Genomic DNA, 47,248 nt, shown 5'->3' on the forward strand with positions numbered 1-47,248 from the left:
CAGCGGATGCGTACTTTACGGATTCGCTGCCGTCTTGGCAAGGGCTATTGGGAAATAAATTGAAATAAAAAAAGCGGCAGGTGTTGTTCTAAGAACAAACCTGCCGCAAACCACCGATCAGTCCCCTGACCAGAGAGTGCTCAGTTAAGCCTACAGATGAATCTGCTTTTGCAGAATAACCGCTCCTGTTGAGCTAAATCTCAAAAGCTTAAATCTCAAAGCCCAAGCCAAAATCTTCGCTCGACATCGCCATAAGGCTTCCCGCACCCGCTTGAATCATCTGAGCATGTGCTTTAGTACGCGGCAGCAGGCGCTGGTAATAAAAACGAGCAGTATTCAACTTGGCCGCATAAAACGCCTTAGCGCCACCCTCTAATTCCACCAACGACTGCTTAGCTGCGCGGGCAAAAAGGTACGCCAAGGTGACATAGCCGGAGTACATGAGGTAGTCGACGCTAGCCGCCCCCACTTCTTCACGGTCTTGCATGGCTTTCATACCCACGCCCATCGTTAGCTCGCCCCACTCAGCATTCAGTTTCGCTAGCGGCTCAACAAACTCTTTTAGAGCAGGGTTATCAGCTTCCGACTTACAGAACTTATGGATCTCTTTGGTGAATACTTTTAGCGATTCACCCTGGCTCATCAACACCTTTCGGCCAAGCAGGTCTAACGCCTGAATGCCGGTAGTACCTTCATAGAGACGGGTAATACGCGCATCACGCACCAGCTGTTCCATCCCCCACTCTTTAATGAAGCCGTGCCCACCAAAAATCTGCACGCCTTCATTGGTGCACTCAAAACCAACTTCAGTGAGAAACGCTTTCACGATAGGCGTTAATAGACCAAGCAGAGTTTCAGCCTGCTCCCTCTCTTCGCCGGGCTTACCGTGCTCAACGATATCTAGCATTTGAGCGGTGTATAGCACCAGCATGCGGCCACCCTCGGCAAACGCCTTCTGGGTTAGCAGCATACGGCGCACATCCGGATGAACAATAATCGGGTCTGCTGCTTTCTCAGGCGCTTGAGCACCAGAAAGGGCACGCATTTGTAACCGGTCACGAGCGTAACTGAGCGAGTTTTGGAAACTGGCTTCAATTAAGCCTAAGCCTTGAATGCCCACCCCAAGGCGTGCAGCATTCATCATAGTGAACATGCACGCCAAGCCCTTGTTAGGCGCTCCAACTAAATAGCCCGTCGCACCATCAAAGTTCATCACACAAGTCGCATTACCGTGGATGCCCATTTTGTGCTCGAGCGAGCCACAGGAAACACCATTACGATCGCCGGGATTGCCTTGAGCATCTGGCATAAACTTAGGCACAACAAATAGAGAAATACCCTTCGAGCCCTCAGGAGCGCCAGGCAGTTTGGCTAATACGAGGTGCACAATGTTTTCTGCCAGATTATGGTCGCCAGCAGAAATAAAGATCTTAGTACCCGTAATGGAGTAGGCACCACTTTCATTAGGCACCGCACGCGTCTTAATTAACCCGAGGTCAGTACCACAGTGGGGCTCGGTGAGACACATAGTGCCCGTCCAAACGCCTTCAACCAGCTTGGTAAGGTAGGTTTCCTTTTGCTCATCAGTACCATGGTGCCGAAGTGCATCGGCAGCACCATGGGAAAGCCCTGGATACATACCCCACGCTAAGTTAGTTGCGCAGATCATTTCAGACAGCATCATCGCCAATGATGGCGGAAGACCTTGGCCGCCCTGTTCAGGATCTGCTGCTAGGCTTGGCCAGCCACCTTCAACATATTGCTGATACGCTTCTTTAAAACCTTGCGGCGCTTTAACTTCGCCACCTTCTAACAAGCACCCCTCTTCATCGCCACTTTGATTGAGCGGAAGCAGCACATCACGGGCAAAGCGCGCGCCCTCTTCAAGAATCGCATTCACGACGTCTGGAGACGCTTCATCACCACAGGGTAGCGCTGCATAGTGGCTGGGATAGTCAAACATTTCGTCCATAACGAAACGCATATCACGTAAGGGGGCTTGATAGCTGGGCATGTCACTTCTCCTAAGCAGGGGGCTGAAAGCGGCTTACATTTTTAGTACGGCTTAGATTTCAAAAAAGCCGCTTTCAAACACATGTTTGAAAACTAGCGCGCAGCCGCACCATAGTCAAGCGGTCGTTTGAATATAACACCCAAAACCGCTACAACTTTGGTCGACTAACCGGTAAAAAATTGATCTATAAACAAAAAAACTGCCAGCAAAAGTGCTGGCAGGTTATCAGACGCTACTAATTTTCCAGCCTATTTACTGCATTCGAATGCCGCCATCCAGCCGAATCACTTCACCATTCAACATTGGGTTAGTAATAATCTGCTCGGCCAACTGAGCAAACTCATCTGGCTTACCCAACCGCTTGGGGAAAGGCACCGCAGCGGCTAAGGCTTGAGCCGCTTCGTCAGGAATCTCACTCATCATGGGCGTTTCAAAAACGCCAGGCGCAATCGCCATAACGCGAATAGCATGACGCGATAGCTCTCTAGCAGCAGGCAAACTCATTCCCACAACACCGGCTTTCGAAGCACTGTAAGCACACTGCCCCACTTGCCCATCGAATGCCGCGATAGAAGCCGTATTAATAATTACGCCCCGCTCACCGCTCTCATTGGGCGTATTTTTGGCCATGGCGGCTGCCGCCAAACGCATCACATTAAACGTACCCACTAAATTAATGTTGATCGTTTTTGCATAGCTTTCCAGGTCTGCGGGATTGCCATTACGGTCAACCAGTTTGGCCACGCTGACGACGCCAGCACAGTGAATAACACCCGAAAGGCCGCTGTCACCTGCCAGCGCAATCGCTTCGTCAATCGCCTGCTGCATTTGCTCGGCAGAGGTGATATCAGCTATGCAGGCCACTGCACGATCACCTAAGCGCTTAGCATGCTCCAACACGCTATTATTCATGTCACACAATACAACGCTTCCACCAGCCGCTATTAGGCGCTCTGCTGTTGCCGCACCTAGCCCTGAAGCAGCACCAGTAATTAAAAACGTACAATCCTTCACCTGCATTTCAACTTTCCTTTGATTATTTGTCGTTGCGTGCTTGCTCAGTCGCTTGGGCACGAAGTTTGAAGCGCTGAATCTTGCCGCTAGGCGTTTTGGGCAGCTCATCGACGAATTCGATAACCCTGGGGAACGCATGAGTAGAAAGACGCTCACGCACTTGCTGGCGGATCTCATCAGCAAGCCCCTCACTAGCCTCATACCCATCACGCAGCACGATATAAGATTTAATGACCTCGCCACGAATCTCGTCTGGCTGGCCAACCGCTGCCGATTCGGCAACCGCAGGGTGAGTCATGACACTGTTTTCAACATCCGTAGGGCCAACCCGGTAGCCTGCGGTGGTAATAATGTCGTCATCGCGTCCGGCAAATTGAAACGAGCCGTCTTCATTGCGGATAACGACATCGCCAGTTAGGTAGTAACCGTTCACAAAGGGGTCTTTTTCTTGCCAGGTATACCCTTGGAAGAAGTGGGCGGGTGAGTTTTTGATATCAACTGCAAGCACACCCGGTTCACCGGGCGGCAGTTCGTTATACTCGGCGTCCAAGATAGCCAAGCGGTAGCCCGGCATTGGCACACCCATCGCTCCCACATGTTTAGGGTGATCAAGGGAGTGATGATTATTACAGGTCATGCCGGTTTCTGTTTGACCATAGTGATCCATGACCGGACAACCTAACGATTTCTCCACCCAGGTCACTACTTCTGTGTTTAGAGGCTCGCCTGCAGAGCTTGCCGCGCGAAGCTCTAAGGTTTGGTGGGCGTCATCGAACAGTCCTGACGCTTTCATTAAGCGGTATGCCGTGGGCGCCGCGGCGAAGTTAGTAATATGGTGGCGCTTCATGAAAGCCAAGGCACCTTCTGCACTGAAACCTGCCTCGCAGAAGTGCGTGGTAACACCGAGCAGCAGCGGCCCAGTAATCGCGTAATAAAGCCCATATGCCCAACCCGGGTCAGCCATATTCCAAAAGCGATCATCGTCGCGAAGATCGACTGCCAGTTCCATATAGAGAGCAAACGCGGTCATACCGGAAAGCGGCACAGCCACTCCCTTTGGCTTGCCTACCGTGCCCGACGTAAACATCTGAAGAAAAGGTTTTTCAGGGGCAAGACGAGGTGGCTTTTCGCTCATTGACGTATGCGTCAACGCAGCCTGCCATTTATGATCATTAGGATGCTCGCTAGTGGCCCCGCCTACTGCCAAAACAGGCGGACACTGGCTTAGCCCATCAAACTTAAAGCGATTAGCATGATCGGTAATAACCAGCTTGGTGTCAGCGCGCCCCAGGCGATAATCCACCGCATCAGGACCAAACGCAGTAAATAACGGCTGATAAACCGCACCAATTCGCCAGGTGGCAAGAACCGCCACTAACAGCGCTGCTGAGCGCGGCAGCATGCAGGCAATACGGTCCCCTTCACCAAGCCCTTGGGCCTTAAACCAGCCAGCAAGTTTACCACTCTGCTCGTCTAGTTCTGCATACGTCAGCGTATGGGTTTGTCCATTGATATCTTCCTGCACGAGCGCAAGCACATCACCTCGCCCCTGGCGTACATGACGACCGCAGCATGCCTCAAAGGCATTAAGGCAACCATCCTGATGGTCATCCAGCCTGGCAATCATGGTGTCAACCGTAAAGCCTTCCAGGAAGGTGGAATATGTGGGTAGTGACGCTGATGTTGCTGTCATGATGGCTCTCTTATGTTGTTAGTCGTGAGCAGTTGTACGCAAACAGACAGGCCAGGTTTCGATCTTACACTTTATTATTGTCCGTTTACGTTAACGGAAACCTTGCAATTAAACTAACGCTAAAAGCATTTGCGCGGGAGCGCAAGCAATCAGCGTCGTAAACGGATTAGACGTTGGTCGAGAGGGGTGTTAACGGGCCATAATCATCGCGACCAGTTCATCGGCTAGATCATCGGGGGTGCGCGGCCCACTCGGGTCGTACCAGCGTACCGTCCAATTCAGCGCACCCAATATAAACCGCGATACAAGAAAGCGGTCACCGTGAATAAGCTCTGCTGCCAGCGCATCATCGATAACCTCTACCCATAGTGCTTCGTAAGCATCCCGCAGGTGGCTTAAATGGGCACTCGCATCTGGATCTAACCGTCGCCATTCAAATAACGCGACCACATGGGCATTGCGATCAGCGAAAAGCGTCTCTAAGTGCGCTCGGGCCATAGCATGCAGACGCGCCTCAGGATCATTGTCGCACTCTTGAAGCGCTGCTTTAGCAATGCTAAGAGCATTCTGGGTACCCTCCTCTATTACCGCAGCTAAGATTTCCTGCTTATCTTTGAAGTGATGGAACAAGCTGCCAGACTTGATACCCATTTCTTGCGCCAGCATACGCACCGTGGTGCGATCAAAGCCTTCTTGGACGAATAGCTGAGCCGCTAAACGTGTCAATTCCTTGCGGCGAGGGGAAGCATTCATTACATTCATGTCATTTACACTAGCGCTTGCTTGGTTACTTAGGAGAAGACCACAGCCCCGCCAACGGGTCAACGCATCACTAAGCTTACAGCAAGATAATCACAAGAAATCCGACAGGAGACGCACAAATGAGTAATGCCACCGAGGTTGTATTTTTATCTGCCACCCGCACGCCAATGGGCGGCATGATGGGTAGTCTTTCCAGCATGACGGCTCCCGAACTCGCGGCCGTTGCAATCCGCGCTGCCATAGAGCGAGCGGGTATCGAAGCATCCGTTATTGAAGAAGGCATCATGGGCTGTGTACTACCCGCTGGCGTAAAACAAGGGCCAGCCCGCCAGGCCATGCGTCAGGCTGGCATTCCCGATGCCAATGGGGCTACTACGATCAATAAACTGTGTGGTTCTGGCATGAAAGCCACCATGCTAGCCCACGATTTGATCAAAGCCGGGACGGGGGAAGTGCTGCTCGCTGGCGGCATGGAATCGATGTCTAATGCCCCACACGTACTCACTAAAGCGCGTGGTGGTTATCGTCTAGGTCATGGCGAGCTAAAGGACCACATGTTCCTTGACGGTTTAGAAGATGCCGAAACCGGCAAATTGATGGGCGTTTTCGCTCAGGATGTTGCCTCAGAGCGTGGCTACACGCGCGAGCGTCTGGATGACTTTGCCATTGCATCCTTAGAGCGCGCTATGGACGCTACCAATAACGGCCACTTAGCGGCAGAAATGGCACCGGTAACAGTCACCAGCCGCCAAGGTGAAACGCTGGTCGAGCATGATGAACAGCCTTTCCAAGCGAAGCTAGATAAAATTCGCCAGCTGCGCCCGGCGTTTGCCAAAGACGGTACTATTACTGCTGCCAATGCTAGCTCAATTTCCGACGGTGCATCCGCACTTATTTTGGCCAGCCATGAAGCCGCTAAGCGCCATGGTGTAAAGCCACTAGCGAAAATGCTTGGCCATACCACCCACTCCCGCCATCCAAGCGAATTCACCATTGCGCCAGTCGGTGCCATTGAAAAGCTGATGAAAAAGCTTGGCTGGGGCGTTAACGACGTTGATCTGTTTGAGATTAACGAAGCGTTCGCTGTCGTTACGTTAATGGCGATGGATGACTTGGGGCTACCCCACGAGAAAGTCAACGTGTTTGGCGGCGCTTGTGCCCAAGGGCACCCAATTGGCTCAACAGGTTCACGCGTCATTGCGACGCTTATTCACGCCCTACGCACCAAAGGCGGCAAACGTGGTATTGCCAGCCTGTGCATTGGTGGTGGCGAAGCCACCGCTGTGGCCGTTGAGCTAATCGACTAATATAATCAACCCTCCCGCGCCTTGCCATACTGATCATGCCAAGGCGCGTTTATCCTCCCTATCGCCATACTTTTCTGAAGTGGCCAATGTCTGCCAGTCCAATGACTTGAGCGCCTCTATAGCTTCACTGATATCATCATGATTATTGCTAAGCTGATCCTCAGCCATGCGAAATTGACCAGCATATTCACGCATTTTCAGAGCTTCTTGAGTTAGTCCTTCAGCACTTTGTGCCGCGTGATTGACCAGCTTCAGCGTATCTTGGGTTGTCATATCAATTTGCGTGACCGCCCTGTTCACTTCCTCAATACCACGACGCTGCTCTTCCGACGCGCTGGCTATCCTTGCCATCAACTGCTCTACCTGAGTGGCCGACTGCATAATATCGCGCGTATGCTCACCCGCTTGCTGAGATAACTCACTCCCCTCCTCAACACTCTGGCGAGATGCTTCAATACGCGACCGAATCTCATGTGCCGCATCAGCACTGCGCGTTGCTAACGCCCGTACTTCGCTGGCCACCACCGCAAAGCCACGCCCGTGCTCACCCGCACGCGCTGCCTCAACAGAAGCATTCAAAGCCAGAATATTCGTTTGGAAGGCAATACTTTCAATCATGGAAATAATGCTTTGTATTTCTTCGGAGTGCTTGTTAATGGACTGCATAGTCGCTATGAACTGAGCAATTACCTGATCACCTTGCTGCGCTTTATGAGCGACACCCGTCGTCGCTTGACTCACATGCGCCGCACTTTCTGCATTCTGATTTACGGTTGCGGTTAACTGCTTAAGGCTTGCCGCCATTTGTACGAGCGCGGCTACTTGCGAGTCAGTTTGCCCCGCCAATTGTTGGCTTTGAGCTGCCATGACTTGGCTATCGGTATAAACCTGTTGGCTACTGTTGTTAAGATGGTTCACCGTCGACGTTAGCGAATGCTGCATGTTTGCCAATTCGCTAAACAACAGACCAATTTCATTAGCGGCATGGGCGTCGACTGGCGTTGATAAATCGCCCTTGGCGATGCGTTTAAAGTGCTGCGTTATTACACGCAAAGGCTGCAAAACATTGTTACGCACGCCCCATACCACTAACGCGATGACCAGCATTGCCACAACAACAACGCCAAGCACTCCCCAAAATAGTAGCGACGATACTTTTTGAAAGCGATCAAGCAGCCCAGCACCACGGGCGACCGAGTAAGCGTAGAAGGCTTCCGCAGCAGTCACAAACTGCTGACTACTCTCATCCACGCGAGATTCGCCAGATAGGAAGCCTCGAACATCGCGCTCTTCCAGCATCATCATTTGCAAACTTAAATTATTATTAACCAATGAGTGGAAATCATTCGCCAACTGATCCACAAGCTCAAGCCGCTCATCCTCAGCAAAACTTGAGTGGAAAGCGTTAAAGCGGGCTGACGCCGTACTCAACAAGCTCCCCGCTTCCTCTAACAAAGGTTCTGGACGCTCAAAAGAGGGAGTACGAATTAGCTCAGCAGCTCGGTTCATTTGTATACGAGCACGCAGCAGCTGGGTATAGGCCCCGTTAAGCTCACGTATCTGATTCATATCTCGTTGCTGCAGCGACGTAAACGCCTCACGGCCAAAGTGATTGGCAAATAACCCCAACCCACCAATCGCCAATATGAGACAGGTGAAGGTCACTAACACCAGCGCCCAGCTCGCTTTAACGCTTAAACTATTCACCATACGCATAAATTCTTTCAACCACGTGGCTGATCATGAGCATGCAGGGACAGCCATAGCTGCAGACGCCGACGAATCTCCAGTAGCGCTTGCTCGTATGCATCTAATTTACTAATTAGCCTTGGATCACGAATATCCCAGAAAAGTACTTCTCTGGCGCGCCCTTGCCAGTCTCTGCAAACCTGTTGCGCCTTATCGCAAAGTACAATGACAAAGTCGAAGTAGTCGTCCTCAAACTCATCCAGTGACTTACTACGCAACCCTTCCGTAGAAAGGCCCTGTTTATGCAGTGCCTCTAACGTTAACGCATGGGGTTCATCTGGCTCGGAACCTGCGCTAAAAGCATCAAAGCGATCACTTGCCATCTGGCGAAGCAGCGCCTCTCCCATCAAAGACCGTGCAGAATTGGCATTACAAAGGAATAGCACGCGACGCTTTGGCATAAATAAATGGCCTCTTGATGAGTGTGATTTCAGCAATTTACGCCTTCAAGATGACGTCATTATTGCAGCCTGCTAGTTACCGGTACAAATATACGAAAAAACATATATCATAACGTCAATAACCACTTCTTCGACATAAAAGGGGTACCGCCAATGGCATTGCTTGACGATTTACCCAATGTAGACAGCAGTCTGTTTGAAGCTCCCAATCATGAAACGTTGAGGCTTCCCTCGAGAGACCAGCCTGCACCCAAAATCCTGCTGCTTTACGGTTCACTGCGGGAACGTTCATTCAGCCGCTTAGCCGTTGAAGAAGCCGCTCGGCTACTCAATGCAATGGGGGCAAGTACAAAGATTTTTGATCCGCGCGGCTTACCCCTGCCGGATGCGGAAGATGCGAGCCACCCTAAAGTGGATGAGCTGCGTACACTGGTACAGTGGGCCGATGGCATGGTGTGGTGCTCACCTGAACGCCACGGTGCAATGACTGGCATTATGAAAGCACAAATTGACTGGATTCCTCTTGCCTTAGGCGGCGTTCGCCCCACCCAGGGCAAAACGCTTGCAGTAATGCAGGTGTGCGGTGGCTCCCAGTCGTTTAACACGGTAAATCAGCTGCGTATTTTAGGGCGCTGGATGCGCATGGTGACGATTCCAAACCAGTCATCGGTACCTAAGGCTTTTATGGAGTTTGATGACAACGGTCGCATGAAGCCTTCTCCATTTTATGACCGCATTGTTGATGTTATGGAAGAACTGGTGAAGTTTACGCTGCTGGTTCGTGAACGCAGCGATCTGCTAACCGACCGTTACTCTGAACGCAAAGAAAGCGCTGAAGAAGTCTCCAAACGCGTCAGTCAACGTGCTATTTAATCAGGGAGTGGCGTTATGACGACCCAGAGCAATTCATCACCCACCAGTGCCGATATGGGGCTGTTTGAACGCTACCTTTCCGTATGGGTAGCAATTGCCATTGTTACCGGGATTGCACTTGGGCAGTTCGCCCCTGCCGTGCCAGAGGTGTTATCACGGTTTGAGTATGCCCAGGTCTCCATTCCGATTGCCGTATTAATCTGGGCGATGATTTTCCCCATGATGGCGCAGATTGATTTCAGTGCTATTGCAGGAGTGCGCCGCCAGCCAAAGGGCCTAACCATTACCACCACGGTCAATTGGCTGATTAAACCCTTCACAATGTTCGCCTTGGCCTGGCTGTTTTTCATGGTGATTTTTCAGCCATTTATTGCTGAGGAACTGGCCAGTCAATATCTAGCGGGCGCCATATTATTGGGGGTAGCCCCCTGCACCGCGATGGTATTTGTATGGAGCTACCTGACTCGAGGTGATGCGGCTTACACGCTGGTTCAAGTAGCTTTGAATGACTTGATTATGCTGTTTGCCTTTGCGCCGCTTGTGGTGCTGTTACTAGGAATCTCAAATATCCAAGTGCCCTGGGACACGGTTATTTTGTCGGTGGTGCTGTACATCGTCATTCCGCTTACCGCTGGCTATATCACCCGTAAAACGCTGATCGCCAAGCGCGGCACCGAGTGGTACGACAACGTGTTTATGAAGCGCGTTGGCCCAATCACGCCCATCGGGTTAATCATTACGCTAGTGCTTCTATTCGCTTTCCAAGGCGACGTTATTCTGAATAATCCGCTGCATATCGTATTAATCGCCATTCCGCTGATTATCCAAACATTTTTGATCTTCTTTATCGCTTATGGCTGGGCCAAAGCGTGGCGTGTGCCACACAACATCGCTGCCCCAGGCGCAATGATCGGCGCCAGCAACTTTTTTGAACTGGCGGTCGCTGCTGCCATTGCACTGTTTGGCTTACAATCCGGCGCCGCGCTAGCCACAGTAGTGGGTGTTTTAGTTGAAGTGCCGCTTATGCTCGTACTGGTACGCATTGCCAACAACACGCGTCAGCATTTTCCTGAAAACGCATAACAAAGAGATACTCGGATGGCACATTACTTAGTTTTTCTCGGTTCAACTCGAACCTCTACGCCGCCCGCCCCTGCTCGTTTAGGCGAGCGGGTATCCCAGGCGTGCAAACGCCTACTTAGCTCGCTACCCGATACAACGGCAGAGGTTATAGACCCGCTAACGTTAGACCTTAACGGCCCTTTTAAGCCACATTTTGCTTACGCAAAAACAGCGGTTCCCGATGATCTTGAAGCTCTTGCAGGCAAGATTGAACAAGCCGATGGCTACGTGATGGTCAGCCCCGAATATAACCACTCCATGAGCCCGGCGCTGAGCCATTTGCTGAATCATTTCGGTGCATCACTGTTTGCATTCAAACCCAGCGCTATCGTGACTTACTCCATGGGGCAATGGGGAGGCGTGCGTGCCGCCGTTAGCATGCGCGCATTTCTATCTGAGCTTGGCTGCCTGCCAGTGTCCGCCATGATCCATATACCTAAAGCGCAGGAAGCGCTGAACGATGACGGGGAGTTTGCCCAGGAGCAAGAACGCTGGGAAAACTATTTTGGGCGCGCGCTGGGGCAATTAACGTGGTGGGCAGAAGCGGCTAAGTCGCACAAAACCGAGCAAGACCCCACAACGCTATCACCTGCGTTTACTAAATCGCCAGCTCAGCGCAATGCACCTAAAACCGATCTTTCCACCTAACCAAGAGATAACTCACCATGTCAGTCACCATCTACCACAACCCTAACTGCGGTACTTCGCGCAATACGCTGGCAATGATCAAGGCGTCGGGCGAAGACCCCGAGGTAATTCACTACTTGGAAACACCTCCCAGCCGAGAGCACCTAGTAGCGCTACTCGCGATGATGAAGATATCACCACGAGAGCTGCTGCGCCAAAAGGACGCGCCTTTTGAAGAGCTCAAATTGAATGACTCTTCGCTAGACGATGATCAACTGATTGACGCCATGATAGCGCACCCGATTTTGATCAATCGTCCTATCGTTATTAGCCAAAAAGGCGCGCGCTTATGTCGCCCATCCGAACTAGTATTGGAACTGCTTGAGCAGCCCGTTTCACACTTTACCAAAGAGGATGGCGAAACCGTCTACTATCCCGCGAGCTAATACAGGAACCACATGCCAGAACAATAGTACGGGGTGAGCAATGAACCATGTCATTGATATCGACAGCAACGCCGTCGACTTCATCAAACAACAAGGCGGCGTTGTGACCGTCCGCCTCTCCCCACGGTACGGCTGCTGCGGAGGCCTCGCCAATCTTGCGGTAGCTGAAGCACACCATCCAGGAGATACCCAACACTATCAGCACCATATTCAAGATAGTGTTTCGATATATATTGACCCCGACCTTGCTAACCAAGGACTGCGCATTGGCGTTGAAGGTTGGTGGAAATTGCGCCACCTTTATGTGGATGGCGCAGCGTTATCAGCAGGCTAGAAACTGGCCTTTAAGCAGCTTGTCTAGGCAACGCCAGTGCCATCACGGAACTGGCTGTCACGAAGGCCGCCGATACCCAAAGACAGGCGCTCAATCCGTACGCCATATATAGCCAGCCTGACAGCAAGGTTCCTACCAAACGCCCCATGGCGTTGGCCATATAGTAAAAGCCGACATCCATCGAGACGCCATCAGCACGAGCGTAATGAACGATCAGGTAACTGTGCCAGCTGGAGTTAATCGCAAATAGCACACCAAACGCTAAAAGCCCGACCACCAGCCAACCCACCTGCGCCAGCGGTAACAACGCCAATAAAATCGCTAGTACTGCTAAAGCGGCTGCCCATCCTGAGGTTAGCGAGCGGGCATCCCCTTTAATCAACTGGGTCAGTTTAGGTGCCTGGGTTTGTACCCCACCGTAGCCAATAATCCATGCTGCCAGTAATCCCCCCACCGTCCAGTGACTCCAGCCGTGCTGATCGTATAGGAATACCGGCAATGCCACGACAAACCAGACATCCCTAGAAGCGAACAGGCAAAAGCGCGCCGCTGAAAGCACATTGATGGCACGGGACTTGGAAAAAATCTCCGAAAATTTGGGTTTTACTTTTTGGCGGCCTAAATCTGCTTTTAAGCGCCATAAAGAGACCATTAATACCGCGCTAAGCATCACCGCCATGGCAATCACCGCGCCTCGGAAACCAATCAGCGTCAGTAACAACCCGCCGATAAAAAAGCCTAGACCTTTCAATGCATTTTTAGAGCCGGTCAGCATCGCTACCCAGCGGTAGAGAGAGCTATTAGCGTTGGCACTCTCTTTAGGCACCAATACTTTGACCGCACTTTTAGCACTCATTTTGTTTAAGTCTTTAGCAATGCCAGACAGCGCCTGCGCCGCCATCACCCAAACAACCGTGAGCATCCCTGCGGGCACCATCAGCATAGCAAGCGCAACAATTTGCAGTCCCAGCCCCACATTCATCGTGCGATTCAAGCCTAACCGCGCACCCAGCCAGCCGCCGACCAAGTTGGTCACGACGCCAAACGCTTCATAGAACAGAAACAGCATGGCGATTTGCAGCGGCGAGTAACCTAGCTGGTGGAAATACATCACTACCAGCATGCGCAGCGCGCCGTCGGTAATGGTAAACGCCCAGTAGTTGCCAGTGATCAGCATGTATTGGCGCACCTCAAAAGGTAGCGCCTTTACGCGCGCGAACACCTTTAGCGACGACGAATCAGCCACGGTCCTTCTGCTCACTCACGACCCGCTCTTTAGCTGCCTTCTCACCAGCTACCATTAGCGCCAACTCGGCCGTGCGGTTGGCATAGCCCCACTCGTTGTCATACCAGGCGTAAAGCTTAAGCTGGGTGCCGTTGACCACCATGGTAGAAAGCGCATCAATAATGGAGCTACGCGGATCAGTGCGATAATCAATCGATACCAGCGGGCGCTCTTCATACCCCAAAATACCGGCGAGTCCTCCCTCCGCGGCCGCTTTCAGCGCTTGATTGACCTCTTCCACCGTGACCTCACGCTCAAGCTCAAACACCATGTCGGTGAGCGATGCATTGGCCAGCGGTACACGAATGGCATGACCATTCAGCTTGCCTTCCAGTTCTGGAAAGATGGCTGTGATTGCTTTTGCAGAGCCCGTTGTCGTTGGAATCAAACTCATACCACAGGCACGAGCACGACGTAGGTCTTTGTGCGGCGCATCTAGAATTGTTTGGGTGTTGGTAATGTCGTGTACCGTCGTCATCGAACCATGGCGAATACCAAAGGTTTCCTGAATCACTTTAACTACCGGGGCTAAGCAGTTTGTGGTACAGCTAGCGGCCGTTACGATCCGGTGCTGAGCAGGGTCATAAAGATGATCGTTGACACCTACCACCACGTTCAGCACGCCCTCTTCTTTAATCGGTGCACTCACCACTACGCGCGTAACGCCTTGATCAAGGTACGCCTGGAGCTTGGTGGTTTCTTTCATTTTACCCGAGCACTCGATGACCACGTCACAGGCAGACCAGTCACTGTCGGCAATCGCTTTATTGGCGCTAAACGCAACCGTTTTACCATCTAAAACAATCGCATCGTCATAAGCTGCAATCCCTTCACCTGGAGACCAGTGGCCATGCACCGAATCAAACTCAAGCAGGTGGGCAAACGTTGCTGAATCACCGCCTGGGTCGTTAATACGCACAAGCTCTACTGCACCAGCTTCAACCTCAGCCCATAAGCTGCGCAGTGCCAATCGGCCAATACGACCAAACCCGTTAATACCGATACGTAATGTCATGGGGCCTCCTATTTAGATAAACGTATGCATGAACGTCTAAATAAATGAATAGTGCAAAAATTCGCAATGCAAATATACGAAAAAACATATATGAAAAAATAAAAAAATGCCTGCAGGTTAGCTTGGGGCTAGCCTACAGGCAGTCTTAGTTAACCGTAACGACCGGAGATATAGTCTTCGGTTTTTTTCTGTGCCGGGGTTGAGAACATCACTTTGGTATCGTTGTACTCGATGATTTCCCCCAGGTGGAAAAATGCCGTGTAGTCGGCTACCCGTGCGGCCTGCTGCATATTATGCGTCACGGTAATAATGGTGAACTGCTCTTTCAGCTTATCCATCAAATCTTCGATGGTTGCGGTCGAGATCGGGTCAAGCGCCGAAGTCGGTTCATCCATTAAAATCACATCTGGCTGTACTGCAATCGCTCGGGCAATACACAAACGCTGTTGTTGACCACCAGAGAGAGAGGTACCTGGCTCATGCAGCTTGTCTTTCACCTCGTTCCACAGCCCGGCGTCGCGTAGCGCCTTTTCAACCAACTCTTCCTGCTCGGCTTTACGACTGACCAAATCGTGCATGCGTGGTGCGTAAGCGATATTTTCAAAGATCGACTTAGGAAACGGATTAGGCTTTTGGAATACCATGCCCACCCGGCGACGCAGCGCCACTTCATCCATTTTAGGCGCATTAACATCTAGCCCATCCATCTCAACCAAGCCTTCGACTCGTACGCTAGGAATCAAGTCGTTCATGCGGTTCAAGCAGCGTAAAAACGTCGACTTACCACACCCCGAAGGGCCAATCAGTGCCGTCACATTTTTCTGAAATAGATCAATATTCAGATTATTCAACGCTTGGTTTTTGCCATACCACAGATTCAAATCGCGAACCCGGAAGCTCAGGTCGTGGCACGCAGCGTCGTTTCGCGTGTAGGGTTGCCCAGCCGCAGGGACTTGCTGGCCATTCATTACAGGTGCTTGGCTATTCATTACGGGTGCTTGGCTATTCATAATCATGTCCTCTATCGCGCTGGCCTACCAGCGACGCTCAAATTTCTTACGTAACACAACGGCAAAGGCGTTGAGTGAGATGAGTATGGTGAGTAGCACCAAAATACCGCCGGCGGTTTTTTCTACAAACGCCTGCTCTGGCTCACCTGACCAGGTAAATATTTGAGCTGGCATGACGGTGGCTGCTTCGGTAAATGAAGCACCCACATCGGGGATAAAAGCCACCATACCCACGATAATCAACGGTGCTGTTTCACCCATCGCTTGCGCCAAGCCAATAATAGAGCCGGTCATAATACCTGGCATAGCTAACGGTAAAACGTGATCCCGCACCACTTGCCAGCGCGAACATCCCACCCCAAAGCCAGCATGGCGGATGGATTCCGGCACGCTACGCAGTGCAGTACGTGTTGAGATAATAATAACGGGGAGCGTCATCAGCGCCAGAGTCATACCACCCGCTAACGGCGACGAACGCGGCACCCCAAAGAAGTTAATAAAGATCGCAAGACCCAGCAGACCAAACAGAATCGAGGGAATCGCAGCAAGGTTGTTGATATTAATCTCAATGAGCTGAGTAAAGCGGTTGTCTGGAGCAAACTCCTCCAGATAAATCGCCGTCATAACGCCGATAGGGAACGAGATAGCCAGGGTGACGATCATTGTCATCACGGTACCGACAACGGCCGAGAGGATACCTGCATTCTCGGCAATTTTTGAATCACCCGAACCAAAAAAGGTGCTATTGAAGCGAAGATCTACCTGACCCGCTTCAACCAGGGCATCAATAGCCGCCTGTTCTTCTTCACTTAAACGATGCCGGTGACCTTTCAGATACTGATCCACCCCACTGGTCGATAGCACCCACTGGGTTTCGCTGGTACCAATCATGTCAGGATTATTGCGAAGTTCCATCGGGATCACGCGCACTACCGTGCGGCTGATAATGGGCAGCAGCTCTTCATCAAACGCCTTCCGCCCATCGGTTTCGGCTTCTTCGGTATAGTTGATCTCGACTTGTATATACGCTTGCTGAAAAGCAGGCAGACCTTTAGTCAGCATGTCTGCAAAAAACAGCACCAGGAACAAGCCTGCCAGCCCTAACGACCCCATGGTTATCCATTTGAGGCGGGTAGACTTCCGGTGGCGCTTTTTAAGCTGCTGGCTGATTTCGTCAAAAGTATGGCTCATCGAAACAATTCCTCGACGTTACAGGTTATTCACGCGATATTTTTCGCGGAAACGACGGATCATCAGAACCGACACCAAATTAAGCACAAGCGTAACAACGAACAGCACGAGCCCTAACGCGAAAGCCGATAGCGTTTCAGCACTTGCAAACTCTTGGTCGCCAGTTAATGCTGCCACAATGCGCACGGTGACCGTGGTCATATCTTCCAGCGGGTTGGCGGTTAAGTTGGGACGCATACCTGCGGCCATCACCACAATCATGGTTTCACCCATCGCACGCGACATACCTAAGAGCGCAGCAGAGATAATCCCTGGCATTGCAGCGGGCACCACCACATCACGAATGGTCTCCCCTTTGGTCATGCCCAGTGCCAACGACCCTTGGCGCATGCTATCTGGCACCGAGTTGATCACGTCATCAGACAGCGATGAGATAAACGGTATGATCATAATGCCCATCACAATGCCAGGCGCCAGCGCATTGTTATAAGAAGCATCGAGCCCAAAAAAACCAGCGATATTAACGATAATCGGCGCTACGGTGATGGCGGCAAAAAAGCCGTAAACCACGGTAGGAATACCCGCCAAAACCTCTAACACCGGCTTGGCAACGGTGCGCACTTTACTTGGCGCAAATTCGGACATGTAAATTGCTGAGAGCAAACCGACAGGCACCGCCACCAGCATGGCGATAGCAGTAATCATAAAGGTACCAGCGAATAGCGGTACCGAGCCAAACTCAGCACCGCCACCATCGCCACGACCCGCTGCAGCTAAAAAGCTTGCCCCCGGGTTCCAGGTGGTGCCGGTAATAAATTCCCAGAAGCTGTGCATTTGAAAAAAGCGCAGCGCCTCGGAAATGATCGAGAACAAAATACCAAAGGTAGTGAAAATCGAAATTAATGCTGCTCCAGCCAAGACTTTACCGATTACCGATTCTATGGCTTGACGGGCATGAAAATTGGGCTTCACTTGGTTAAGGCTCACCATTAGCCCTATGGCTGCCACTACCAAACTCGCCGCAAATAAATAGAGCGTGGGGATATTTGCCCCCATTAATAGCAGCGCAAATGCTCCTAGCGCACTAACAAGTACCGCAGGCCCGGCGGTAGAGAGCACGGTAAACCAGGCGTATTGATCTGGCTGAGCAAACATAGCCGTGCCCGCGCTACGGAACCGAGTGGCTTTTGAACGGCCAGCAAAAAAAGCCAGCAGCCCCAGCAGCAATAGTGCAGCACAAAAAATCAGTAGAAGCTGGTTGGTCTGCATCGCATCTCTCTCACGTCGTCACCGGTTAAGAAACCTATCAACAATAATGGGCCGACAGCTTACGCTGCCGGCCACTTTTACACCTGACCTACCAACTTACTTAAGAACGTCTGCTGTCATTGTCGTGCGGTCAGCGACACTTTGGCGCCACTCTTCACGCTCAGCTTCTGGCAGAACGATCAAGCCGATATCGCGCAGATAGCCATCGCTGCCAATCATCATCTCGCTCATAAACATATCGACGTAGTCGTACATCGGCGATACTTCTTCAGCATGCTGGTTCTTCACGTAGAACCACAGTGAGCGTGCTACCGGGTACTCACCTGAACTGATCGCGTCAGCTTCAGGCTCAACGCCATCAATGCTGGCGGCGCTGATCGTGTCAGAATTCTCTTCAAGGAAAGAGTAGCCGAAGATACCAAAGGCACCGGTGTCTTCTGAAAGGCGCTGAACGATCAGGTTGTCGTTTTCACCGGCATCGATGTAAACACCGTCAGAACGAATATCGGTGTAGGCTTCATCGCCGTAAACATCCATGCCCTCAGATGCAGATTCCATTACCAGCTCTTCAAATGCATCGCGGGTACCAGAAGTCGTGGGCGGTCCATAAATGGAGATTTCGCGGTCTGGCAGCGAAGCGTCGATCTCGCTCCAGTTGGTGTAGGGGTTTTCAACCAATTCGCCATCAACCGGCACCATGGCAGCTACCGCCATGAAGATCTGCTCACGGGTCAAAGCAACGTCACCATTTTCGCTTGATTGACCCAATACGATGCCGTCAGAACCGATTTTAGCTTCGGTGATGTCGGTAACGCCGTTCTCTTCACAACGCTCAAACTCGGAAACCTTCATGCGACGAGAAGCATTGGTGATATCGGGCGTGCCTTCGCCAATACCGTTACAGAACAGGCGCAAACCGCCGCCCGAACCTGTCGATTCAATAACAGGCGTCGGATTGCCGGTAGTCGCACCGAACTCTTCAGTAACGTAGCTGGCAAATGGATAAACGGTACTGGAACCTACGATGCGGATCTGGTCACGTGCCTGGGCAACACCGGCAACGCTCATTACGGCAGCCGCGATAACGGTGGTTTTTAGAATACGGTTCATGCGAAATACTCCTGTCGATGTAGGGTTCTGGCCTTCGCAAGACGTACTTTGCACCGTTTCGATGACAACTTTATGACACTCTAAGTCATCGGCATGATTTTTCAGTTAAGAGTGCTGCATTGCACAAGTGCTACATTAATAAGCCCAACGCGGCTAACGTACATAGCCCAAGCGAGACTCCCTGCAGCAACCGCCGATCCAATCGGTGGGCGATCACATCTGCCAGCGCATTCCCGATTAACACGGCAGGTAGAAACGTCAACGCCAATTTAAAATGCCAAGCGGACACCTGGCCCGCAAGCGCTAACGTCATAAGCGTTAGAAGAGATGTCAGAATAAAGAAAGCAGCCAAATTACCGCGCAGGCGATCGGGTGGAAAGCCGTGCATTAGCAGGACGATTGGAGGGCCACCGATGGCGGCCACCGTGCCAAAAACGCCTGACAGCACACCTGCCAGGAACAGCGTCACACGGTTGACGGGGGGATGAAAACGAAACAGCGTTACTATCACAGCAAACAACACGATAGCGGCGATCAGTTTTTCGAGCACCACCAACGGAGCAGTTAACAATAACCAAATGCCCAGCGCATTCCCTGGCAAGCGGCCAATCAAGGCAATGCCTATCGCATCCAGGCGTATTTCTTGCCAGTAGTGGCGCACCATCAGCAATGAAACAGTGAACCCAAACAACACGAGTACTACCGGCACCAAACGTGGTTCTAGCATCAACAGTAGTGGCGCCCCTACCACTGCCAAACCGAAACCTGTCGCACGCTGTACGAAAGCACCCAGCATTAATACGGCTGAACAGGCTAGCCACACGCCAAGTGGCATATCTATCCATGGCAACGAGTTATTCATTTAAATCAATCATCCGCACAAAGCATCAGTACGAATCTCCGTAGGCGGGCTTTCTTGTCAGCTTTCGGACGCCGATATTACCCAGCAACGCAGCCCCCAGCATAGTAAGCACCATCGGCCATAGGTGCTCTACTTGGAACAAGCCCACCAGCACCCCGGCAATTGCTCCACAGCTAAACTGGATGCCACCTAGCAGTGCAGTCGCCGTGGCACTGATATGCCCAAAATGATCCAATAACGCAGAAATCGCATTAGGCGTGATCAAACCAATCATGCCGGTAAACAGCATGACTAGAGGCACCACCACATACAGCGACGCCAAATTAAGCGCTGTCGCGATAACCAGTCCCAGTGCTGCAATTAACTGGATCGTTAACCCTAGTCGTAAGTTCTGTTGTGGTGAACGCTTACGCAGCAAATGAATATTGACGCGATTAGACAGCGCAATCACCAGAACATTGACGCCAAATACCATTGGGTAAACGCTAGGCGATAGTGAGAAGTAGTCTAAGTATAAAAATGGAGAGGCGGTTACAAAAGCAAACAGCCCAGCGAATGAAGCTGCGACAGCGCAAATGTAGCCCATCCCCTCTTTATGACGCAGCACACTGACATAGTTTCGTACGACTTGACGTGGCGAAGCCGCGGGCAAGTTAGTATCTCGTGTTTCGGGTAAACGAGTACCTAGCAGCCAAAGCAAAAACCCTGCATAAGCGGCTAAAAACACAAATATCAGCCACCATCCCGCAATGTGCAGCAAGAGGCTACCCACGGCAGGTGCCACCAACGGCGCCAGCATCATGATCATGGCCATCGTCGACATGACTTTGGCGGCTTCACGTCCGCTAAAACAGTCGCGCACAATCGCCGCAGAGTTAACCACGCAAGCGCCGCCACCTAATGCTTGAATGAATCGCCATACCAGTAAAGAGGGCAAGCTATCAACGGTGGTGATCATTAGGCTTGCGAGCATAAACACCACTAAGCCACTGAGCAAAACAGGCTTACGCCCCACCCTGTCTGACAGCGGCCCAAAGCACAGCTGACCGATTGCGAAGCCAAATAAAAACATACTGATTGAGAGTTCAGTATGATGAATACTCGCATTGATGTTTTCTGCCAGTACCCCAATGGCTGGTAAGTAAGCATCAATCGCAAACGGCGCAAGCGCTGTGTTGGCCGCCACCAACAGCGCCACCCGACGAGGATTAAGTTCCATAAACATCCTTGAAGTTGGCATTATTCAGCAGAGAATGCCGCTGAATAGATAGGCCGCTAATAATAATCGATTTCAATTCATTTGTCGGTCTCTGTTCGCCACGCAATGCCCTTGCTAAAGTATCCCAACGACAACTATCTCAACGACGACAAGGAACGATGCATGGCCACTAGCCTACTAACTCAATTAAAAGAGATGACCACGGTTGTCGCTGACACCGGCGACCTTGACGCTATCCGCCGCTTTAAGCCACAAGATGCCACGACCAACCCCTCGCTCATTTTGCAAGCTGCTCAGCAGGAAGAGCGACGTGCACGACTCGCCAGCATTGCTAAAGAAAGCACCAACCTGGAAGACGCAGTAGATCGAGTAGCCGTTGATATCGGCAGCGAAATCAGCGAGTTGGTACCTGGTTACGTGTCAACTGAAGTCAGTGCCCGACTATCGTTTGATCGTGATGCCACCATTGCCAAGGCACACTCGCTGATTGAGCGATACGCTCAGCAGGGCGTGGGTCCAGAGCGTATTTTGATCAAGATGGCATCGACCTGGGAAGGCATCCAAGCCGCTCGCCAACTTGAACGTGACGGCATTCGCACTAACTTAACCCTGCTATTTGGCTTTGCCCAGGCACAGGCCTGTGCAGATGCTGGTGCAACGCTTATTTCACCGTTCGTAGGCCGTATTCTCGATTGGCATAAAGCCAAAGCCCCTGACACAGATTTTAGCGGTGTCAACGACCCAGGCGTGCAGTCTGTTAAGCGCATTTATGACTACTACAAAGGCCATGGCTACTCCACCATCGTCATGGGCGCAAGTTTCAGAAACGTGGGTGAAATTCAGGCGCTCGCTGGCTGTGATCGCTTGACGATATCCCCTGCACTACTCAACGAACTAGACGAACTTCAAGGAGAGTTACCACAACAACTCATTCCCAAAGCAGCCAGCAGCGCACCGAGTGAAGCGTTAGCGCAGGCAGATTTCCGCTGGGCAATGAACGAAGATGAAATGGCGACGGACAAACTGGCAGAAGGTATTCGCAAGTTTATGGCTGACCAGCGCAAACTCGAAGAATTGCTAAGTAAGCTTCGCAGCAGCTAATTCGATTGCTGACTCCGCTGCATCGCTAACACAGCTATAGGCGGCAGCAAAAGTCAAAAGGCCCTCCAGGATGTTTATCTCAGGAGGGCCTTCTTATTTAGTATGCTCTTGAAACCTACATACAGATGAAGTGCGCTGCTAGTGGGCCGTCGAATTTTGCGCTTCGAGCATTTCCACAAGCGGTTGAAACTGTTCGCGGTTGTGCTCGTTCATATGCATCAGAATTCGATGGGCCTCTAAAATACGTTCACGCAGCCCCTCTTCGTCAGCGGGTTCAGCAGGCAAGTCTTCTAGGGCCGATGTTAGTTTCGACGCTTGTTGCAATGGGGCTTCCATCAGCGTAAAAAAACGTGCAAAACCCATTACATCCAGCATTTTCCGTACATCTGGGTTATCAGCAATGATGGTGGGTGGGTGCTCTAAGCGCCCTTTTACCGCCATAGCAACTTTGGCCAGAAAACCCAGCGCCGTCGAATCAACATTCGTCGCTTCGCGCAGGTCGATCATTACCGCCGTTAGCCCAGGCGTTTCAGCTAGGCGCTGAGCCTGAGAATCAAGCGTAGCGCACAACGTCAAGCGCACGTCGCCGCATAATTTTAAAACAAAAACACCGGAGTCGAACGCCGCTTTAATGCGGCCTTCTTCAATCAGCATGACCAAATCCGCTCACCATCATGATTGTCAGGTCATCGGGTAAAGCATCGCGGTCCTGGTTCGCCTCACTGTCCGCATCACCTTCTATAAGAAGAGAGTTGGTGTTGGCTAGCCGGTCGCGCAACTGCTCAAGCGTGACACTTTCACTTACTAATTGCTCAAGTTCCTTGAGCCGCGTGTCGAGTGTCTTACCCGGCAAGCATTCCAATACACCGTCTGAACACAGCCATAAATGAAAATCGGCCGGTAAAGCACAGCTGAGCGAAGGATACTCTACATCTGGAAAAAGACCTACTGGCATTCCCTCTCCTGCCAGACGTACTAGCTTACCACCAGACACTAGCAATGGCATAGGAAGCTGTGCACCGAGCGAATAGTGAAGCGTCCGCTCCTGATGGTCAATGACACCAACAAACAAGGTCGCGTGTTTGCCAATATCAGTATCCTGCAACTCTCTGTTTAATGCCGCCAACCAGTTAGGGGCCAACTGTTCTGGCGATTGGCCATCCCACTCATTAAGCCATCGATTGCATAGATACTTGAGCAGTACGGTAACAAACGCAGAGGACGCCCCATGCCCAGACACATCGGCAAAATAGAACGCGCTATAGCGATCGTTATAGCGCTGATAGTCAAGGAAGTCTCCCGACAAATACAGCGAAGGTGCAAACCAGTAATCGTAGTACACACCATTGATGATTTTGGGATGAATAGGCAATAAACGGCGCTGAATATGACCACCGCTCTGTTGATCCATACGCAGCAAGGCTAAATGCGTTTCCAGGCTTTCGTTTAATTCGGCCAGACGCTCTCGGTCTCGGTCTCGCTCCTGAGCCAATGTATGAAGCTCAATGGCTTTGCGAATCATCCGGCGCAACAGTTCTGCGTGGCGTAGTGGATGAACAATATAGTCAACTAAACCAACATCGACTGCCTTAATCAGGTCCGCGTCCTGACGAGAATCACTGACGACCAAGGTAGGCAAACGATGTGTCAGCTGCGACCACTGCTGGCGCGGCACTGCCCTTGCATGAGCAACGATAAGCGCTGTGTCGGCAGGCAAATTATCAATATTATCTGCTGCAAATACCCACAAGCCATCGCACGTAATCGCTTCTGCTAGCGCGTCACGCTCTTGCCCTGGCTCATCGATCACCGCGATCAACTGCTTGGAATGATCCATATTAAGCCTCAATCGGCGAAATCGTCGTCACCAAAATCGGTATCGTCGAATTCAAAATCGTCCATAGCAAACGGGTCATCCCCAAGCTCACCATCATTAATCTCAAACTGACGGCGTTGTAAGAAGGCATCACGAACAAAGCGGTAACGGTCGCCACTAATCAAGTCTTCTTGATCAAGTAGCCCTGCGCGAATATGAATAATATCCAGTGCCGCTAAACCATCCCTTAGCGCATGGTCATCCAGATAAGTAAGCGGATGAGCTGCAATATCAAAAGGTAGCCCAGTGGTATCCCTAAGTGTTCTAGGACCGAGCAGCGGTAGCACTAAATAGCGCGAGTCATCCCACCCCCACACCGCCAGCGTTTGTCCGAAATCTTCCTTATCAGCATTGATTTCCATCAACGTAGCGTAATCCAACAGCCCGCCGATACCCACCGTCGAGTTGATTAAAAAGCGCGAAGTAGCAAGCCCTGCATTAGCGGGCTTACCTTGGAGTAAACTATTTAACGCGGTACGCACGTCGCTAAGGTTAGCGAAAAAGTTACCTACCCCAGTTTGCACGGGATCGGGGGTAACCGTCTGGTACCCTTTAGCGATTGGCTTTAACGTGTAACGGTCTAGCACGTCATTAAAAGCAAACACGCGACGGTTAAACCCTTCCCAAGGATCTTCAGGGTGGACTTGCTCGCCAACATTCCCCCCTGAACTAGCACACCCACTCATGCTTAATACGGCTAGCAGCAAGACAGGCAATCCCTTGTAGCACAAACTAAACGCGCTTTTTGGCTTTGCTAACAACCCAAGCATGGTAGCTCCTTTCTCAACATGTGTGGCGTGCGGCTCGCCGCATTTCACGCCTGGAAATAATTAACCAAAAGCACTGTTATTGACGACGTATAACAACACTACCGGCGCTGTAACCTGCGCCAAACGAACAAATCACACCAATATCACCACTTTCTAACTGTTCACGATGCAGGTGAAAGGCAATAATCGATCCCGCTGAGCTGGTATTAGCATAGCGATCAAGAATAATGGGCGCTTGCGTTTTACTAGGCTCCACACCTAGCACTTTTCGCGCAATCAGGTCATTCATATGCTGATTAGCCTGATGCAGCCACATGCGCTTCAAGTCGCTTCCAGAAAGCTCTAGAGAGGCTAAATGGCTCGAAATCAGTTGAGCAACCATGGGGCACACTTCTCGGAACACCCGCCGCCCTTCTTGTACAAATAATTTGTCCAGCGCCAACGGATCACTGTCGGTGACGCGATTTAGGAAGCCTGCGTTATTACGAATCGCATTAGAGAACTTCGTCACTAGACGCGTACCTAATATTTCATACTGCTCATCAGACACAGCGCAATCACTGCTTTCCAGTACCATTGCTGTACAAGCATCGCCAAAAATAAAGTGGCTATCGCGATCTGTAAAGTTGAGATGTGCCGAACAGATCTCAGGGTTTACAATGAGAGCCCGCTTTACGCTACCAGATGCAATCGCATTGGCCGCTGTTTCAAGCGCAAATGTGGCTGAACTACAGGCTACATTCATATCGAAACCGTAACCGCTGGTGCCTAACGCCCGCTGAACTTCGACAGCCACAGCTGGATAGGCACGTTCTAGGTTCGAACACGCCACGATGACAAGCTCGATGTCAGCGGCATCAACGTTAGCGGCTGCCAATGCTTGTTGTGCCGCCTGGGTAGCCATATCGCACTGAATAGACGGTTCATCATTGCTGCGCTGTGGCAGTTTAGGCCGCATTCGCGCTGGGTCAAGAATTCCTGAGGCATCCAACACATAACGACTTTTAATGCCAGATGCCTTTTCAATAAACTCGCTACTGGAGTGTGACAACGGCTCTCGTTCACCACGTGAGATCGCATCAGCATGCCGAGCATTTTGGCTGTCTACCCACGCGTTAAATGCTTTCACCAACGACGCGTTATCAATGGCGTGTTCCGGCGTGTAAAGTCCTGTACCGGTAATCACCACATGTGTCATGCCTTTCTCCTTTTAGCGGCTTACTGAGAGTCGCTGGCTGTCAATCGATGTTGTCATCTGGGTGCATTGGCTTAACGACGTAAGCCTATTATCGTATTACGACAAGCGTTAAACGCTAACAAGCTCTTCCCAACGCTTTTCTAGGCGCTTTACAGAAACGGGCATTTTAGTACCCAGCTGCTGGGCAAACAGAGACACCCGGAGCTCCTGAATCCACCAACCAAATGCCACTAACTCTGGGTCTTCCGCGTCGCCTCTGCGCTCACTTTTACGGCGCGCGTCAAAACGCGTTTCCAATGCTTGGACATCGTGCATTAGCATTTGGTCGCGCCCTCGCTCGCGCGCGGCTTTTTCCAGCCGGATTAACGCAGCCTCTGTATAACGAGGATACTCCGTTAACCACTCTCCTGCATCGCGAATGAAACCGGGGTAAACCAATCGCTTCATCTGCGCGCTGACATCACTGTAAACAAGCGCCAACGCAAAATTGAGCTTCCCTTTTAAAATTTTGGTCACTGCCAAGTGCCCTTTCAGCGCCGCCTCAACATGCGTTAACAGTGTTTGTGCATGCGCTAACAAGCTTTCTTCAGATGTTTGCAAGCGCTGCTTAAGGGCTTGCTCCGAACGTGGCAGAGGATGCGCAGCCACTACTTGAGTAAACACCGCCAGTAAAAGATCATCAACCAGCTCATTTTTGGTCCCAACCTTCGCAAACAGCAACGCGCATTTTTCCACCCCCGGCAAACGCTTAATCGCTTTCATCTGATCCGGCTGTTGTGAGATCGCCAAACGCGCCACACCCATTTGATGCGCTGCCGCTGCCTTGGCGGGATGATCGAAAAGTGCCACTTTGAAGCGTGCATCTTCTGCTACCAGTGCCGGGTAGGCCTCAACACGAATACCCGCCTGAGTCGTCACCCGAGACTCGGGAAGCGGCTCACTAGGTAGACCTTCAAGCGCCGGAGCCTGATTAGCCTGCTCCGCTAACGCCTGAGCTCCCCTGCTGGCGGCTTCTTCAAAGCGCCTTTCCAGGGCACGTACGTCACGCCCCTGGCCCAGCGTTTTACCAGCGTGATCAACAACGCGCACGTTCATGATTAAATGTGGTGCTAGCAGGTCAAGCCGCCAGTCATCTGGGTGTACACGAGTACCCGTTCGCCGCCGAATAAACTCGCCAAGCGCCTCGGTCAGTGGGCGGTTATCAGGCACGAGCATTTCCAGCGCCGCATCGACCCAGTCAGGAATGGGGACCACTTGACGACGAATGCTTTTCGGCAGTGATTTAAGTAGCGCAATACACTTTTCGCGCAGCAACCCCGGCACTAACCACTCAAGCGCGTGCACGGGCAACTGAGGCAACATAGCGGCAGGCACTGTTAGCGTAACGCCATCATCTTCTGCATCAGGATCAAAGTGATAGCTAACCGGATAGGCAACCCCTGCTAACGTTAGGTGGTCAGGGTACTGCGCCTGAGTCACGTCGTTGGCATCCCGTGTTTTAAGTGCCTCAATATCGAATTTTAATAAGTCAGGAGACTCACGCTCTACCTGCTTGCGCCAGTGCTCAAATCCTTTGCCATTAACGATATCGTGAGGGAGCCGTTCATCATAAAAAGCAAACAACGTCTCTTCATCGACCAGAATATCGCGCCGACGTGCACGATCTTCGAGTGCCTCGACTTCTTCAATCAACGCTCGGTTATGGGCAAAAAACTCACCCTTAGTCTGAAATTCGCCTTCCACTAGCGCACGACGAATAAACAGCTCACGGGACTCTTGGGGAGCAATAGGGCCATAATGCACGCGGCGACGGGCAACGATAGGCAGACCAAACAGGGTTACTTGCTCGAACGCAACTACCTGGGCACGTTTCATTTCCCAGTGCGGCTCGCTATAGCTGCTTTTTATCAAGTGCTGCGCTTGAGGCTCAATCCACTGAGGGTCAATTTTCGCCACTGTACGGGCGAACAATTTCGTGGTTTCAATCAGCTCAAACGCCATTACCCACTTCGGCGTTTTTTTCGCCAGCCCTGAACCGGGGTGAATCATAAACTTACGATTACGCGCACCGAGATATTCACGATTTTCCAGCAGTGTTCCCAGGTTAGAAAGCAGCCCAGATAACAGCGCTTGGTGCAGTTTTCCTGACGTTTTACGACGCGCTTGCTTGGCCTGCTCTTCGCTTTCGTCTTCATCTCTGGGCAGCGGTGCGGGCACGTCGATGTCCATATCGCGCAGCAGCTGACGCAATTGACGGAACGTGTCATGCCATTCGCGCATGCGCAGATAGTTAATATAGTGCTCGCGACACCAGCGACGTAGTTGGTTGCCTGAGAGAGCCTCGCGGGCATTTTCGATGCCATGCCATAAGTTTAACAACGCAACAAAATCAGAATCGGGATCATGCCAGCGCTGGTGCGCTTGATCCGCCGCTTGGCGTTTGTCAGCAGGCCGATCTCTAGGGTCTTGTATCGCCAGAGCCGATACCACAATCAACACATCCCGAAGGCTGCCTCGTTCGGCACCTGCCAGCACCATGCGCGCTAGGCGTGGGTCGATGGGTAGCTTAGCGAGCTTGCGGCCCAGCGGGGTCAGGCGCTGCTGGTCGTCTACCGCCCCCAGCTCAAACAGCAAACGAAAGCCATCTTTTACGAATCGGCTATCGGGCGGGTCGACAAAGGGAAAAGCTTCAATACTGCCAAGCTTCAGCGCCAGCATGGAAAGAATGACCGACGCTAAATTGGTGCGCTGAATTTCTGGATCGGTAAACGCTGGCCGCGACAGGAAGTCTTCTTCATCATAAAGACGAATACACACCCCTTCCGCTACACGGCCACAGCGGCCTTTACGCTGATTGGCGCTGGCCTGGCTAATCGGCTCAATCGGTAGCCGCTGTATTTTCGCCCGATAGCTGTAGCGGCTGATACGCACCAAGCCAGGGTCAATAACGTAGCGAATACCCGGTACCGTGAGCGAGGTTTCAGCAACGTTAGTCGCCAGCACAATTCGCCGCCCTTTGTGAGAAGCGAAGACACGATTTTGCTCTTCGTTGGAAAGCCGAGCATAGAGCGGCAATATCTCGGTGCCGGTTAGGTCAGCCCGCCGCAGCGTATCGGCTGTCTCACGAATCTCCCGCTCCCCGGGTAAAAACACCAGCACATCGCGTGGACCATGCAGCCAGCCCTTCTCACGCTCGATGGTTTCGATTTCGCGCACGGCGTGCAAAATGCCTTCTTGCAGTGTCCGGTCATCCTCATCCTCTTCGCTACGCGCCAGCGGGCGGTAATGCACATCGACGGGAAAAGTGCGGCCAGAGACTTCAACCACCGGCGCAGGCGCGTTGGCACTGCCGAAGTGGGCAGCAAAACGATCTACATCAATGGTGGCTGAGGTAATAATAACTTTTAGATCAGGACGTTTCGGCAGCAGGCGCTTTAAATAACCCAGCAAAAAGTCGATGTTAAGGCTGCGCTCGTGCGCCTCATCAATAATCAGCGTGTCGTAACGCAGCAGCAAAGGATCGTGCTGGGTTTCTGCCAGCAGGATACCGTCCGTCATCAGCTTTACGAGCGTATTTGGGGAGCTTTGATCATTGAAGCGTACTTGGTAGCCGACCTGCTCACCCAGCGGCACGCTCATCTCTTCCGCTAATCGCCCAGCAACGCTACGCGCTGCCAGTCGGCGTGGCTGGGTATGCCCAATCACCCCTTTACGCCCACGGCCAAGCTCTAAACAAATTTTAGGCAGCTGAGTGGTTTTACCCGACCCTGTCTCCCCCGCCACGACCACTACCTGATGGTCGCGGATAGCGTTTAGGATATCCTCTCGTCGTTCTACTACAGGCAACTCGGCAGGATAATCCAGCGCCACCTTCAGTGCTTCACGGTTAGCAAGCAGGCGCTTAGCTTTTTCCAGGTCGCGCTGAACTTGCTGGACACCGTGGTCAATCGGTTTTCTGTCTCGTTGACGCCGCTTAAGGCCTGCCACACGACGCGCTAGCTGCTGTGCATCACGCAGCATAACGTGCCTTATCTCCTCATCTAATACGGTGAGTGGATAAGCGTTCTGGGCGTCAGCATGGGAAGTTTGCGTGTCGGTGGTCACGTTAGGCTCGGTTTCCATCTCAGAATAAAATCGGCCCACTGCATGAGTGGGCCGACTATTGTAACGCCTTCGATAACAGGACGCCTAACAGCCACCTAATAGCGAACTCATTAAGCGCTTAAGCGTTGCTTGTTTCCTGATCGCGGAGCTGTCGACGCAACACCTTGCCAACGTTGGTTTTGGGAAGCTCATCACGGAACTCTACGTACTTCGGAACTTTGTAGCCGGTTAGCTCTTTTTTGCACCACTTGCGCAGCGTCTCAGCGTCTAACTCACTGTTTTTGGAAACAACGAATAGCTTGATGGCTTCTCCAGCACCTTCATCGGGCACACCCACTGCTGCAGACTCCAACACATCTGGATGCGCTGCCACGACATCTTCTATTTCATTTGGGTAGACATTAAAGCCAGATACTAAAATCATATCTTTTTTACGATCAACGATCTTGATGTAGCCATCATCTTGCAACACGGCAATATCGCCCGTGTGGAACCAGCCGTTTTCATCAATAGAATTGCGGGTTTCATCTTCGCGCTGCCAGTAACCTTTCATCACCTGAGGCCCTTGCACGCAAAGCTCACCGGGCTCACCCATGGGAACATCATTGCCGTCTGCATCTATCACTTTCACAGCGGTACCAGCCACTGGCTTACCAATGGTGCCCAGCTGTATAGCGTTTGTAGGGTTAAAGCTAACAATGGGCGATGTTTCCGTTAGCCCGTAGCCCTCTGCAATCGGGCACCCCGTTGTCTCTTCCCAACGCTGAGCCGCCGCTTTAGTCAGTGCCATACCGCCGGAAATGGTCAGCTTTAGCTTTGAAAAATCGAGCTGCTTAAAATCATCTCGGTTACACAGCGCATTAAACAGCGTGTTCAGACCAATAAACCCGGTAAACGGCAAGCCTTTAAGCTCTTTGACAAAGCTAGCTAAGTCACGAGGATTAGTAATCAATAGCGAGTGGTTGCCTGTTTCCATCAGGAATAAACAGTTAACGGTAAACGTATAGATGTGATAAACCGGCAATGGCGCAATTACCAGCTCTTCGCCATCGGTCAAGTGTTCACCGATAGCAGCACGCGCCTGAAGCATATTGGCAACTAGGTTCTGGTGGGTCAGCATCGCGCCTTTAGGCATACCGGTGGTGCCACCGGTGTATTGCAGTGCAGCCACATCATCCATGGTGCGTTGCACCTCAGTATGATGTAACGACGCGCCTTTTTTCAGTGCATCGCGGAAGCCAACAGCGTTGGGTAGCGAGTAGGCAGGCACCATCTTTTTAACGTGCTTAACAACGGCGTTAATTAGCCAACGCTTCGGCACATCGTGCATATCGGCAAGCTGGGTAACCAAGACGTGTTGGATATCCGTTTTATCCAGCACTTTCTCAAGCTTATCCGCCATATTGGCCAAAATCACAATGGCTTTGGCATTTGAGTCTTTGAACTGGTGCGCCATCTCCCGCTCGGTGTAAAGCGGATTGGTATTAACGACCACGAGCCCCGCCCTTAGTGCACCAAACACCGCCACGGGAAACTGCAGCACGTTAGGCAACTGAATGGCGATCCGGTCTCCAGGAACCAAGTCGGTTTCATGCTGCAACCAAGCTGCAAAATTGGCAGACAGACGATCAAGATCGGCAAACGTTAGGGTTTTGCCCATGCAGCTAAATGCCGGCTTGTTGGCAAAACGTTTAACCGCTGAATGAAAGACATCCGTGACTGAGTTGTACTGATCCAAGCCTTCAAGCACTGGGCCACGTAGTACGTGGGCATTGGCGTGTTCGCTCATGGGCAATCTCCGCTATCCGTGTCGATATTTGACCGACCTTGTTATTGTGCGTGACTAAGTAGCAAGCCTAAAAGAGCCAACCATATACGACAGGCAGCACGCTGTAAAACGATCGATTGAAACTGGCGTTTCAACTTTAGCTTAAAGCACGGCCCTGTTGCTGTCGCTCACGCTGTGTCGCCACCCTATTTGCTATGACCGTAACGCGCTTTGATCTCTCCCTCGCGCCATACCAATAATTCACCAGGAACCATTCGCTGCCACGCTTCATTTTGGGTAAGTGGCTCTGTAGCAATCACAGAGACAATATCGTTAGGCGTCGTATGCTCGATAAAGTTAACCGTTAACTCTGCATCGGACAGCTCCGCCTCGCCAAAGGGCGCGCGGCGAGTGATATGAGCCAATTTAGTCGAGCAGTAGCTGTATAAGTAAACGCCATCAGATAACAGTAGGTTAAAAACGCCTAGTCCGCGCAACTCTTCACATAGCCCGTGCAAACGCTCCCACAATGATTCAGGAGACGCAGGCGGCGTGGGAAAGCAACGACGCAGTTCGCCCATTAGCCAGCAGAAAGCGTGTTCACTATCTGTGTTACCTACCGGGGTGTACGTACCTAACGGCAACTGCTGCCAATCACTCAACTGACCATTATGGGCGTAGCACCAGGGTCGCCCCCACATTTCACGGGTAAATGGGTGCGTATTTGCCAGCCGTACGCCACCCACATTCGCTTGGCGAATGTGGCTAATCACTACATTGGACTTGATAGGATATTCACAGATTAAGCGGGCTATCGGGGAATTAACCGAGGGGTGAGGATCACGAAACTCGCGGTACCCCCCCTCCTCGTAAAATGCGATGCCCCACCCATCGCGGTGAGGCCCAGTGCCCCCACCGCGGTGTAAAAAGCCGGAAAAGCTGAAACAAATATCGGTAGGAACATTGGCGCTCATGCCTAGTAATTCACACATCGGCTAGCTCCATCATCGCGCCTTGTACTCGCATTAGGTAATCACTGGCTCCCGGCGCCGGGTTGGCTGAGGATCTTCTTCCTGGGACTGATGCTGAGACACATCATCATAAGGTTCTGGCCTACGCCACCACCACAGGGCAATGCCAACACATGCGCCTAAGGCAATGCCTAAAATCAACCACAGCAAACCACCACGTAGTGCACTGGCGCTATGCTCAAGAAAAGCAACCGCAGACACCATGGCAGCCGGTGCCCAACCAGTATAAAACTCACCCTCTTCTACTAACGGTAACTGATACCCTGCAGGTATCCACATCGCTCCCGCCACACACCAGGTAATTACCAAACGCGGTAGGCGAGGCAAGAATGCTAGCGCAAAGTAGACAGCAACCAGCACAACCAGTGAAAGAACGTAATAACTTGACCACAGCAGTGACATTGAGTCTTCAAACAGCATAATACCCCTCATGTGGGTGGAGACACCCGACGTTGATTTCCCGTTATGGTACCTATCAATTTATGAAAGCACAGCCTGATAAGCACGAAGGCTCGCCTGTCACACATTATTATCGCGCTAATTCTCCAGAATGGCACTGGTTAGAAGAGCGTGATGCGCCTGACGTATCGCTTTTTTTAGAAGCCGCGAACCATCAGCATGATGAATGGTTTGCTCCTTTACGGCCGCTTGCTGAAACACTTTATCAAAGCCACTTAGCGCGTCGTGAATTGGCAATAACCAGCCTTAAGACAGCGCTTGACCACTTTACGTTCTGGAGCAATACCGCCGCCGAGGATGATTACCCTTGCTGGTGGCGCCACCCTAACAACCAGCCCGATGCTCACGAGTGCTTTCTTGACGTACGCGAACGTGCCGCCGATCAGCCTTTTTATGACATGGGTGACATGGCACTTTCCCCGAATGAGCAGTGGCTTGCCTGGACGGAAGATACCCAAGGCGACGAGCGCTTTACTCTATGGTTAAAGGCGCTACCCGACGGTAAACCTCAGCAACTACTTAGCGATATTGGCCCTAGCGTATGCTGGGCAGAGGATGAGACAACCAACGGCGCAACGCTGCTATTTACACGCTTTGATGACACTCAGCGCCCGGACTCCATCTGGCGTGTGTGGATACCGTTTTCAACGCCAGAGCGCCTTGCTGAACCAACCTTAGTAATGCGTGAGAACGATCCGGAGTTCTGGATTGGGATTGGCAAAACGCGCTCGAAAGCATGGCTTTTGATTGAAAGCGGTTCGAAAGATACAACAGAAATTCATGCCGTGCTGGCAGATCAGCCCCATGCTCCCCCGATGTGCCTACATGCCCGCCAGGCAGGGGTTGAAGTGAGCATTGATCATCGCCCTGGTACGTTTTATCGCTTACAAAATCTCGCAGGCCCGCATTTTCAGCTCGACTTCACACGCGCTGATCAACAAAGCAACCCTGCTCCCGAGTGGAAGTCGCTGATAGCTCACCGTGAAGACACTACCCTAGAAGGGATCGATGCGTTTGAATGGGGGCTAATCATCGCCGAGCGAAGCCATCGCGATGCCCAGGTTATGTTACGCCGCTTAGTGCTAGATAAAGATCACAACCTCACACTAGATAAGCATATCGAACTACCTGAAACGCCCTGCTCGCAGCTACTAGAAGATTCGCCGCACTTCGATGCAAATACCGTACACCTACGCGAAGAGTCGTTCACTCGCCCTCCCAGTTGGTATGCGCTAAACCTGGATAGCGGTGAACGTACGTTGCTAAAGCAAGTCCCCGTTTACGGTCAACTGCGGCCTGATCAACTAGTCAGCCAGCGCATATGGGCAACTAGCGCTGACGGCGAACGCGTGCCAGTATCCATTGTCATGCGCGCTGACTTAGCCGGCCAACCACTGCCCACGCTGCTGTATGGTTACGGCGCCTATGGTGAAGCGCTTGACCCCTGGTTCTCAATTGCTCGGCTCGAACTACTGGAGCGTGGCGCAGCATTTGCAGTCGCCCACGTACGCGGCGGCGGTGAGCGAGGCGAACCATGGTATCTAAATGGCAAAATGGCTCATAAAGAGAATAGCTTTAACGACTTCTTAGCTGCCCGAGAGGCGCTAGTAAACCAGGGGCTTAGCCAGCCAGAACGGATCGTGGCTTGCGGGGCAAGCGCAGGCGGTTTGCTAGTCGGCACCTGCGTCAATCGTAAACCTGAGGCATTTTGCGCAGCAGTATTGGAGGTGCCGTTTCTGGATGTGCTCCGCACCATGCAGAACCCAGAGTTACCGCTTACCACCGCCGAATATAGTGAGTGGGGCAATCCTGAAGCCCCAGAAGTCGCCGAGCGTATCGCTGGCTACTCACCTATCGACAACATACGCGCCCAGCACTACCCATCACTATGGATAGAGGGCAACTGGTTTGATACTCGCGTTAGTTACTGGGAGCCTGCCAAGTTTTATGCCCGCGTTACCGAGGCACAGCAAGGCAATGCCCCTGTACTGCTTCACACCGACATGACCAGCGGCCACGGCGGCGCCTCCGGCAGGTTCAAAGCTTGGCGAGATGCGGCTCGCCAAGACGCATTTATCCTGTGGGCGCTCGGGCTAGCCCCTATGGACGCGGCAAAGCAAGCGCAATAGTTGCTTATCAAGAAACAGCCGACAGCTCGAAAATAACATTCAGGCAGCGCCCAGGCGCTGCTTTTTTGTGAACAAACACTTTATGGAAAACATTTCCACAAAGTGTTTTTTACGTCATACTACCTATAAGTTTTATAGACAAACGTCTAGTTCACAAAGTCAGGAGCACACCATGCGCTATCAGGAACAGTTTCCAACAATTTGGGATACCCCGCCAAAGACAACAGAGCCAACCGATCAAGCGGCGACGCGAGAAACCACAGCGAAGCCACAGCCCTCACCGTTTAAAGAAGCGTTTTTAACCATTTGGGATAGCACAAAAAGCAAAACCGCCAGCTAACGTTATTACCGTTAGCCAGCGGTTAGTGAGCATGCCAGGGAGGGCGACTGTTAGGTTTAGGACATCGGCAATACAGCGATAATATGCTCTTCCAAAAGGCGCTCGGGCACGTCATCTTGAGAAACCGCAAAACTTCTTACGCTTACGCCCTTCCGGTGAACGCGCTCAGCATCGTTACTCAGCAGCGGATGCCATCCTGCTAGCTTGCGTCCTTCAGCAACACGCCGATAGCCACATGTGTGCGGCAGCCAGGTAAACTCTTTGACGAGCTCAGGCGTCAGTTGGGTACAGTCGGGTACGCTATCGAAACGATTTTCATAGTCACTGCACTGGCAACTGTGAATGTCCAGCAACCGACAGGCAACGTTAAGCACCGCCAATTCTTGCGTTTCATCGTCGTGGAGCTTCAACAAGCAACACTGGCCGCAGCCATCGCATAGCGCCTCCCACTCTTGGGGCGTTAATTCTTCTAGCGAGTATCTTTCCCAGAAGCGCTCACGCATGGCCGCCACCATCATTGACTCCCTTTACTTTCAACATGTCTGAATAACTCCCACTCTCCGCAGTACCACCACTGCTGGTTAGCGTGGCACGACACTCTTGCCATAACACGGCGAAGTCGGCCGCTAGGCATGGATAGTCTTCGTAAAGCCAAGGCACTAACTCGGCTAAGCGGTTCGGCCCCGATAGCCGCTGACCAATGCCTGCTACTGCACGGCAGGTAAAGTCAAAATCAGCGTAACGGTGCAGCCAGTCATGCTTAATCATCAACGGCATCATGGTAGACAACCGTTGCGGCGCAGGCCAAGCCTGTAACAGCTGATAGCAGCGCTCGATTAACTGGTGCTGCTGCTCTCCCGCCTGCTGACGAGCAAGAAAATGATCCCACACGATATCTAACGCGATACCGGCGTAACGCCGCTGAGCGTGTGGCGCGCGACGCTTTGCTTCTAAAACGTTTGGGTGCCGATCAATCCAGGCATCCACGCGGCGATGATGACGTATGCCGCGAGCAACATCTGGCGACCAAGCCGTTAAGTCTTGCCCCTTCACGCCGTCAGCAATCAGATTTCCGTACAGAAACTCATCACTGCCAGGATGGGCAAGCCAAGCATGGGCAAGAAAGTTCATGGCAAAACGCTCATGGCAGAACGTTCATGGCAAGAAGCTCATAACGCTCATTCGCGGTTAGCCGCCTGAGCGCGATGAACATCCAGCAAATAGGCTTCTTTCGCAGGCGGCATTTGCAGGTAAAAGCCTTGCTCTTGGATTGCATCCATCACATCAGCAGCGTTCACTCGAGCCAGCTTTTTATCGGCAGTCAGTATCATTGTCAGCACCGGCACTGGCTTACCGAAGGTATCCATCAATGCGTCGGGCACGGATGACAACCCTTTCTGTTTGTCTATGTAGAGATACATCTCGTCTTTGCGTGAGCTTTTTAAAATCTCACAAAGCAATTTCTCGCTCATTACGATAACTCCTCAAGCGCTTGATGAATTTCTTGAGTTAAATAGGCATCACGCCAGCCGCCAGGAGTGGTTAATGGCTGATTAGCAAGCTGCTGCATCACAAGCGCCTCAATATCTCGCCGCCGCAGCAACATCTCGGGCGCTATTTGCAGCTCAGCAGCCTTCTCAGCCACTACTTTTTTAAGTGCTTTAAAGCGCCGCTTAAACACAGGATGCATCGGGTCTGGCCAGCGCGCCAGCAAATCACTTTCGGGGCAATGCTGAGCCTGTTTCACCAGCGACAGCAGCGTATCGCCTTCTTTTTTAACCAGGGGCGGCTTAACCCCTTCAATTTCTGCTAGCTCATAACGATTTTTAGGTATTTTTTCAGCCACCGCGAACAGCAGCTTATCGCTAACCAACCAATTGCGCGGCAAATCCCGACGGCGGGTTTCGCCTTCCCGCCAAATGGTCATTAAGCGGTAGGCTTCAAGCTGTCGAGGATCAAGGCGCCACAACTGCCGCTGGCGCGTATACCATTGGCCATCGCTCTCTACGCTGCGACCTGCCTGCTCGATAAGACTGGCACACTCATCGTCAAGCCACTCGCGCCGCCCCAGTTGTTCAAGCTTCTCCGCTTGAAGCCTCCAGACCTTCAGCAAATAGATAACATCTAACGCCGCATATTCGCACTGGGAGGGCGTTAAGGGGCGCTCTAACCAGTTGGAACGCGTTTCCTCTTTAGGCAGCGTTTCCCCCATCCAGTGCTCTACCAATTTTTGATAGCCCATGCCGGGAGTTTCCCCCAAAAAAGCCTGAGCGACTTGCGTATCTATAAGCGGTGCTGGCAATACGCCGGCCCAGTGTTGGAAAACCTCGAGGTCTTCGCTGCAGGCATGCAGTAATTTGATGGCACTATTTTGCAACAAATCACGAAAAGCAGCGGTGCAAGGCGTGCTCAACGGGTCCACTAAATACGCCATGTCACCGGTGGTGAACTGAACAAGCGCTGGCACCGGAAAAAACGTGTTTTCACGGAAAAATTCAGTATCTAGGGCAATCACACTGGCACCGGCGACTTGCTCGCATACAGCATCTAAGGCGTCGGCACTATCAATCCATTGATACAACGAGGGGGCTAAAGAGGACAAAGCAAACTTCCGGGTTGGCACAATCGCAAAAGCGCTTGCGTTTTTTATAAGGTCAATCGCTGGCGAAAGGCTGGCGACCATTAAAGGCGCGGCTTAGCGTACCACCGTCTACATACTCAAGCTCCCCTCCCATGGGCACACCATAGGCGAGTCGCGAAAAAGAGACACCGTAGTGAGCAAGCTGGGCGGCAATGAAGTGCGCTGTCGCTTCGCCTTCTACAGTGGGATTGGTGGCAAGCACGATTTCGCGAATATTGCCTTCTGCGACGCGGCTTTCCAATAGATCCAATCCAATGGCATCTGGGCCAATGCCGTCCAGCGGAGAAAGGTGACCATGCAATACAAAATAACGCCCTTGAAAGCCACCCGCCTCTTCAATAGCAAGCTGATCAGCAGGCGACTCAACCACACACAGCAGCGCATCATCACGCCGGGGACTTTCGCACAGCGCGCAGATATCCGCTTCGGTCAACGTACGGCAGCGCTGACAATAACCGACCTCTTCAATGGCCTGCTGAATCACCGCTGCCAACCGCTGCCCTCCTGGGCGCTCGCGTTCTAACAGGTGCATGGCCATGCGTTGGGCCGTTTTTGGCCCAACGCCCGGCAACACGCGAAAAGCGTCCATCAGTTGCTCAACAAGCGGGGAGAAGCGCATGTTTAGAACGGCATCTTAAAGCCGGGCGGCAAGTTCAAGCCTGCCGTCGCTTCTTCCATTTTCGCTTTGGAGTTTGCTTCCACTTTTCGAACAGCATCATTCACGGCAGCGGCGAGCAAATCTTCCAGCAGCTCTTTGTCTTCTTCAAGAACGCTGGGATCAATAGTGACATTGGTAACATCGTGGCGGCCGTTCATGGTGATTTTCACCATACCGGCGCCCGCTTCGCCATGGACTTCCGCTTTAGCAGCTTCTTCTTGAATCTGCTGCATCTTTTCCTGCATCTCTTGGGCTTGCTTCATTATGTTGCCCATTCCACCTTTAAACATGCGGTTATCTCCTGAAGGAATATAAAATAAGCATCGCGAGTCAATCGTCAGCGGCTAAGAACGCTTGTCAGACGCGGGTTTAACGGTTGACTCAATGAGAGTAGCCCCAAATGCCTGCTGTAGCTTCTGTATATTGGGGTCGCGGTGTAATAGATCAACAGCCAACGCGTGGCGCTCTTTCTGCTGACGCTCTTCCTGCTGGCGGGGCGTTTCAAGATCAGGTGCTAAGTCAGCCACCGTAAACTCGATGCGCCGAGGCAGCCCATAACTACTTAGCGCGCGCTCAATACGGCCATTGTGAACATCGGCCTGCATAGCGGATTGCCCAGGATCAAGCCGCAGCACCACCGTGTGGCCATCATCGCTTTCAAGCTGACAGTGCGCTGCCAAATTACGGGTAAGCCCGCCTAACCCAAGGGCACTGAAGCATGCCAGCCAGCCAGCATGGTCTAGACGTTCGTCAGCAGCGACCTGGCTGTTGGCAGCACTGGCTGGCACCTCACTGGAAGCTGGCTCTGGCTCTGGCTCTGGCTCTGGCTCTGGCTCTGGCTCTGGCTCTGGCTCTGGCTCTGGCTCTGGCTCTGGCTCTGGCTCTGGCTCTGGCTCTGGCTCTGGCTCTGGCTCTGGCTCTGGCTCTGGCTCTGGCTCTGGCTCTGGCTCTGGCTCTGGCTCTGGCTCTGGCTCTGGCTCTGGCTCTGGCTCTGGCTCTGGCTCTGGCTCTGGCTCTGGCTCTGGCTCTGGCTCTGGCTCTGGCTCTGGCTCTGGCTCTGGCTCTGGCTCTGGCTCTGGCTTGCTCTGATGAAACAGCGTCAGGCGCGCTTAACTCGTCAGTTGCACCCGGGGCAGCACTCGCCTGCACCGCGGCTGAGTCAGGCATTGTTGCCTGATTGCTCGGCAGCGCAGGCTCAAGCTTTTTTGCCGCTGGCTCATGGGCAGAGACTGGTTCAGATGCGTCGCTATCCTCAGATGCAGCTACCTGAGCAGCAGGTTCATGAGAGACAGGTTCATGAGAGACAGGCTCATGCGACACCGCGGCTTGGGAAACAGCGTCACTGGAAGGTTCGCGACGCAGCGGAAGCGGCGTGGCAGCAGGCTTTGGTACGCCCTGGGGGCGAAACGCCAGCATTCGCAACAGCGTCATTTCCAGCGCACTGCGCAGATCAGGTGCATGCACCATGTCGCCGCGCCCTTGAATGCCGATCTGGTAATAGAGTTGAATATCCTCGGCAGTAAAGCGGCTCGCCAGCTGTTGAATAAGCGCTCGATCACCGTGGCTATTATCAACGGCATCAGGCACCATCTGCGCCACAGCCAAGCGATGCAGAACCGCACTTAACTCATCCAATACTGCTGCAAAATCAGGCCCCTGCTCCGATAACTGAGCAACCTCGGCTAGCAGACGCTGAACATCAACATCAGCCAGTGCTTCTACCAGCGCCAACACATGGCGATGATCCAAGGTACCCAGCATGGCAGCGACATCCGCATGGCGAATCGCCCCCTGGCCAAAGGCAATGGCTTGATCGGTCAGGCTCATTGCATCGCGCATAGAACCTTCTGCGGCCTTACCTAACAGCCACAGAGCGCTCTCATCATACTCGACCCCTTCCTCCCCCAGCACATAGGTTAGGTGCTCTACCACCCGTTCAGGGGGCATATGCTTAAGCGTGAACTGTAAACAGCGGGATAGGACGGTGGCGGGCAGTTTTTGCGGATCTGTGGTGGCCAGCAGAAACTTCACGTGGGGTGGCGGCTCTTCCAGCGTTTTAAGCAACGCATTGAAACTGCTGGTCGACAGCATGTGTACCTCGTCAATCAGGTACACCTTATAGCGCCCTTGCGTTGGCGCATACTGCACGTTATCAAGCAGCTCTCGGGTATCTTCAACCTTTGTCCGTGAAGCAGCATCGACCTCGATCAAGTCAACGAATCGACCTTCATCAATCGCGCGACAGCTGTCGCACTTACCGCAAGGCGTTGAGGTAATGCCTTCATTACCACGGCCATTTGCGGTGCAGTTAAGGCATTTAGCCAGGATACGCGCAAGGGTGGTCTTGCCCACCCCGCGAGTACCCGTAAATAGGTAGGCATGGTGAAGACGGCCTTGGTCGAGCGCATTGACCAAGGCGCGCTGAACATGGGCCTGGCCCACGAGCTCGTGGAATGTACGCGGCCGCCATTTGCGGGCCAGAACCTGATAGCTCATTGAGCATTACTTCCTTTGGCGGGCTAACTGTCGATGCGAAAAGGACACCATTCTAGCGGCTGCGCTGCAGCCCGCCAACCGCTCAGCCCAATAGACTAGCAGTCCACCAGACCAAGCGGCATTGGGCAATAAACGTTAAGCGTTGTTGTCACTTTCAGCAGCGCCAGCACGCTGGGCAGCTTCTTTGATCAGCTTTTCGAGCTCACCACTTTGATGCATCTCGATCACGATATCGCAGCCGCCAACCAATTCGCCTTCCACCCAAAGCTGCGGGAAGGTCGGCCAGTTAGCAATTTTTGGCAGCTCAGCGCGAATATCTGGATTATCCAGCACGTTAACAAAGGCAAAACGCTCACCGCAGCCCATCAGCGCCTGCACTGTTTGTGCAGAAAAACCACACTGCGGCAGCTGGGGGGTACCTTTCATGTAGATAAGAATGGGGTTTTCACTAATTTGGCGCTGAATATTTTCGGCAGTCGTACTCATGATGTGCTCCTAAAACAAGTGATGTTATCTCGCCAGTTTACGCAATTCGTTAACTCGCTTTAACCCTTAAAGCCGAAGATTACCTTTTGTTGCTGTGCAACCTAATACTTGAGCAAACTACTCGGCCTTACCATGTGGGTCGTCATTCTACGCATGCCGAGCGCGTTGCGCATCCCCCGCCGCATCGCTAGGATAGTGTTTTTGCGCGGAGAGATATCATCATGGCGACACGCCATTTCTTAACCTTGCTGGATTTAACCCCAGATGAGCTGGCGTACCTGATTCAGCGTGCGATTAAGATCAAAACCGAGCTCAAGGCTAACGGCCCCATCTATACGCCGCTGCCTAACCGCACGCTGGCGATGATTTTTGAAAAATCTTCGACTCGCACTCGTGTGTCGTTTGAAACCGGCATGGCGCAGTTCGGCGGTCACGCCCTCTTTCTCTCTCCCCGCGACACCCAGCTAGGGCGTGGAGAGCCGATTGAAGACACCGCCCGCGTACTGTCCGAAATGGTCGATGCGGTAATGATTCGGACCTTTTCACACGCAGGCTTAGAAGCCTATGCCAACGCCAGCAGCGTGCCTGTGATTAACGCGTTAAGTGACGATTACCATCCTTGCCAATTGCTTGCAGACGTGATGACCTGGACCGAGCTGCGTGGCAGTGTAGAAGGACGCACGGCTGTTTGGGTAGGTGATGGCAATAACATGTGCCACTCCTGGATTAATGCCGCCCGTCAGTTTGGTTTCAAACTGCGCGTTTGTTGCCCTAAAGGCTATGAACCCCGCGCTGACATTATGGAAGCCGCCGGGGACTGCGTAACGTTGCATCACAACCCCCACGAGGCTGCCAAAGACGCCGACTTGATCACGACAGATGTGTGGGCATCCATGGGGCAGGAAGAAGAACAAGCTAAGCGCGAAGCAGACTTTGCAGGCTTCCAGGTCACTGAAGCAATGCTTGATAGCGCACAACCTGATGTGCTTTTCCTACACTGCCTGCCTGCCCACCGCGGCGAAGAGATCAGCACTACCTTATTGGACGATCCACGCGCTGTCGTGTGGCAAGAAGCGGGGAATCGCCTGCATGCACAAAAAGCGCTAATTGAATTTTTACTGCTTGGCAAAATTGCCAACGACGAGTAACGCCTAAGGGTACGTGCTTTTTTAGCACAGGCTTTCAGTCACGTGAACGCCCAACAGCACGCACTCTCACACGTACTCTCGCATATACCCTCGCACGAACTATCAATTGAAAATGATAAGCATAAAAAAACGCCTCGTTACTGGTAACGAGGCGTTTTTTTGGATTCTGTGGGTCTATAAAATGGTGGAGCCTAGCGGGATCGAACCGCTGACCTCAACACTGCCAGTGTTGCGCTCTCCCAGCTGAGCTAAGGCCCCACATAGTTTTACATGCCGCTTTCTTCAAACCACTCATTGAGCAGCGGCGAGATACTACGCCAGTAATTTGCTTAGCGTCAAGCTAATCATGAACAACTATCAACTAAATTCTCCTTTGTTTAGAGCTGTGGCACTCTATATCATGCAACGCGGCTTAGGCCCACCACTACGATGATTTCATGCAGGAGCCTGCACCTTGATCAAAGTTTTAATCGCCGATGATCATCACCTAGTGAGAACCAGCATTGCTCATCTGCTAAACGAAGAGTGCGATATTAAAGTCGTAGGTGAGGTCGACGATGGCGAAAGCGCAGTGGCTCAATGCCGTCGTTTAAAACCTGACATTGTCGTTATGGATATTCGCATGCCGGGCATCGGCGGACTCGAAGCTACTCGCCGCATCCATAGAACAATGGAAGACGTCAAAGTACTCATATTAACCGCTCACATTGAAGATAGTGCGTTACGGCTCATGCTGGAAGCGGGTGCGATTGGCTTCCTCAGCAAAGGGGCTGACACGTCAGAGATGACCGACGCTATCCGCCAAGTCTTTCACGGAAAGCGCTATGTCAGCCAAGAAATCGCCCAGCGGTTGGCGCTTTCCCATTTTACTGACGAAGACAATCCGTTTAGACACCTATCGCATCGTGAGCTACAAATCGCCCTGATGATTGTCAACTGCCAGCGCGTCCAGGATATTTCAGACCGCTTGCACCTTAGCCCCAAAACAGTGAACACCTATCGCTATCGGCTATTTGACAAACTAGAGGTCGCTACCGATGTAGAGCTTACCCACCTAGCACTACGCCACGGTTTAGTTGAGGGCTTTGACGCCATGCTGGGATAGACCTACCATCGCAGCTTCCGTTGCCTAGAAGCGCCGATATCCAGCCATGACTTTTGATGCCAAGCAATTTTTAAGCTCTGTCAGTGCCTCGCCCGGTGTTTATAGGATGCTGGACGAGCACAGCAACACTCTCTATGTCGGCAAAGCCAAGCGCCTGAAAGCTCGACTTGCTAGCTATTTCCGTGGCCAGCTTAATGCCAAAACCCAGGCGATGGTGGCACGAATTGCAGATATCCAAATTACCGTCACCCGTAGCGAAACAGAGGCCCTGCTGCTAGAGCAGACGCTGATAAAAGAACTGCGTCCGCCCTATAACATTCTGCTAAGAGACGACAAGTCCTACCCTTTCGTATTTGTGACCGATCGGCACGCTTACCCTGCGCTTGAATATAAACGCGCGCGACAGCGTCGAGGAGATGGCCGCTATTTAGGTCCTTATCCAAGTAGCGGAGCGGTGAAAGAAAGCCTAGCGCTGATGCAGAAAATTTTTCGCATACGTAATTGTGAAGATAGCGTGTTTGCCCACCGCTCTCGACCATGCCTGCAATATCAAATTCAGCGCTGTAGCGCGCCTTGCGTTGACTTCATTTCGGAAGCAGATTATCGACGCGACGTTGAGCATGCAGTGATGTGCCTTGAAGGTAAAAGCGAACACGTCACCCAGCTTCTTAGCGAGGAGATGGAAACGGCCAGCCGCGCTTTGAATTTTGAAGAAGCAGCAAGGCTGCGTGACCAAATACAGCAGCTACGCCAGTTACAGCAACGCCAGTTTGTCGATAACGAAAGTGGTGATGCCGATGTCTTTGCGCTAGCCCAACGCCCAGGGGCGTTAGGCATATCAATACTTAGCGTTCGCGATGGCCGCTTACTGGGCGCTCGCCATCACACGCCTAAAAACGACCTCGACCTGCCACCGGACATGCTGCTGACGGAAGTCGTTAGCCAGTACTACTTTGGTCAACCCCACAACGTACCCAGTGAAGTAATTACCAGCCACCCACTGGAAGATAGCCCACTGATTGCCGACGCACTTTCACAGCAAGCGGGCAAACGCGTTCGCGTCACCAGCCAAGTTCGGGGGCATCGCGCCCAGTGGCAGCATCTGGCTATGACCAATGCCGAGCAACAGCTTGCTTCGCAGCTAGCTAACAAAACCCAGCTTACTCAGCGATTTGAAGCCCTCCAGAAAGCGCTCGCATTGGACAAAATACCCCAGCGCCTTGAGTGTTTTGACATTAGCCACAGCCATGGGGAAGCGACCGTTGCTTCCTGTGTCGTATTTGACCATCAGGGCCCACGCAAGAGCGATTACCGCCACTTCCGCATCGAAGGCGTCGCCGCAGGCGATGATTATGCAGCCATGCAACAAGCACTAACACGCCGCCTTAAACGGGTAAAAAGCGGCGAGGCAGTGGCGCCTGACATTTTGATCGTCGATGGCGGCAAAGGTCAGTTGAACATGGCTCGCGGTGTGTTAACCGAGCTAGCGGTTACCGATATCATTTTGCTCGGCGTTGCTAAAGGCACCACTCGTAAAGCAGGCCTAGAAACGCTCTTTCTAGAAACCACTGACAATCCCTTACCCCTTGACCCCGCGTCGCCAGCATTACATTTAATTCAGCATATACGCGATGAATCTCACCGTTTTGCCATTGCCGGCCACCGCGCTCAACGTGACAAAGCACGCCGCACCTCTACACTTCAAGACATTCCCGGCATAGGCCCTAAAAGACGGCGCGAACTATTACGCTTCTTCGGCGGCTTGCAGGGCGTTCAGAAAGCTAGCCGCGATGAGCTGGCGCGCGTACCTGGCATTAATGCCTCGCTCGCTGAGACAATTTACCAATCCCTAAATGGATAAACCTACTGTTAACATGGATGCTAAGCACCAAGGGGGATAGAATATCCCCCACTACACTCCGTCTTCCATGACTCTCCGGCAAGGATCGCGCCCCGCGATGAATATACCCAACATACTTACTCTGGCAAGAATCGTTTTTATTCCACTGTTAGTAGTGCTTTTTTACCTACCTTTCAGTTGGAGTATGCCAGTCGCTGCAGGCTTATTTGCACTAGCATCCATCACCGACTGGCTAGATGGCTACTTAGCCCGCCGCTGGAATCAATCAACGCCGTTTGGCGCGTTTCTCGATCCTGTGGCTGATAAATTGATGGTCGCGGTTGCACTGGCGCTACTCATTGAGCGTTTTGACACACTGGTATTAACACTGCCCGCATTGGTCATTATCGGCCGCGAAATCGTCATTTCGGCACTTCGTGAGTGGATGGCCGAAATGGGCAAGCGAGGTATGGTTGCGGTGTCCTGGATCGGTAAGCTTAAAACAACACTGCAGATGGTTGCCTTGCTCATACTTCTGGCCTTCCCTCCAGGACATGAGTTTGCGCTAATGGGTGTGGTTGTTCTTTACGCTGCAGCCATTCTTACGCTGTGGTCCATGGCGCAGTACCTTAAAGCGGCCTGGCCCCACTTGAGTCGTTCCATGTGATCGACTCTCTAGACGACTGAACCTTCAGACAAATTCATTAATTGACAAGCGCGTAGCGATGTGTATAATTCGCCCTCGAGTCGAGCGGGAATAGCTCAGTGGTAGAGCATCGCCTTGCCAAGGCGAGG

44 protein-coding genes and 1 tRNA gene are annotated in these 47,248 nt (G+C 52.2%); 13 read left to right on the top strand and 32 right to left on the bottom strand.

Features of this window, described 5'->3' with window-relative positions:
* Positions 1-208 precede the first annotated feature (208 nt).
* The 4 genes from INT21_RS11525 to INT21_RS11540 form a co-directional block, all read right to left on the bottom strand.
* Positions 209-2,014, bottom strand: a complete 1,806-nt coding sequence (locus INT21_RS11525) for an acyl-CoA dehydrogenase C-terminal domain-containing protein (RefSeq protein WP_193085213.1) — start codon at positions 2,012-2,014, stop codon at positions 209-211.
* A gap of 252 nt (positions 2,015-2,266) precedes the next feature.
* A complete protein-coding gene (locus INT21_RS11530) occupies positions 2,267-3,034 on the bottom strand; it encodes an SDR family NAD(P)-dependent oxidoreductase (protein WP_089037914.1) in 768 nt (255 codons plus the stop codon).
* A 16-nt stretch (positions 3,035-3,050) separates the two neighbouring features.
* On the bottom strand, positions 3,051-4,721 hold the full coding sequence (locus INT21_RS11535) for an AMP-binding protein (RefSeq protein WP_193068449.1): 1,671 nt from the start codon (positions 4,719-4,721) through the stop codon (positions 3,051-3,053).
* 189 nt (positions 4,722-4,910) lie between these two features.
* A complete protein-coding gene (locus tag INT21_RS11540; RefSeq protein ID WP_089037912.1) occupies positions 4,911-5,474 on the bottom strand; it encodes a TetR/AcrR family transcriptional regulator in 564 nt (187 codons plus the stop codon).
* A 128-nt stretch (positions 5,475-5,602) separates the two neighbouring features.
* Here INT21_RS11540 and INT21_RS11545 point away from each other — a divergent pair, with 128 nt between their 5' ends.
* Positions 5,603-6,790 (top strand): acetyl-CoA C-acyltransferase, encoded by a 1,188-nt coding sequence (locus tag INT21_RS11545; protein ID WP_089037911.1) that lies wholly within the window; start codon positions 5,603-5,605, stop codon positions 6,788-6,790.
* A gap of 33 nt (positions 6,791-6,823) precedes the next feature.
* Here the strand turns inward: INT21_RS11545 and INT21_RS11550 are convergent, their stop codons facing one another.
* Together INT21_RS11550 and INT21_RS11555 are read right to left on the bottom strand one after the other, a co-directional pair.
* Positions 6,824-8,500, bottom strand: coding sequence for a methyl-accepting chemotaxis protein (locus tag INT21_RS11550; protein ID WP_226912758.1), 1,677 nt, complete (start codon positions 8,498-8,500; stop codon positions 6,824-6,826).
* Between the two features lie 14 nt (positions 8,501-8,514).
* On the bottom strand, positions 8,515-8,940 hold the full coding sequence (locus tag INT21_RS11555) for an arsenate reductase ArsC (protein WP_193068451.1): 426 nt from the start codon (positions 8,938-8,940) through the stop codon (positions 8,515-8,517).
* Positions 8,941-9,093: 153 nt separating this feature from the next.
* On the opposite strand from INT21_RS11555, the gene arsH reads away from it, so the two are divergent.
* From arsH to INT21_RS11580, 5 genes are read left to right on the top strand one after another with little or no spacing between them, the layout of a single operon-like run.
* Complete coding sequence (gene arsH / locus INT21_RS11560; protein WP_193068452.1) at positions 9,094-9,813, top strand: arsenical resistance protein ArsH; 720 nt, start codon at positions 9,094-9,096, stop codon at positions 9,811-9,813.
* Positions 9,814-9,828: 15 nt separating this feature from the next.
* On the top strand, positions 9,829-10,896 hold the full coding sequence (gene arsB / locus INT21_RS11565) for an ACR3 family arsenite efflux transporter (protein ID WP_226912759.1): 1,068 nt from the start codon (positions 9,829-9,831) through the stop codon (positions 10,894-10,896).
* A 15-nt stretch (positions 10,897-10,911) separates the two neighbouring features.
* Positions 10,912-11,583, top strand: coding sequence for an NADPH-dependent FMN reductase (locus tag INT21_RS11570; protein ID WP_193068453.1), 672 nt, complete (start codon positions 10,912-10,914; stop codon positions 11,581-11,583).
* A 17-nt stretch (positions 11,584-11,600) separates the two neighbouring features.
* Positions 11,601-12,008, top strand: a complete 408-nt coding sequence (gene arsC / locus INT21_RS11575; protein ID WP_193068454.1) for an arsenate reductase (glutaredoxin) — start codon at positions 11,601-11,603, stop codon at positions 12,006-12,008.
* A 40-nt stretch (positions 12,009-12,048) separates the two neighbouring features.
* Positions 12,049-12,342: a CC/Se motif family (seleno)protein gene (locus INT21_RS11580; protein ID WP_193068455.1), complete on the top strand. Its 294-nt coding sequence runs from the start codon at positions 12,049-12,051 to the stop codon at positions 12,340-12,342.
* 10 nt (positions 12,343-12,352) lie between these two features.
* On the opposite strand, the gene arsJ is transcribed toward INT21_RS11580, so the two are convergent.
* The 8 genes from arsJ to INT21_RS11620 form a co-directional block, all read right to left on the bottom strand.
* The gene (gene arsJ / locus INT21_RS11585) at positions 12,353-13,519 is read right to left on the bottom strand and encodes an organoarsenical effux MFS transporter ArsJ (protein ID WP_226912761.1); all 1,167 of its coding nucleotides are present in this window, start codon (positions 13,517-13,519) and stop codon (positions 12,353-12,355) included.
* Positions 13,520-13,580: 61 nt separating this feature from the next.
* Positions 13,581-14,642, bottom strand: coding sequence for an ArsJ-associated glyceraldehyde-3-phosphate dehydrogenase (locus INT21_RS11590; protein WP_193068457.1), 1,062 nt, complete (start codon positions 14,640-14,642; stop codon positions 13,581-13,583).
* A 149-nt stretch (positions 14,643-14,791) separates the two neighbouring features.
* Positions 14,792-15,631 carry a phosphate ABC transporter ATP-binding protein PstB gene (pstB, locus tag INT21_RS11595; RefSeq protein WP_193068470.1) on the bottom strand — a complete coding sequence of 280 codons (840 nt, stop codon included), beginning with the start codon at positions 15,629-15,631 and terminating at the stop codon, positions 14,792-14,794.
* A 45-nt stretch (positions 15,632-15,676) separates the two neighbouring features.
* Positions 15,677-16,843, bottom strand: coding sequence for a phosphate ABC transporter permease PstA (gene pstA / locus INT21_RS11600; RefSeq protein WP_089037903.1), 1,167 nt, complete (start codon positions 16,841-16,843; stop codon positions 15,677-15,679).
* Positions 16,844-16,861: 18 nt separating this feature from the next.
* Positions 16,862-18,112, bottom strand: a complete 1,251-nt coding sequence (gene pstC, locus INT21_RS11605) for a phosphate ABC transporter permease subunit PstC (protein ID WP_193068458.1) — start codon at positions 18,110-18,112, stop codon at positions 16,862-16,864.
* A gap of 96 nt (positions 18,113-18,208) precedes the next feature.
* On the bottom strand, positions 18,209-19,222 hold the full coding sequence (locus tag INT21_RS11610; protein ID WP_193068459.1) for a substrate-binding domain-containing protein: 1,014 nt from the start codon (positions 19,220-19,222) through the stop codon (positions 18,209-18,211).
* A gap of 130 nt (positions 19,223-19,352) precedes the next feature.
* Positions 19,353-20,084: a sulfite exporter TauE/SafE family protein gene (locus INT21_RS11615; RefSeq protein ID WP_193068460.1), complete on the bottom strand. Its 732-nt coding sequence runs from the start codon at positions 20,082-20,084 to the stop codon at positions 19,353-19,355.
* A 25-nt stretch (positions 20,085-20,109) separates the two neighbouring features.
* Complete coding sequence (locus tag INT21_RS11620; RefSeq protein ID WP_193085214.1) at positions 20,110-21,303, bottom strand: Bcr/CflA family multidrug efflux MFS transporter; 1,194 nt, start codon at positions 21,301-21,303, stop codon at positions 20,110-20,112.
* 162 nt (positions 21,304-21,465) lie between these two features.
* Between INT21_RS11620 and tal the strand changes: the two genes are divergently transcribed.
* A complete protein-coding gene (gene tal / locus INT21_RS11625) occupies positions 21,466-22,404 on the top strand; it encodes a transaldolase (protein WP_193068462.1) in 939 nt (312 codons plus the stop codon).
* 138 nt (positions 22,405-22,542) lie between these two features.
* Here the strand turns inward: tal and INT21_RS11630 are convergent, their stop codons facing one another.
* The 8 genes from INT21_RS11630 to INT21_RS11665 all read right to left on the bottom strand — a co-directional run bounded on the left by INT21_RS11630 (position 22,543) and on the right by INT21_RS11665 (position 33,571).
* Positions 22,543-23,058: an STAS domain-containing protein gene (locus INT21_RS11630; RefSeq protein ID WP_089037897.1), complete on the bottom strand. Its 516-nt coding sequence runs from the start codon at positions 23,056-23,058 to the stop codon at positions 22,543-22,545.
* Positions 23,048-24,241: a PP2C family protein-serine/threonine phosphatase gene (locus INT21_RS11635; protein ID WP_089037896.1), complete on the bottom strand. Its 1,194-nt coding sequence runs from the start codon at positions 24,239-24,241 to the stop codon at positions 23,048-23,050. Before INT21_RS11635 ends, INT21_RS11630 begins: the two co-directional genes overlap by 11 nt.
* 8 nt (positions 24,242-24,249) lie before the next feature.
* Positions 24,250-25,050, bottom strand: coding sequence for an MlaA family lipoprotein (locus tag INT21_RS11640; RefSeq protein WP_193068463.1), 801 nt, complete (start codon positions 25,048-25,050; stop codon positions 24,250-24,252).
* A gap of 76 nt (positions 25,051-25,126) precedes the next feature.
* Positions 25,127-26,248 carry a beta-ketoacyl-ACP synthase III gene (locus INT21_RS11645; RefSeq protein ID WP_193068464.1) on the bottom strand — a complete coding sequence of 374 codons (1,122 nt, stop codon included), beginning with the start codon at positions 26,246-26,248 and terminating at the stop codon, positions 25,127-25,129.
* 108 nt (positions 26,249-26,356) lie between these two features.
* On the bottom strand, positions 26,357-30,370 hold the full coding sequence (gene hrpA / locus INT21_RS11650; protein ID WP_193068465.1) for an ATP-dependent RNA helicase HrpA: 4,014 nt from the start codon (positions 30,368-30,370) through the stop codon (positions 26,357-26,359).
* Positions 30,371-30,470: 100 nt separating this feature from the next.
* Complete coding sequence (locus tag INT21_RS11655; protein ID WP_193068466.1) at positions 30,471-32,141, bottom strand: AMP-binding protein; 1,671 nt, start codon at positions 32,139-32,141, stop codon at positions 30,471-30,473.
* 185 nt (positions 32,142-32,326) lie between these two features.
* Positions 32,327-33,112, bottom strand: a complete 786-nt coding sequence (locus INT21_RS11660; RefSeq protein ID WP_089037892.1) for a class II glutamine amidotransferase — start codon at positions 33,110-33,112, stop codon at positions 32,327-32,329.
* A gap of 33 nt (positions 33,113-33,145) precedes the next feature.
* A complete protein-coding gene (locus INT21_RS11665; protein WP_193059278.1) occupies positions 33,146-33,571 on the bottom strand; it encodes a hypothetical protein in 426 nt (141 codons plus the stop codon).
* A gap of 62 nt (positions 33,572-33,633) precedes the next feature.
* On the opposite strand from INT21_RS11665, the gene INT21_RS11670 reads away from it, so the two are divergent.
* The gene (locus INT21_RS11670; protein ID WP_193059277.1) at positions 33,634-35,739 is read left to right on the top strand and encodes a S9 family peptidase; all 2,106 of its coding nucleotides are present in this window, start codon (positions 33,634-33,636) and stop codon (positions 35,737-35,739) included.
* Positions 35,740-35,911: 172 nt separating this feature from the next.
* Positions 35,912-36,079 (top strand): hypothetical protein, encoded by a 168-nt coding sequence (locus INT21_RS11675; protein ID WP_193059276.1) that lies wholly within the window; start codon positions 35,912-35,914, stop codon positions 36,077-36,079.
* Between the two features lie 56 nt (positions 36,080-36,135).
* Here the strand turns inward: INT21_RS11675 and INT21_RS11680 are convergent, their stop codons facing one another.
* The 9 genes from INT21_RS11680 to grxD all read right to left on the bottom strand — a co-directional run bounded on the left by INT21_RS11680 (position 36,136) and on the right by grxD (position 42,360).
* Positions 36,136-36,594 (bottom strand): YcgN family cysteine cluster protein, encoded by a 459-nt coding sequence (locus INT21_RS11680; protein ID WP_038482916.1) that lies wholly within the window; start codon positions 36,592-36,594, stop codon positions 36,136-36,138.
* The gene (locus INT21_RS11685) at positions 36,575-37,210 is read right to left on the bottom strand and encodes an acyl carrier protein phosphodiesterase (protein WP_226912760.1); all 636 of its coding nucleotides are present in this window, start codon (positions 37,208-37,210) and stop codon (positions 36,575-36,577) included. The genes INT21_RS11680 and INT21_RS11685 overlap by 20 nt, the downstream gene beginning before the upstream one ends.
* A 47-nt stretch (positions 37,211-37,257) precedes the next feature.
* Complete coding sequence (locus tag INT21_RS11690) at positions 37,258-37,551, bottom strand: YcgL domain-containing protein (RefSeq protein WP_038482913.1); 294 nt, start codon at positions 37,549-37,551, stop codon at positions 37,258-37,260.
* On the bottom strand, positions 37,551-38,681 hold the full coding sequence (gene rnd / locus INT21_RS11695) for a ribonuclease D (RefSeq protein WP_193068468.1): 1,131 nt from the start codon (positions 38,679-38,681) through the stop codon (positions 37,551-37,553). The genes INT21_RS11690 and rnd overlap by 1 nt, the downstream gene beginning before the upstream one ends.
* Before the next feature lie 52 nt (positions 38,682-38,733).
* Complete coding sequence (recR, locus tag INT21_RS11700; RefSeq protein WP_125746835.1) at positions 38,734-39,339, bottom strand: recombination mediator RecR; 606 nt, start codon at positions 39,337-39,339, stop codon at positions 38,734-38,736.
* 2 nt (positions 39,340-39,341) lie between these two features.
* Complete coding sequence (locus INT21_RS11705) at positions 39,342-39,668, bottom strand: YbaB/EbfC family nucleoid-associated protein (RefSeq protein WP_038482905.1); 327 nt, start codon at positions 39,666-39,668, stop codon at positions 39,342-39,344.
* Between the two features lie 54 nt (positions 39,669-39,722).
* Positions 39,723-40,166, bottom strand: coding sequence for a DNA polymerase III subunit gamma/tau C-terminal domain-containing protein (locus tag INT21_RS20390; protein ID WP_319022695.1), 444 nt, complete (start codon positions 40,164-40,166; stop codon positions 39,723-39,725).
* Position 40,167: 1 nt separating this feature from the next.
* Positions 40,168-41,874, bottom strand: coding sequence for a DNA polymerase III subunit gamma/tau (gene dnaX, locus INT21_RS11710; protein ID WP_226930632.1), 1,707 nt, complete (start codon positions 41,872-41,874; stop codon positions 40,168-40,170).
* Positions 41,875-42,009: 135 nt separating this feature from the next.
* On the bottom strand, positions 42,010-42,360 hold the full coding sequence (grxD, locus tag INT21_RS11715) for a Grx4 family monothiol glutaredoxin (RefSeq protein ID WP_038482899.1): 351 nt from the start codon (positions 42,358-42,360) through the stop codon (positions 42,010-42,012).
* A gap of 221 nt (positions 42,361-42,581) precedes the next feature.
* On the opposite strand from grxD, the gene argF reads away from it, so the two are divergent.
* Positions 42,582-43,508 carry an ornithine carbamoyltransferase gene (gene argF / locus INT21_RS11720; protein ID WP_193059257.1) on the top strand — a complete coding sequence of 309 codons (927 nt, stop codon included), beginning with the start codon at positions 42,582-42,584 and terminating at the stop codon, positions 43,506-43,508.
* Positions 43,509-43,690: 182 nt separating this feature from the next.
* On the opposite strand, the gene INT21_RS11725 is transcribed toward argF, so the two are convergent.
* A tRNA-Ala gene (locus tag INT21_RS11725) sits at positions 43,691-43,766 on the bottom strand.
* A gap of 196 nt (positions 43,767-43,962) precedes the next feature.
* Between INT21_RS11725 and uvrY the strand changes: the two genes are divergently transcribed.
* The 3 genes from uvrY to pgsA all read left to right on the top strand — a co-directional run bounded on the left by uvrY (position 43,963) and on the right by pgsA (position 47,120).
* Entirely contained in the window at positions 43,963-44,613 is a 651-nt protein-coding gene (gene uvrY, locus INT21_RS11730; protein WP_038482893.1) for a UvrY/SirA/GacA family response regulator transcription factor, read from the top strand.
* Positions 44,614-44,659: 46 nt separating this feature from the next.
* Entirely contained in the window at positions 44,660-46,474 is a 1,815-nt protein-coding gene (gene uvrC, locus INT21_RS11735; RefSeq protein WP_089038595.1) for an excinuclease ABC subunit UvrC, read from the top strand.
* Between the two features lie 97 nt (positions 46,475-46,571).
* On the top strand, positions 46,572-47,120 hold the full coding sequence (pgsA, locus tag INT21_RS11740; RefSeq protein ID WP_038482886.1) for a CDP-diacylglycerol--glycerol-3-phosphate 3-phosphatidyltransferase: 549 nt from the start codon (positions 46,572-46,574) through the stop codon (positions 47,118-47,120).
* Positions 47,121-47,248 lie beyond the last annotated feature (128 nt).

The sequence above is a fragment of the Halomonas sp. 3F2F genome, assembly GCF_014897805.1.
In the GTDB taxonomy this organism is placed as follows: Bacteria; Pseudomonadota; Gammaproteobacteria; order Pseudomonadales; family Halomonadaceae; genus Vreelandella.

Coding starts and splice junctions, on each gene's coding strand:
- arsB (WP_226912759.1), top strand. CDS start 9,829: ATGACGACCCAGAGCAATTCATCACCCACCAGTGCCGATATGGGGCTG.
- INT21_RS11690 (WP_038482913.1), bottom strand. CDS start 37,551: ATGAGCGAGAAATTGCTTTGTGAGATTTTAAAAAGCTCACGCAAAGAC.
- INT21_RS11620 (WP_193085214.1), bottom strand. CDS start 21,303: ATGGAACTTAATCCTCGTCGGGTGGCGCTGTTGGTGGCGGCCAACACA.
- hrpA (WP_193068465.1), bottom strand. CDS start 30,370: ATGGAAACCGAGCCTAACGTGACCACCGACACGCAAACTTCCCATGCT.
- INT21_RS11610 (WP_193068459.1), bottom strand. CDS start 19,222: ATGAACCGTATTCTAAAAACCACCGTTATCGCGGCTGCCGTAATGAGC.
- grxD (WP_038482899.1), bottom strand. CDS start 42,360: ATGAGTACGACTGCCGAAAATATTCAGCGCCAAATTAGTGAAAACCCC.
- INT21_RS11590 (WP_193068457.1), bottom strand. CDS start 14,642: ATGACATTACGTATCGGTATTAACGGGTTTGGTCGTATTGGCCGATTG.
- INT21_RS11540 (WP_089037912.1), bottom strand. CDS start 5,474: ATGAATGCTTCCCCTCGCCGCAAGGAATTGACACGTTTAGCGGCTCAG.
- INT21_RS11675 (WP_193059276.1), top strand. CDS start 35,912: ATGCGCTATCAGGAACAGTTTCCAACAATTTGGGATACCCCGCCAAAG.
- arsJ (WP_226912761.1), bottom strand. CDS start 13,519: ATGCTGATCACTGGCAACTACTGGGCGTTTACCATTACCGACGGCGCG.
- INT21_RS11665 (WP_193059278.1), bottom strand. CDS start 33,571: ATGCTGTTTGAAGACTCAATGTCACTGCTGTGGTCAAGTTATTACGTT.
- INT21_RS11705 (WP_038482905.1), bottom strand. CDS start 39,668: ATGTTTAAAGGTGGAATGGGCAACATAATGAAGCAAGCCCAAGAGATG.
- INT21_RS11685 (WP_226912760.1), bottom strand. CDS start 37,210: ATGAACTTTCTTGCCCATGCTTGGCTTGCCCATCCTGGCAGTGATGAG.
- uvrC (WP_089038595.1), top strand. CDS start 44,660: ATGACTTTTGATGCCAAGCAATTTTTAAGCTCTGTCAGTGCCTCGCCC.
- arsH (WP_193068452.1), top strand. CDS start 9,094: ATGGCATTGCTTGACGATTTACCCAATGTAGACAGCAGTCTGTTTGAA.
- INT21_RS11670 (WP_193059277.1), top strand. CDS start 33,634: ATGAAAGCACAGCCTGATAAGCACGAAGGCTCGCCTGTCACACATTAT.
- INT21_RS11630 (WP_089037897.1), bottom strand. CDS start 23,058: ATGCTGATTGAAGAAGGCCGCATTAAAGCGGCGTTCGACTCCGGTGTT.
- INT21_RS11635 (WP_089037896.1), bottom strand. CDS start 24,241: ATGGATCATTCCAAGCAGTTGATCGCGGTGATCGATGAGCCAGGGCAA.
- pgsA (WP_038482886.1), top strand. CDS start 46,572: ATGAATATACCCAACATACTTACTCTGGCAAGAATCGTTTTTATTCCA.
- INT21_RS11640 (WP_193068463.1), bottom strand. CDS start 25,050: ATGCTTGGGTTGTTAGCAAAGCCAAAAAGCGCGTTTAGTTTGTGCTAC.
- pstB (WP_193068470.1), bottom strand. CDS start 15,631: ATGAATAGCCAAGCACCTGTAATGAATGGCCAGCAAGTCCCTGCGGCT.
- INT21_RS11660 (WP_089037892.1), bottom strand. CDS start 33,112: ATGTGTGAATTACTAGGCATGAGCGCCAATGTTCCTACCGATATTTGT.
- INT21_RS11525 (WP_193085213.1), bottom strand. CDS start 2,014: ATGCCCAGCTATCAAGCCCCCTTACGTGATATGCGTTTCGTTATGGAC.
- INT21_RS11655 (WP_193068466.1), bottom strand. CDS start 32,141: ATGAGCGAACACGCCAATGCCCACGTACTACGTGGCCCAGTGCTTGAA.
- INT21_RS11535 (WP_193068449.1), bottom strand. CDS start 4,721: ATGACAGCAACATCAGCGTCACTACCCACATATTCCACCTTCCTGGAA.
- arsC (WP_193068454.1), top strand. CDS start 11,601: ATGTCAGTCACCATCTACCACAACCCTAACTGCGGTACTTCGCGCAAT.
- INT21_RS11680 (WP_038482916.1), bottom strand. CDS start 36,594: ATGGTGGCGGCCATGCGTGAGCGCTTCTGGGAAAGATACTCGCTAGAA.
- INT21_RS11555 (WP_193068451.1), bottom strand. CDS start 8,940: ATGCCAAAGCGTCGCGTGCTATTCCTTTGTAATGCCAATTCTGCACGG.
- INT21_RS11615 (WP_193068460.1), bottom strand. CDS start 20,084: ATGAATAACTCGTTGCCATGGATAGATATGCCACTTGGCGTGTGGCTA.
- tal (WP_193068462.1), top strand. CDS start 21,466: ATGGCCACTAGCCTACTAACTCAATTAAAAGAGATGACCACGGTTGTC.
- INT21_RS11580 (WP_193068455.1), top strand. CDS start 12,049: ATGAACCATGTCATTGATATCGACAGCAACGCCGTCGACTTCATCAAA.
- dnaX (WP_226930632.1), bottom strand. CDS start 41,874: ATGAGCTATCAGGTTCTGGCCCGCAAATGGCGGCCGCGTACATTCCAC.
- INT21_RS11550 (WP_226912758.1), bottom strand. CDS start 8,500: ATGGTGAATAGTTTAAGCGTTAAAGCGAGCTGGGCGCTGGTGTTAGTG.
- INT21_RS11645 (WP_193068464.1), bottom strand. CDS start 26,248: ATGACACATGTGGTGATTACCGGTACAGGACTTTACACGCCGGAACAC.
- pstC (WP_193068458.1), bottom strand. CDS start 18,112: ATGCAGACCAACCAGCTTCTACTGATTTTTTGTGCTGCACTATTGCTG.
- argF (WP_193059257.1), top strand. CDS start 42,582: ATGGCGACACGCCATTTCTTAACCTTGCTGGATTTAACCCCAGATGAG.
- INT21_RS11530 (WP_089037914.1), bottom strand. CDS start 3,034: ATGCAGGTGAAGGATTGTACGTTTTTAATTACTGGTGCTGCTTCAGGG.
- INT21_RS11545 (WP_089037911.1), top strand. CDS start 5,603: ATGAGTAATGCCACCGAGGTTGTATTTTTATCTGCCACCCGCACGCCA.
- recR (WP_125746835.1), bottom strand. CDS start 39,339: ATGCGCTTCTCCCCGCTTGTTGAGCAACTGATGGACGCTTTTCGCGTG.
- INT21_RS11570 (WP_193068453.1), top strand. CDS start 10,912: ATGGCACATTACTTAGTTTTTCTCGGTTCAACTCGAACCTCTACGCCG.
- pstA (WP_089037903.1), bottom strand. CDS start 16,843: ATGAGCCATACTTTTGACGAAATCAGCCAGCAGCTTAAAAAGCGCCAC.